We start from the raw sequence: 54,581 nt of genomic DNA on the forward strand, positions 1-54,581 counted from the left end.
CCCAGGTGCGAACCCACGTGCACCAAGGCGCCATTGACGTACTCGGCCGAGTGACGGTACCGGCCACCGTGCACCAGGCGAAGTTTTCCATGGGCACCGTGCTTGGGCTGATCGCTGTGCATGGCAAGGCCGGGTTGCCTGAATTCCATGAGCTGGCGTTGACCGATCCTGCGGTCGCGGCGTTTCGCGACAAGGTCAGCATGACCCTGGACGCGGAAGTCGACAGCGCCTACCCGCAACGTTGGCTGGGCCGCGTCACGGTCACCACCACCGATGGCCGCACGCTGCGCGGTGCCATTGATGAACCCAAGGGCGACCCGGGCAACACCCTGAGTCGGGCCGAACTGGCGGATAAGTTCCAGCGCCTGGCCCACTTCAGCGGCGCCCGCACCCCGACCCAGGCCAGAGGCCTGATCGAGCAGGTGTGGAACCTGCGTACTACCGCGTCCATGGCCCATTGGCTTTGAGGGATTTGTCATGACTGAACAACGACCGCTGGACGGCATCACCGTCGTCAGCCTGGAACACGCGATTGCCGCGCCATTTTGCACGCGCCAGCTGGCCGACCTCGGTGCCCGGGTCATCAAGGTAGAGCGACCCGGCACCGGCGACTTCGCCCGTGGCTATGACGAGCGGGTGCGTGGCCTGGCGTCGCATTTCGTCTGGACCAACCGCTCCAAGGAAAGCCTGACCCTGGACCTCAAGCAGGACGAGGCGGGCGCTATTCTGGATGCGCTTTTGGCCGATGCCGATGTGTTGGTGCAGAACCTTGCCCCCGGCGCGGCAGCGCGCATGGGCTTATCGTTCGAGGCGCTGCACGTGCGCTTTCCACGCCTGATCGTCTGCGATATTTCCGGCTACGGCGAAGGCGGGCCCTACGAGAAAAAGAAAGCCTACGACCTGCTGATCCAGAGCGAGGGCGGCTTTCTCTCGGTGACCGGTGGCCCAGGTGAAGAGCAGATGGCCAAGGCCGGTTGCTCCATCGCGGATATCTCCGCCGGGATGTACGCCTACAGCGGCATTCTGTCGGCGCTGCTGCTGCGCGGCAAAACCGGCCAGGGCAGTCGCATCGATGTGAGCATGCTCGAAAGCCTGGTGGAGTGGATGGGCTACCCGATGTATTACGCCTTCGACGGCGCGCCGCCGCCACCGCGTGCGGGTGCCGCGCATTCGACGATTTACCCCTACGGGCCGTTTCCCACCGGGGGCGGCGGCACGGTGATGCTCGGCTTGCAGAACGAGCGCGAATGGGCGGCGTTCTGCGACAAAGTGCTGCTCACCCCGGCATTGGCGACGGACGAGCGCTTCAGCGCCAATTTCAAGCGCTCGGCCAACCGCGAGGTGCTGCGCCAGATCATTGTGGAGCGCTTTGCCCAACTGGACGTCGAGGCGGTGATCCAGCGCCTGGAGCACGCGCAAATTGCCAGTGCCCGGGTCAACGACATGCAAGGCGTGTGGGACCACCCGCAACTCAAGGCCCGCGACAGCTGGCGTGACGTCGACAGCCCGGCGGGGCCGTTGCCCTCGCTGCTGCCACCGGCCCGTAACGCCGCGTTTACCCCGCGCATGGACGGCGTTCCAGCGCTGGGGCAACACAGCCAAGGCATCCTCGACCAGTTGGGTTACTCCGTTGAGGCCATTAACAGTCTGCGTGAGCGCGGCGTTATCTAATCAGGAATCACGTGATGCCAAAGCCTTTAGTACGTTCTGCGCTGTTTGTGCCGGGCAGCCGCCCGGAGCGGTTTGCCAAGGCCCTGGCCAGCGGCGCCGACGCAGTGATTGTGGATTTTGAAGACGCGGTGGAAGAGCCGCTCAAACGTCAGGCCCGGGATAATCTGGGCGCGTTCCTGCACGCCCATCCTGAGGCCCAGGTGTGGGTGCGCATCAACGCGCCGCAACATGCCGAGCATTTTGAGGACGTGGCGTTCTGCAAGGCCCATGCAAATGTCGCCGGGGTATTGCTGCCCAAGGTCGAAAGCGCGGCCCAGGTGGCTGTGGTGGCCGCGACCGGCAAGGCTATCTGGCCGATTATCGAAAGCGCACGCGGTTTGCTGGCACTGGCGCAGATTGCCCAGGCGCCCCAGGTGGAGCGCCTGTCGTTCGGTGGCTTGGACCTGGCGCTGGACCTGAACCTGAGCAGTCACTCCCGTGCCGCCGAATTGGCCCTCGACCAGGCGCGCCTGGCGTTGATCGTGCATTCGCGCGCCGCGGGCCTGGCGGCGCCGCTGGACGGCGTGCACCCGGCCATCGACGACCCCGAAGGCCTGCACCGTTCGATCCGGCACGCCTATGAGATGGGTTTTGCCGGGGCGTTGTGCATTCATCCCAAGCAAGTGGCGGTGATCCATGCCGCGCTAGCGCCGAGCGCCCAAGAGCTGGCCTGGGCCAGGCGGGTGGTGGAGGCGGGCGCCCATGGGGCAGGGGCTTATCAGATTGATGGGCAGATGGTGGATGCGCCGGTGTTGCTGCGCGCGCAACGGCTGCTCACTGCCAGCTCTGACTGATGGAACCTAGAGCCAGCTCCCACACTGGACGCGTTCGGCCAGGCCGAACGCAGGTATCTAAAGTTCGAAATTCACGACACGCGTAACATCAGGCACCTTGCCTTAAACACAACAATAAGAAGGTGATTCCCATGCTCAAGCTTTCCCGGGCGCTGCTGTGCGCCGCCACCTTGTTTACCGCTGGCCTGGCCCAGGCGGCAGACCCGATTGTGATCAAGTTCGCCCACGTGGTTGCTGAAAACACCCCTAAAGGCCAAGGCGCGCTGCTGTTCAAAAAACTTGCTGAAGAGCGCCTGCCCGGCAAGGTCAAGGTCGAGGTGTACCCGAACTCGTCGCTGTTTGGCGATGGCAAGGAAATGGAAGCATTGCTGCTGGGTGATGTGCAGATGCTGGCCCCGTCCCTGGCCAAATTCGAGCACTACACCAAGCAAGTGCAGATCTACGACTTGCCGTTCCTGTTCAACGACCTGGCCGCCGTCGACCGTTTCCAGGCGGCCCAGGGCAAGCAACTGCTGACCTCGATGCAGGATAAAAACATCCTCGGCCTGGCCTATTGGCACAACGGCCTCAAACAACTCTCTGCCAACAAGGCCCTGCATGAACCCAAGGACGCCCGTGGCCTGAAGTTCCGCGTGCAGGCTTCCAGTGTGCTCGAAGAACAGTTCAAGGCGATCCGCGCCAACCCGCGCAAGATGAGCTTTGCCGAGGTTTACCAGGGCCTGCAGACCGGTACCGTGAATGGCACCGAGAACACTTGGTCGAACTATGAAAGCCAGAAGGTCAACGAAGTGCAGAAGTACTTCACCGAGTCCAACCACGGCCTGATCGACTACATGGTGATCACTAACGCGACATTCTGGAACGGCCTGGCGCCGGATGTGCGCAGCACCCTGGAGCAGATCATGGCCGAGGTCACCGTGGAGGTGAACAAGCAGGCCGAAGCGCTGAACCAGTCGGCCAAGCAGAAGATCATCGACGCCAAGACCAGCGAAATCATCGAACTGACCCCCGAGCAACGTGCGCTGTGGCGCGAAGCCATGCGCCCGGTGTGGCAGAAGTTCGAAGGCGAGATTGGGGCCGGCCTGATCAAGGCGGCGGACCAGTCCAATCAGTAATCCCCTGTGGGAGCGGGCTTGCCCGCGACTGATCGTTCCCACGCTCCGCGTGGTAATGCATCCCGTGACGCTCCGCGTCGCCTTACGCACGGCGTGATACAGAACGTGGAACGTCCGGGGCGGCATTACCACGCGGAGCGTGAGAACGATCTAGCAGGTTGACCTGGCTTTTTACCTATCTCTGCCTCGCGAGGTTTTGCCATGCAAACGCTAAGACGCGTCTGGGAGCACCTGGAGGAAGGCTTTATCGCTTTCCTGCTGGCCGCCATGACCCTGGTGACGTTCGTCTACGTCATGCTCAACAACGTCTACACCCTGTTCTTTACCCTGGCCGACAAATGGGCCTGGAGCAGCCCCTTCTTCAATGCCCTGGGCGACGGCAGCATGACGTGGGCCCAAGAGATGACCTGGAGTGTGGCGCTGACCAAGGCCATGTTCGGCTGGTTGATTTTCTTCGGCATTTCCTACGGCGTGCGCACTGCTGGCCACCTGGGTGTGGACGCGCTGGTGCGGCTGACCCGGCGCCCGGTGCAGCGTCTGCTCGGCATGCTCGCCTGCCTGTGCTGCCTGGCCTATGCCGGGCTGTTCATGGTGGCCAGCTACAAGTGGGTAAGTGCGGTGATGACCGCGCATATCGGCGCCGAAGACCTCGACCAGTTCGGCATCGATGTCGGCGACATCGTGGTGATCGTGCCCATTGGCTTTGCGTTGGTATTGATCCGCTACCTGGAAATTTTCTACCGCATCTTTACCCACCGCCAGGTCGGGTTGGGGTTGGCCGACGAGGCCGGTGAGGCCAGCAAGTTGGCCGGCAGCCATGAGGAGCGTCACTGATGGCCGTGCTCTGTTTGTTTTTGCTGTTGTTCGTGTTCATGTTCCTGGGCGTGCCGATTGCGATTGCCCTGGGGCTGTCCGGTGCGGTGTCGATCCTGATGTTCAGCCAGGACTCGGTGAGTTCCCTGGCGATCAAGCTGTTTGAAACCAGCGATGCCTACACCTTCCTGGCGATTCCGTTTTTCCTGTTGTCCGGTGCCTTCATGACCACCGGCGGCGTGGCCCAGCGGCTGATCGACTTTGCCAACGCCTGTGTCGGGCATATCCGCGGTGGCCTGGCGATTGCGGCGGTGCTGGCGTGCATGCTGTTTGCAGCGCTGTCCGGGTCGTCACCGGCCACGGTGGCAGCAGTGGGTTCGATTGCCGTGGCGGGCATGGTGCGCTCCGGTTATCCGAAGGAATTTGGTGCGGGCATCATCTGCAATGCCGGGACCTTGGGCATTCTGATCCCGCCGTCGATTGTGATGGTGGTGTATTCGGCGGCGACCGAAACCTCGGTGGGCAAGTTGTTCATGGCCGGGGTGATTCCGGGCTTGCTGCTGGGCCTGATGTTGATGGTCGCGATCTACATCGTCGCCCGCATCAAGAAGCTGCCGGCCCAACCCCGGGCGACATTCCGTGAATGGCTGAGCTGTGCACGCCGAGCGTTCTGGGGCCTGTTGCTACTGGTGATCATCCTCGGCGGCATTTACAGCGGCATGTTCACCCCGACCGAAGCGGCGGCAGTGGCGGCCGTGTATTCAGCATTCGTCGCGCTGTTCGTCTACAAGGACATGAAGCTGCGCGATTGCCCCAAGGTGCTGCTGGAGTCGGGGCGCTTGTCGATCATGCTGATGTTCATCATCGCCAACGCCATGCTGTTTGCTCACGTGCTGACCACCGAACAGATCCCCCAGCAAATCACCGCGTGGGTAATCTCGGAAGGGCTGACGCCGATTGGCTTTTTGATCATGGTCAACGTGGTGCTGCTGATTGCCGGCAGCTTTATGGAGCCTTCGGCCATTGTGCTGATCCTGGCCCCGATCTTTTTTCCGATTGCGATGAAGCTGGGCATTGACCCGATTCACCTGGGGATTGTGATGGTGGTGAACATGGAAATCGGCCTGGTGCACCCGCCGGTGGGGCTGAACCTGTTCGTGACCTCGGCGGTGACCGGGCTGACATTGGGGCAGACTATTCGCGCGGCGATGCCGTGGCTGATGATCCTGTTGGTGTTCCTGATCATGGTGACGTACTTGCCGTTCATTTCCCTGGCGCTGCCGCAGTGGCTCGGAATGTAGGGTGGGAGGGGGCTTGCCCCGATGGCGATGAGTCAGACACTCCCTCATCGGGGCATAGGTATCTACACAACTCAGGGACGACGCAGGCCCTGTGGCGAGGGAGCTTGCTCCCGTGACTACCCAACGGCGGACGCTGATCTAACTGACGCGCCGCGATCCAAATGTGGGAGCTGGCTTGCCTGCGATGGCGGCCTTATTGGTCCATCGCACTCAAGATCGCGTGCGCTACTTTCACCCTTTCGGCATTCGGGTAGTTCCGGTTCGCCAGGATCACCACCCCCATGTCCTTGCTTGGCACGTACGCCACGTAAGCACCAAAGCCGCCAGTGGACCCGGTTTTGTTGTACAGCACGTTGGCCGGCTCGGCCTGGGCGGGTGTCAACCAGGTGACCTTGTGCGGCTCCATCGCCATCGGTGTGGAGTTGCCGTCCAGTAACGCTTGCAGGCCGATGGGGTAGGGGTAGCGTTCCCAGCCCAGCCCCTGGGTCATGCCGTTGACGGTGTAATAGCCGGCGTGACTGGTGGCAATGGCCTGTTGCACCGGTTGTTCCAGGGTTTGCGGGTGCATGTTCGCGATCACGTAGCGGGCCAGGTCCTGGCTGCTGCTCTTGAGGCCATAGGCTTCGAAGTCCAGGGCGCCAGGGTTGACGCGTACCGGTTTCTGCTGGCTGTCATAGCCCTGGGCGTATTGGCCAGCCTTGTCGGCGGGGACGCGAGTATAGGTATTGGTCAAGCCCAGCTTGGGCAGCAGGGTTTTTTCCATGGCGACGGTGAACGGCTGGCCCAGGCTTTTTGCGGTCACGTAACCGAACAGGCCAATGCTGGGGTTGGAGTAAAGGCGTTGTTCCCCCGGCGCATAAGTGGGTTTCCAATGCTGGAAGTAATCCATCATGGTGGTTGCACTGTCGGCGGCATCCGGAAACTGCAGCGTCAGGCCGCCGGCGGTATAAGTGGCCAGTTGCAGCAGGCTGATGCGATCGAACGCGCTGCCAGCCAGGACGGGCAGATGTTGGCTGGTCATGTCCGACAGCTTGAGCTTGCCGATGGCCTGGGCATACCCGCCGAGGGTGGCGTTGAAGGTTTTGCTCACTGAGCCGATTTCGAACAGGGTGTTTTCGGTGACGGGTGCCTGGGTGTCTTTGGCGGCGACGCCGTAGTTAAAGTATTGCACCTTGCCGTGTTGGACGACCGCGACCGTCAGGCCCGGGATGCCTTGCTGTTTCATCAGAAGGGTGACGTGGCTGTCCACGACCTGGCGCATATCGGTGGCTGCCATGCAGCTGCCGGCGCCGAGCAACAAGGCTGAAACCGCATATTTTTTCAGGGTGTGTTTCATGGTTCGCTTCCATGTAAATAAGGCAATGACGATCGGAACCTGCGCAGGCGTGGCAAATGTAGGTGGATTTCCGGGCGCCGGCAAACGATGATATCTCGCACCTGCCATTAGAAAAAATTGGGTCAAGCCATGTTGCGTTCCCACCTGCCGCTCAATGCGTTGCGCGCTTTCGAAGCGTCGGCGCGCCATTTGAGCTTTACCCGTGCGGCCATTGAGCTGTGCGTGACCCAGGCGGCAGTCAGTCATCAGGTCAAAAGTCTCGAAGCGCAACTCAACGTCACGCTGTTCAAGCGCCTGCCACGGGGCTTGATGCTCACCAGCGAAGGCGAATCCCTGCTGCCCGTGCTGCGTGACGCCTTCGACCGAATTGCCCTGACCTTGGATCAGTTTGAAGGCGGCCATTACCGTGAAGTCCTGACGGTGGGGGCGGTCGGTACCTTTGCGGTGGGCTGGTTGTTGCCACGCCTGGCGGATTTTCACAGCCGCTACCCGTTGATCGACTTGCGCTTGTCCACCCACAACAATCGCGTGGATGTCGCTGCCGAGGGCCTGGATTATGCCATCCGCTTTGGCGCCGGCGCGTGGCACGGCACCGACGCCTGCCCCTTGCTTGAGGCACCGCTGACGGTGTTGTGCGTGCCGCAGATTGCCGAACAACTGCACAGCCCGGCTGACGTACTGAAGCACACCTTGCTGCGTTCCTACCGTGCCGATGAGTGGAACCTGTGGTTCCAGGCCGCCGGTTTGCCCAGCGATACACGGGTGCCGCGCAGCGTGGTGTTCGACTCTTCGCTGGCGATGATGGAGGCCGCGCTGCAAGCGACTGGCGTAGCACTGGCGCCAGCCCTGATGTTTTCACGGCAATTGGAGAACGATGTGATCCGCCAGCCGTTCGAGGTGGGGATCACCACCGGCAGCTATTGGTTGACGCGCTTGCAGTCGCGGGCTGAGACACCCGCGATGTTGGCGTTCAAAGGGTGGTTGCAGGCAAGTGTTGGATAACATTTGGGGAGGCAGGCCCTCATTTATGTAGGAGCGAGCTTGCTCGCGAAAAACTCCCAGGCGCCGCGTCTATCCAGGACGCCCGCGTTATCGTTGTCGTTTTTCGCGAGCAAGCTCGCTCCTACATCAGGTATTGGCGGAACCATCCCAGGGTGCGTTCCCAGGCAAGGTTCGCCGCTGCTTCGTCATAGCGCGGTGTCGAATCATTATGAAAACCGTGATTGGCGCCCTTGTAGATAAACGCCTCATACCTCGTCCCCGCGGCCTTCAATGCCTGTTCATACGCCGGCCAGCCTTCATTGATGCGTGTATCCAGCTCACCGAAATGCAACATGATCGGCGCCTTGATACGCGGCACGTCCTTGGCGTCGGGTTGGCGCCCGTAGAACGACACTGCCGCGCCCAGTTCCGGGTAGGCCACCGCCGCTGCATTGGTCACGCCACCGCCGTAACAGAACCCGGTGATGCCGACTTTGCCCGTGCTGCTGTCGTGCTGCATCAGCCACTCGATGGCGGCGAAGAAGTCGTTCATCAGTTTGGTCGGGTCGACGGTCTGCTGCAGGGCGACGCCTTTTTCATCATTGCCAGGGTAGCCGCCCACCGAGGTCAGGCCGTCGGGGGCCAGGGCGATAAAGCCGGCCTTGGCCAGGCGTCGGGCGACGTCTTCGATATAGGGGTTCAGGCCCCGGTTTTCATGCACCACCACCACGGCTGGCAGCTTGCCTGCCGCCTTGGCTGGGCGCACCAGATAGCCGCGCACGGTGCCGTTGCCTTTGGGCGAGGGGTAGGTGATGTAGTCGGCGACGATATCCGGGTCGGTGAATTTCACCTGTTCGGCCAGGGCGTAATTGGGGCTCAGGGCCGCGAGCAATGCCGAAGCGGTGAGGCCACCGAGGGTGAACAGCGCGGCGCGGTCGAGAAATTCGCGGCGGTTGATCTTGCCGTGGGCATAGCCGTCGTAGAGTTCCAGCAGTTCGGGAGCAAAGTCTTTCGCGGTCAGACGAGTCATCGGTGCAGTCCTCGATTAGCGGTTGCCGTCACTGTAGACCAGGATCAAACCTCGCGGCCATGGGCGGCGGCGGCCAGTTGCCCGGTGTCGACGCGCACGAACACCGAGTCGCCGACGGCGGTGAGCACGCTGCCTGCATACACTTCGCAGACCACCCGGCTTTTGCGACCGATTTCGCCTTCGACCCGCGCCCGCAGGACCAGGGGCACACCCATGGGCGTGGGCTTGATGAATTTGATCCCCAGGTTACCGGTGACGCAGTCGATGCGCGGCAGGCTGCCGGGTTCACGCTGTTCGGCGCGGTAGTGGTAGGCCATGGCGGTCCAGTTGGAATGGCAGTCCACCAGCATGGCGATCAGGCCACCGTAGACCAGGTCTGGCCAGCCGCTGTATTTGGCCTCGGGTTGATGCTCGGCAATGACGTGTACGCCATCGTCATCCCAGCGGCTCTTGATGTGCAGGCCATGAGGGTTGCTGCTGCCGCAGCCGTAGCAGATGCCTTCCGGCGCCGTGGTGTCCTGGAGAGAAGCGCTGTGCATGCAGAGTCCTTGTTGTTGTTTGGGCGACGCTTCTATTTAGCAGGCCAGGGGTTAGCGAGCAAACTTCTTCGCCCCGGCCACGCAGCCGATCACCGCCACCGTCACCAGCACCATGCCCAGGCTGACCTGTTCATGCAGCAAACCCGCTGCCAGCGCCAGGCCGAAGAACGGTTGCAGCAACTGCAACTGGCCGACCGCGGCAATCCCGCCCTGGGCCAGGCCGCGGTACCAGAATACAAAGCCGATCAACATGCTGAACACCGCCACGTAGCCCAGGCTCAACCAGGCCGGCAAGCTGATACCGCTGAGGGTAGACGGCGCCAACAACAGGCTCAAGGGCGCCACCACCGGCAGCGACACCACCAGCGCCCAGCAGATCACCTGCCAGCCGCCCAGGCTGCGCGACAGCTTGGCGCCTTCGGCATACCCCAGGCCGCATGCCAGCACGGCCAACAGCATCAACACATCGCCCGCGGGTGCGGCGCTCAAGCCTTGGGCAACGGCATATCCCATCACCAACAGGCTGCCCAGGATCGAAAACAACCAGAACACCGGCCTCGGCCGTTCACCGCCGCGCAGCACACCGAACACCGCCGTAGCCAGTGGCAGCAGGCCGATAAAGACGATGGAGTGGGCCGAGGTCACGTACTGCAGGGCCAGGGCCGTCAGCAGTGGAAAGCCGATCACCACGCCAAGCGCGACGATAACCAGCGGTGCCCATTGCTGGCGCGTGGGGCGTCTTTCCTTGAATACCCCCAATAGGCACAACCCCAGTAGCGCCGCGAGAGTGGCGCGGATCATGGTCAGGAACACCGGATCGAATTCCATGACCGCCAGGCGCGTGGCTGGCAGCGAGCCGCTGAAAATCACCACACCGATAAAACCGTTGATCCAACCCTGGGTGCTGCTGTCCAGAGTGCCGAGAGGAGAAGTGCGTTCCATGGGGGACCTGTCCGAAAATGGCAGTTGCGTGCTGGGCATCCTAGGATTGAAGATTAAGACAATCAAAAAATTGTCATGGATACAGCCCTATGCCCCGTGCTCGCTACAAGACGCTGGTCGATACCTTCGCCGAGGCCATCCGCAGCGGCCAATTGCAGCCCGGCACGCGGTTGCCTACCCATCGCCAATTGGCCGCCGAGCATGGCCTGGCACTGGTCACCGCCAGCCGGGTGTACAGCGAGCTGGAAGCCATGGGCCTGGTCAGTGGCGAAACCGGGCGCGGCACCTTCGTACGTGAGATTGCCTTGCCACCGGGGCAGGGCAGTGGGCAGATGACGGTTGCGGCGGGTTTGCTTGACCTGAATTTCAACTATCCGTCTTTGCCGGGCCAGGCCGAGCTGCTGCGCACGGCGTTGCGCCAACTCGCCCTGTCTGGCGACCTGGAGGCGCTGCTGCGCTACCAGCCCCATGCCGGGCGTGTGCACGAGCGCGCCGCCGTGGCCCGGCACTTGTTGAACCGAGGGTTGACGGTGCAAGCCGAGCAGGTGCTGGTGGTCAGCGGCGCCCAGCATGGCCTGGCGGTGAGCATGATGACCTTGCTCAAGCCTGGGGATGTGGTCGCGGTGGATGCGCTGACCTATTCGGGGTTTAAGGTACTGGCCGAAACCCTGCACCTGGAACTGGTCGCCATCCCAGTCACAGCCAACGGCCCTGATCTTGACCACCTGCACAGCCTGTGTCGCCAGCGCCCGGTGCGAGCGGTGTACAGCATGCCGACCCTGCATAACCCGCTGGGCTGGGTGATGAGCCTGGAGCAGCGCGAGCGCTTGGTGGCAATCGCCCGGCAGCACAACCTGATGATCATCGAGGATGGCGCCTATGCGTTTCTCGCCGAAGAAGCGCCGCCGCCTTTGGCAACTCTTGCACCGGAGCGCACGGTGTACATCGGCGGGTTGTCCAAAAGTGTCGCCACCGGTTTGCGCGTGGGCTTTATCGCTGCGCCTATGGCGTGGGTAAGCGGGTTGGAACGCACGATCATGGCCACTACCTGGAACGTGCCGGGGGTGATGAGCGCGATTGCGGTGGGCTGGCTCGAGGACGGCACGGTGGCGCAACTGGAGGCGCAAAAGCGTGCGGATGCCCAGGCCCGTCAAGCGTTGGCGGCGCAGGTGCTGAGAGGGGTGAAGACCATCAGCCATCCGTCATCCTACTTTCTGTGGCTACCGTTGGCGGAAGACGCCCGCGCCGATCAGGTCGCCATGACCTTGCAGCGCGCGGGCATCTCGGTTTCAACCGCCGAACCGTTCGCGGTCTCGGCCCAGGTGCCCCACGCGCTGCGCCTGGCCCTGGGTTCGGTGCCGATGGCGGCGCTGCGTGAGGCGCTGGTGACGGTGCGTAAGGTGGTGGCGTGGTGAGGTTTGCTCAGTACTTGTAAGCCTGGCGCCCAATCAGCAGCCATTGGCCGTGCTGTTTTTGCCAAACCTGAAAGTTGTCGATATCGGTTGGTGTGTCCACACCGCTGTTCACTGCCAAGGCGTGGAAGTGGTTGCGCACCAGAGCGGTATCGCCGTTGAGAGTGATGGTCTGGTTTTGCATCTCCAGGGTTTTGAATGCGCTGGTATGGGTTTCCAGGTCGGCAATGAATTGCGCCTTGTTTTGCACCTTGCCGCTGGAGTGGCCGTAGGTGAGCTTGTCGGACGTCAGTGCATGAAGCTGCTTGAGGTCCAGATGCAGCATGGCTTGGGTCAATTGATCGACTGCCTGGGCTACATCCTTCTCGGCGGCGCCGGGCGCGGCGGCGACGTAGCCGGAGAAGAGGCACAGAAATCCGATCAGCACTTTGAAGTTGGACATGGGTATTTCCTTATTGTTGTTAAGAAATACGACGAGGTATGTCGTCGTACAACCATGCAATATTCTCAAGGCGGAAGGAAAGTGAAATTTTGCAGGAGCTTGAGGTGAGGAGGCGCTAGAGTGTTCATCACCATCCGCGCAGCCGAGGTACATCATGGATTTTGACTGGCACAGCGACGTCATCACCCGCGCTACAGCCGTCACCCCTAGCTATAAAAACACCCAGAACGTGCGCCGCTTTATGCTTGAGCAGTGTGGCCCGGCGTTCAAGTTCAACCGTCCATTCATGGCGTGGATTCGTAACGGCGCACCCAAGACTTTGGGGGATGTGGTGGAGGAGTGGCAACGTCGCAACGAGGTGCTTCGGTCCTCGCACCACGGTGTTTGAACTGAAATATGAACAAAAACTGTGGGAGCGGGCTTGCTGTGGCGAGGGAGCTTGCTCCCGCTCGATAGCGCAGCTGGAGCCGGCTTTTTGGGGGCGCTACGCACCCCAGCGCAAGCAAGCTTGCTCGCCCACAGCAAGCCCGCATTTGAGTGAGGAGCCCAGCTAGATAGCCGCCAGCGGTGGCGTACGCGGCGGGATCATCCGTTTGCTGCCGGTGGCTTCGAACGCCGAGGCAAAGCGCAACAGCGCCGAATCGTCATAGGCACGCCCGGCGAAGGTCAGCCCCACCGGCATGCCGATGTCTGCCATCACCCCCATCGGCACGGTGACGGTGGGCACGCCCAGGTGGCGGATGGCGAGGTTGCCGTTGGCCACCCACACGCCGTTGCTCCAGGCAATGTCGGCAGACGCTTCGTTCACATCGGCATCCGCCGGGCCTACGTCGGCCACGGTGGGGAACAGCACGGCGTCGAGCCCGAGGGTGTCCATCCAGTCTTCCAGGTCCAGGCGCCGGGTTTGCTCCAGGCCGCACAGGCCATCGGGCACGGTGCTGATCTGGTCCCATGGCGTGATGCCGCGTTGGGCCATGCGCACGTATTCGTCCATGCCGGCGGCCAGGTCGTCTTCACGGTTGGGCAGGGTGCCGGGGTCGTGGGGGAAGATGTTCGGCCCGTCCACATCGGCCAGGCGGTTCAGGTGCGGGTCGCCGTTGGCACGCAGGAAATCATCGAAGGCCCATGCAGACAGCTCCCACAACTCGTCGTGGAGGAACTCTTTAGAGACCAGGCCACGGGTAAACACCGTCGGCGCGCCGGGGCGGTCGCCTTCGCAGTTGGACACCAGCGGGAAATCCACTTCGATCACTTCGGCACCCGCCGCTTCCAATGCCTGGCGCGCGGCTTGCCACAGTTCGATCACCGTGGCGCGGGTGTGGATCTTTTGTCCGGTCGGGCCGCCGATACCCGGTTTTTCGCTGGTGCCAGCATCCGGGTCGGCGTTGATGTACATGCGCGGCACGCCAAAGCGCTTGCCGGCCAGGTTTTCGCTGTCGACTGCCAGCGCGGCGTAGGACACCGGGCGCACCGAGGTGACGCTGGGGATCGGCACCCAGGGTTGCAGGCGCCACAGGTCACCACGTGTGTCCGGGTCTTCGGCCACCACGACGTCGAGCACTTCCAGCAGGTCGGCCATGGTGCGAGCATAAGGCACCACCACGTCCATGGTCGGGGTCAGTGGCCAGTTGCCGCGCACCGAAATCACGCCACGGGACGGCGTGTAGGCACACAAGCCATTATTGGAGGCCGGGCCGCGACCGCTGGACCAGGTTTCTTCAGCCAGCCCGAACGCGGCAAAGCTGGCGGCGGTGGCGGTACCAGCGCCGTTGGAGGAACCCGACGCAAACGGCGCGGTGAGGTAGTCGGCGTTGTAGGGGCTTTCGGCGCGACCGTACACGCCACGCTGCATACCGCCATTGGCCATCGGCGGCATGTTGGTCTTGCCCAGGCAGATAGCGCCACCGGCACGCAGACGCTCAATGGTGAAGGCATCGCGCTGGGCCACCAGCTTGGCAAACGCCGGGCTGCCGGATGCAGCCGTCAACCCCTTGACCAGGTAACTGTCCTTGGCGGTGTAAGGAATGCCATCCAGCGGCCCCAGGGTTTGCCCCTTGGCACGGCGCGCATCGGACGCCTGGGCTTCTTTGAGCGCATCGGGGTTGCGTACCACCACGGCGTTCAGTGCAGTGGCCGTCTGCGGGCCATCGTAGGCATCGATCCGCGCCAGGTACGCCTGCACCAGTTCAACTGCCGTGGTCTGGCCGGCTTCAAGCGCAGCGCGCAATTGGGCAATGGAGACTTCAGTAACTTGCATCACGTTTTTTTCGCCGCCTTCAAGTGGGGGTATGGCGGCAGTCTACGTACAGATATTTCACAAAACCAGCGCGGCATACTTCGTGTAGGCGGCGGGAACGACATCACCAAGCAAGGCGTCAGCAACATTGCGAGTGGCCGCCCTTTATCGCTAAGGTGGCCGCGTTGATTAACGTTGCACTTCAAGGAAGAGACCATGCACAGACCTTATATCGCCCTGGCTGCCTTGCTCGGGTTTACCCTCTATACGGTGGCGACGATGCTCACGGCCGAGCAATCACTGTTGGCATTTGGATGGGAACTGATGTCCCGGCCCGATACGGCGCAGGTGGTGATTGACCTGTATCTGATGGCGGTGCTGGCGTGTGTGTGGATGTACCGGGATGCGCGTGGGCGAGGGCGGTCGATGGCCTCAGTGCTGCCGTATTTTTTACTGACGGCAGTGTTTGTGTCGGTAGGGCCTTTGCTCTATATCGTGGTTAATGGATTTTCTCGCCGGGCCATGAAGTGAGGCTTGTTGCTCCCGTGACGACCTGCCAGCGACGCTGATCTACCTGACGCACGACGTCCAAAGTGGGAGCTGGCTTGCTCGCGAAGGCGGCCTGGCAGTCAACACAGTTGGATTGTGGACATATCCATAGCAGATCAAGAGCGGCTCGCTTCGCATCGTGGTTACCGTTGAGCGCTACGGAATTGTGTCGATACCTATGGTCATCGCAGGCAAGCCACCCACATCTGGATCGTGGGGGTGTCAGGTAGATAGGCTTCGGCTAGCAGGCCGCCATCGCAGGCAAGCCAGCTCCCACATTTGGATCTAGTGGTGTCAGATAAATATGCGTCGGCTGGCAGGCCGTCACGGGAGCAAGCTCCCTCGCCACAGGTCCCGCGTCGCCCCAAAGTTGTAGATAACTACGGCTATGGGTCGACGTGATCGATCAAACGCCTTTGGTCGACGGCAACAGTACCGTGAGGATACCCACCAGCGGCAGGAACGAGCACAGCTTGTACACGTATTCGATGCCGTGATGGTCAGCGAGCATCCCGAGCAGCGCCGCGCCGATCCCGCTGAAGCCGAACATCAGGCCGAAGAATATCCCGGCGATCATGCCCACATTGCCCGGCACCAGTTCCTGGGCAAACACCACGATGGCCGAGAACGCCGAGGCGATGATAAAGCCGATGACCACGCTGAGTACGGCGGTCCAGAACAGGTCGACGTAGGGCAGGGCCAGGGTGAACGGTGCGGCGCCGAGGATCGAGAACCAGATGACTTTCTTGCGGCCGATCTTGTCGCCGATCGGGCCGCCGGCGAAGGTGCCCACGGCCACTGCGCCGAGGAACAGGAACAGGTACATCTGCGAGCTGGCTACCGACAGCTGGAATTTCTCGATCAGGTAGAACGTGAAGTAACTGGTCAGGCTGGTCATGTACCAGTATTTGGAAAACACCAGCACAGCCAATACCACCAGGGCGAAGGTCACGCGGCCTTTGGACAAACCGTGGGTCGCCTGGCTGCCTTGCTTGAGCTTGAACAGGTTGAGGTGGTGGCGGTACCAGCGGCTCAAGCCGTACAGCACCAGGATGGCGAACACCGCAAACAGGCCGAACCAGGCAATGTGGCTTTGGCCGTAGGGAATGATGATCGCCGCCGCCAGCAGCGGGCCGAAAGCGCTGCCGGTGTTGCCGCCGACCTGGAAGGTCGATTGCGCCAGGCCGTAGCGCCCACCGGAAGCCAGGCGTGCGACGCGGGAGGTTTCCGGGTGGAAGGTCGATGAGCCCACACCCACCAGCGCCGCCGCGAGCAATATCGCCGGGAAGTTGCCGACAAATGCCAGCATCAGGATGCCGATCAAGGTGCACACCATGCCCGCTGGTAATAACCAGGGTTTGGGGTGGCGGTCGGTGTGGTAGCCGATCCACGGTTGCAGCAGGGAGGCGGTCAACTGGAAGGTCAGGGTGATCAGGCCGACCTGGGTGAAGCTCAGGCCGTAGTTGGCCTTGAGCATCGGGTAGATCGATGGCAGCACAGCCTGGATCAAGTCATTGATCAGGTGCGCCAGGGCACAGGCGCCCAAGACGCGCATGACTAAGGGGCTTACTTGCGGGCTGGTCGAAGGTGCGGCGGGTGACGCTGTGACTGTGGACATGCGGGCATTCCGTACAAGGCAGCTGACAGGCGTGGAGGCGGGCGGCGGTGATGTGAACCGCCACTCCATCTGGACTCGGCGTTTATGCTAGATTCGGCGCCAATGCCTGTCTCGCGCAATTCGGGCAGAAACCATCGCAAAAAGGGCGAAATGATCAAATCACTGGATAAATTTCTGCGAGAGATCGATGAGGGCGACTGGGCCGTCATCAGTTCGGCCACCGATTACCCCGAAAACTGGGTGATCCCCGAACACAGCCACAACAAGCACCAACTGCTGTACGCCATTGGCGGTGTGATGGTGGTGTACTCGGCCCTGAGGCAATGGACGGTGCCGCCCAATCGTGGCTTCTGGATGCCTTGCGGTCAAGTTCACTCACTGCGTTGCGTGGGTACGCTGAAGATGCGCAGCGTGTTCGTGCGCCCGGACAGCTTCCCCAACCTGCCGGCCGAGCCCAAGACGGTGACGGTCTCGCCGTTGCTGAGTGAACTTATCAAGGCCTCGGTGAGCCTGAAACCGCCGTATGCCGAGGATTCACGCGACGCGAGGATCATGCACCTGATTCTTGATGAACTGGCTATCCTGCCGGCTTTGCCGCTGTCTTTGCCGCAGCCTGCGGACCCGCGCCTGAGCCCGATCTGCCTGGCGTTGCAGGATGAACCGAGTGATGCCTCCACCGTGGCCGACTGGAGTGCGCGGTTGGGATTGGACCAGACCACCATCCAGCGCCTGTTCCGTAAGGAAACCGGCATGACCTTCGGCCAATGGCGCCAGCAGGCGCGGTTGCTGCTGGCGCTGGAGCGCATTGCGGTGGGGGAGAAGATCATTGATGTGGCGTTTGAATTGGGCTACGAAAGCCCCAGCGCTTTTACCAGCATGTTCAAGAAACAGTTTGGCAAAACGCCGAGTCATTTTTTCAAATAGCGTCGCTCGCCATGCGCGCATGAGCAGGGCGGCGGGATGCCAGGTAAGCCAGCAGCGTGGCGACTACCAGCAAGGCGGCGCTCAACTCGAAGGTGGCCCGGTAGCCGCTCAAGTCGAATGCCACGCCACCGACGGTGGCACCGGCGGCAATCGCCAACTGGATGATGGCGACCATCAACCCCCCGCCGGACTCAGCGTCGTCGGGCAAGGTGCGTGCCAGCCATGTCCACCAGCCAACCGGTGCAGCTGTCGCTACCAGGCCCCAGCAGCCCAACAGCAGGGTGGTGACAATCGCTGAACCGCCGAACCCCACCAGAGCAAGGGCAATGCCGGCCATGATCAACGGAATGGCAATCAGCGTCGGGTACAGGTGACGCTTGAGCAAATGCTCAATCAACACCGTACCCGCCAGGCCGGCCAGGCCGAGCACCAGCAGCATCAGCGACAGGGTGGACACCTCGACCCGGGTCACGCCTTCCAGGAATGGCCGCAAGTAAGTGAACAGCATGAACTGGCCCATGAAGAACAGGCTGACGGCGCACATGCCCAAGGCCACCTTGGAGTTTTTCAGCAGGCGCAGCGCATTGCCGGTGGCCGCCGTGCCGCTGTGCTTGAGCGCCGGTAAGCTCAGCCACAGCCAGGCCAGCGCAATCACGGCCACTGGCACCACGCAAAAGAATGCGCCGCGCCAGCCAATCAGGCCGCCAAGAAAGCTGCCCAGCGGCGCCGCGATCACCGTCGCCAGGGCGTTGCCACCGTTGACGATGGCCAAGGCCCGTGGCACTTGGGCGGGCTCGACCAGGCGCATTGCCGTGGCCGCCGACAGTGACCAGAAGCCGCCAATCGCCACTCCAATCAACGCGCGCCCGAGCATGAACACCGCGTAATTCGGTGCGAACGCCACCACGCTGCCAGAGACGATCATCAGCAGGGTCAGGGCCATCAGCAGGCGCTTGCGATCCATCCGCGCGGCAACCGCCGCGATCACCAGGCTGGTGAGCAAGGCAAACACCCCGGACACGGAAATGCCCTGGCCGGCCTGGCCTTCAGTGATGTGCAAGTCAGCGGCCAGCGGTGTGAGCAGGCTGACCGGCATGAACTCGGAGGCGACCAAGGCAAACGCCGCGAGCGACATCGCCAGCACCGCGCCCCAGCGTTGCGGTTGAGGGGTAACGGAACTCACTGCAAGTGGCTCTGGAAGAAGGTGGTGAGCGTGTCAAACGGGATCAGTTCGACGCGGTCGTACAGGTCTACATGGCCGGCGTTGGGGATGATCAGCAATTGCTTGGGCTCGGCGGCGCGTTGATAGGCGTCTTCACTGAATTCACGGGAGTGCGCGTTGGCCCCGGTAATCAGCAGCAGTGGGCGCGGCGAGATCGTCTCGATATCGTTGAAGGGGTAGAAGTTCATGAACTTGACGTTACTGGTGAGCGTCGGCCGGGTGGTGGTCTGCGATGAGGCGCCTGCCGGGGTGACTTCGCCGCGGGGGGTGCGGTAGAAGTCGTAGAACTCGTCGCCGACCAGGTCGCCCGTGAGGCTCTGCGGCGTGCCACCGGTGTAGAGGGTCTCGCCGCCCTGGAACTCTACATAGCGCTGGTTGGCGGCCTGGCGCAGGATCTGCTGGCGCTGTTGCAAGGTCATGCCGTGCTTGAGGCCATTGCGGTTGGCCGCGCCCATGTCGTACATGCTGACGGTGGCGATTGCCTTGAGACGCGGATCGATCTTCGCAGCACTGATCACAAAACTGCCGCTGCCACAAATGCCGATGGCACCGATGCGTTCCCGGTCGACCTGTGGGCGAGTGCCGAGAAAGTCCACGGCGGCGCTGAAGTCTTCCACGTAGAGGTCGGGCAACACCGCGTTGCGTGGTGTGCCGGCGCTTTGGCCCCAGAACGACAGGTCCAGGGACAGGGTCACGAAACCCTGTTCAGCCATTTTGGTGGCGTAGAGGTTGGCGCTTTGCTCTTTGACGGCGCCCATCGGGTGGCCGACGACAAGGGCTGCGTGCTTTGAGCCTGGGGCAAGGTGCTTGGGCACGAACAGCGTGCCTGCGACCTGCATGCCGTATTGATTGTTGAAGGTGACAGGTTCGGCCGTCACTGTGTCGCTGCTGTAGAAGTTATCCGCACCGTTAGACATATCGGCTCCAAATGAAGAAAGAGAAGTCACCAACAAACCCAGGGCGAGCAAGAGGCGTTTCATAGGGGTGTTCCTCGTGAAGTGTCAGCACATTTTCCGGGTGACGGTAGGGCTTCTGTAGTGCATTTGAGTGGATTACTTGCCTGATCCTCTGAGTTTCAGTGCCAGATGACGACGCCCATGACTTGCGCGGGTAAAGTGCAATGAAGCATTGAAAGGGGCTGTCATGACATCCACTCCCACCCCATTGAACGCGCTGATCCAGTCGATTGGTTCGCGCACGCCGTCGCCCGGCGACTACGCCATGCCGATCCCCGGCCTGGGCTTTTATCGGCGTGAGCAACCCGCTGCGCCGGTGGTGTGCATGGTTGAGCCGTGCATCGTGCTGGTGGCCCAGGGCGAGAAGCAGTTGTGGGTCGGTGGCGAGGGCTACCCCTACGACACTTCCCGGTTCCTGGTGACGTCGCTGGACATTCCGGCCAATTCCGAGGTGCTGGCGGCCAGCCCTGAGCAACCGTGCCTGGGGCTGACGTTCAAGCTGGACCTGCGCATGCTCGCGGAGCTGATCGCCCAGGGTGGCTTGCCACCGGTGCGTGAGCGTGCGGTCATGAAGGGCGTGGGGATCGGCACGGTCACCGACGGCATGCTGGCCGCATTCGCGCGCCTGGTGGCGTTGCTGGATGAACCCGAGGCTATTCCGGTACTCGCGCCATTGATCCAGCGCGAGATTCATTACCGGCTATTGAAAAGCGACCAGGCCGGCCGACTGCGCCAGATCTGCTCGGTGGACGGACAGGGCTATCGAATTGCCAAGGCGATCGACTGGCTGAAGTTGAATTTCGACGCAGCCCTGCGTGTGGAAGAGCTGGCAGCGCGGGTGCAAATGAGCGCGGCGACCTTTCACCATCACTTCCGGCAACTGACCGCGATGAGCCCGCTGCAATACCAGAAATGGCTGCGTCTGAATGAAGCACGACGATTGATGTTGAACGAGCACCAGGATGTCTCCAGTGCCGCGTTCAAAGTCGGGTATGAGAGCCCGTCGCAATTCAGCCGTGAGTACAGCCGGCTGTTCGGGGTGCCGCCCAAGCGTGATATGGCAACACTGCGGGGCCGGGCGGGTGTCAGTGATCCGCCGGGGTCAGATTAGCGTAGAAGATGCAGCCAATCAGCCGTGCGAACAGGCTCAGGGTTTCCGGCAGGTTCGGGTCGTCGAACAGCATGGCCCGTGAGTCCAGCGCACACAGCGCCCCGAACAGGCGGCCATCGGGCAGGAAGATCGGCGCGCCGGCGTAGCTTTCGATGGCGTATTGCTTGACCACCGGGCGTGACGCGAAACGGCCGTTCTGGCTGATCTGGGGGATGAACAGGGTGTGTGGGTTGATGCAGAACTCACTGCACAGGGTGGTTTCAAGGTCGAGTACGTCGTCGACGTTGATGCCCATTTGCAGCGGGTCGTAGGCCGAACACACCACCCATTCCTGGTCGGTGAACTTGGCGATGCCGGCGAATCTCATCCCGGTCAGACGAGTGACCAGCTTGAGGATGTTGGTGGTTGCTTCAATTTCGGCAATGGCGGCGCGCTCGTCTGCGCTGAGTAACCTGTGTGCGGCGGTGACGCTTGAAACCATGCTGAACGCTCCAATGGCGTGGTCGCAGGCCGCGACCACGCACAGTCAGGTTATTAGTTGATGCGCGGGTGTTGCTGTACCAGGTTTTCCCGCTTGGTTTGCAGCGCGGCAATCTCGGCATCGATGTCTTCGATTTTCTGCTCGATATTGTCGTGATGCTCCTGCAGCAGCTCCTTGGCTTCTTCCATGTCGGAAGCCGCCGGGGCCGCGCCACGCAGGGGCTTGTTGGCGGTTTCCTTCATGGTCAGGCCCGTGATCAGTCCAACCACTGCAAACACCATCAGGTAATAGGCGGGCATGTACAGGTCGTTGGTGCTCTCCACCAGCCAGGCCACGGCGGTCGGCGTAACACCGGCGATCAGTACCGAGACGTTGAACGCACTGGCCAGGGCGCTGTAGCGCAGATGGGTGGGGAACATTGCTGGCAAGGTCGACGCCATCACGCCGATAAAGAAGTTCAGCACCACCGCCAGAATCAACAGGCCGCCGAAAATCAGGCCGGTCTTGCCACTGGTGATCAGCATGAAGGCCGGGATCGACAGGAACAGCAGGCCAATGCTGCCGGCGATGATGAAGGGCTTGCGGCCGATCTTGTCGCTGACGAAACCAATGAACGGCTGCACGAACAACATACCGACCATAATCGCGATGATGATCAGCACGCCGCTGTTTTCGGCATAGTGCAGGTTGTGGGACAGGTAGCTCGGCATGTAGGTGAGCAGCATGTAGTAGGTCACGTTGGTGGCCGCGACGATACCGATGCAGGTCAGCAGGCTGCGCCAGTGCTTGGTGGCGATTTCCTTGAACGAGACTTTAGGGCCGTGGCTCAGGCCTTCGCGGTCACCCTGTTCGAGTTTGTCGACATGCTGTTGAAACGCCGGGGTTTCTTCCAGCGCGTGGCGCAGGTACAGGCCGATGATGCCCAGGGGCAGGGCGAGGAAGAACGGCAGGCGCCAGCCCCAGGCCTCGAATTCGGCTTCACCGAGCACGGTGGAGATCAACACCACTACACCCGCGCCGAGCACGAAACCGGCGATGGAGCCGAAGTCCAGCCAGCTGCCAAGGAATCCGCGCTTGCGGTCCGGGGCGTACTCAGCCACGAAAATCGACGCGCCGGTGTACTCGCCGCCCACCGAGAAACCCTGGGCCATTTTGCACAGCAGCAACAGGATCGGGGCCCAGATGCCAATGGAGGCATAGCCGGGGATCAAGCCGATGGCAAAGGTGCTCAAGGACATGATCACGATGGTGGCGGCCAGGACTTTTTGCCGCCCGTACTTATCGCCCAGTGCGCCGAAGAACAGGCCGCCCAGCGGGCGAATCAGGAAAGGTACGGAGAAGGTGGCCAGTGCTGCGATCATCTGCACGCTGGGGGAAGCGTCGGGGAAGAACACCTTGCCCAGCACATAGGCGACAAAGCCATAGACGCCAAAGTCGAACCATTCCATGGCATTGCCAAGTGCGGCGGCGGTGATCGCCTTGCGCATCTTGTTGTCGTCGACAATGGTGATGTCTTTCAATCCGATGGGTTTGACGCGTTTTTTACGTAGTTTCATGCGGGCCACTCAAAAGCTGAACAGGGGAGGTGCCATCGCTACGATGGCACCGCTCTGTCAGTTCAGATACAAGTGGACACGAAATAATTCACCGCTTTGTGTATTTTTTCTCGCATGGGTAAAAATGCCTGGTTCTGAAGGCCGATGCATAGCTACCGGCAAAACAGATCAAATGTGGGAGCTGGCTTGCCTGCGAAAGCGGTGGTTCAGTTAAAGATTCAGTGACTGGCACTCCGCTTTCGCGGGCAAGCCCGCTCCCACAAGGGGAGGCATTGTCAGTCAGGCAAAACAGGGAAGTCATTTAAATGCCAAGCAGTCATTCACGCCTTACCTACCGCCAACCACGACCCGCAGACGTTCAGCGATTGTTCGCGATCTTCGGCGATCCACGGACCAACCTGTTCAATCCTGCCGGCCCGCTGCCCAACCTGGGGGCGGCACAGCGGCTATTGGATCACTGGCTGGAACAATGGGCTTCCCAGAGCTACGGCTGGTGGGCGATTGCCCGCAAAGAGACCCCCGACCACATCATCGGGTTTGGCGGCATCGCGCCCCTTAATTACCTGACGCAGCGGCGCATCAACCTTGGCTATCGTCTGGCCGTGGAGGCCTGGGGGCAGGGGTATGCCACTGAGCTGGGTCGTGACGCCCTGGCGCTCGCGTTCGACACGCTATCGCTACCGGAAGTCTTCGGGTTAGTGCGGCCCGATCATGCTGCGTCGATCCGCGTATTGGAGAAGCTCGGCATGCAACGCTTTGGCCTGCTGGATGATGTCCCCGGTCAAGCGCCCAGCCTAGTGCTCAGGGTTTGTCGTCCTACAACTGCACAGCACTGACATTTTTCGAATTCACGTAATTCCTGGATAAGCGGCAATCTTTGCGATTGACACTGCGCGGGCGTCTCGCTATAAAACCCGCAGTTGTACGACGACATATGACGTTACATATGTCCTACCTAACAAAAATAAAAAGTGATGCCATGAATCTGAACGAGCCCATCAGTGCCCTTCGTGTCGGCCAGGCGGTCGGCAGCTATCGCTGGACGATCTGCGCGATGTTGTTTTTCGCGACCACGGTCAATTACCTCGACCGCCAGGTGCTCAGCCTCTTGGCACCGCAACTGTCAACGCAGTTTGGCTGGAGCAACACCGATTACGCCAACATCGCGGCGGTGTTCCAGTTTGTCTACGCCATTTCCATGCTGTTTGCCGGGCGCTTCGTCGACAGGATCGGCACCAAGGCCGCCTATGTGGTAGCCATTGGCATCTGGTCCACTGGCGCGATCATGCATGCGTTTTCGGTGCCGATGGGCGAGGGCATCGCGGCGGTCAGTGGTGCCATTGGCCTGGCGGTGATCCCGGTGTCCATTGCCGGTTTCATGCTCTCAAGGGCTGTGTTGGCGATTGGCGAAGCGGGTAACTTCCCGATCGCGATCAAGGCCACTGCCGAATATTTCCCCAAGAAAGAACGCTCCCTGGCCACCGGCATCTTCAATTCCGGCGCCAACGTCGGCGCGATTCTGGCGCCCATCTGTGTCCCCTTGATTGCTGGCATGTGGGGCTGGGAGGCGGCGTTTATGGTCATCGGTATGCTGGGTTTTGTCTGGGTTGCCGTGTGGGCCGCCGTGTATGAAAAACCGGAACAGCAAAAACGCCTGTCACCTGAGGAACTGGCCTACATCCGTAGCGACCAGACCGTACAACCGTTTACCCCGGCACCGACGGGCACCGTAGGGAAGAAAGTCTCCTGGTTCAAACTATTGACCTACCGCCAGACCTGGGCGTTTGCCTTCGGCAAGTTCATGACCGATGGCGTGTGGTGGTTTTTCCTGTTCTGGTTGCCCACCTACCTGTCTGCCCAATACGGCATGAAAGGCGCCGATATCGTGATGCCGCTGGCGGTGCTGTACAGCATGACCATGGTCGGCAGTATTGGCGGCGGCTGGTTCCCCAGCTACTTCATGGCGCGCGGCGATGCCCCCTATGACGGGCGCATGAAAGCCATGCTGGTGATTGCGCTGTTCCCGCTGGTGGTGTTGCTGGCGCAGCCGTTGGGTTACCTCAGCTTCTGGGTGCCGGTGCTGCTGATCGGTGTGGGCGCTTCGGCACACCAGGCGTGGTCATGTAACATTTTCACCACCGTGTCCGATATGTTCCCGCAGAAAACCGTGGCTTCGGTGGTCGGCATTGGCGGCATGGCCGGTGGCCTGGGTGGCGTGCTCATGACCAAGATCGGTGGCTGGGTGTTCGACTATTACAAGTCCATCAACGACATCCATACCGGCTACATGATCATGTTTGCCATCTGCGCCCTGGCTTACCTGGTGGCCTGGAGCGTGATGAAGACGCTGGTGCCGCGCCACAAGGAAATCACTGACCTGTAACGCCACCTAGAAAGGTCATCAAGGCAGCGACGATGACCTCGGGCGCGTCCTCTTGCACCAGATGCCCCGCACGCGGGACGCGCAGGTAGCGTGCACCTAATCTATCTGCGAGCGCGTCGCCCTGTGCCACGTTGATCCATTGGTCCTCCTCTCCCCAGAGCAATTGCACCGGGCAACGCAGCCCGGTGAGCCGGTCTTCAATCTGGTCGGTATAGCGCTGGTCCATTTGCGCAATCTGGCGATAGAAGGCGGGCTGGCCAATCTCGCCTGTCCAGGGCGTGACGTAGGCGAGCAGCACCTCGGCAGGTAGCGGCGTGAAGGCGGCGCCCTGTAGATAGGCACGCACAATCGCCTCATGGATATAGGCCGGCGCGTCGCTGAAGGCCTGTTCATGGCGGCGCACATGCTGCACCAGCGGCGAACCCCACGGCGCCATGGCGACGGGGTCGATCAAGGTCAGGCTGGCATAGTCGCAGCCATCGAGTAGATGCGCACGCAGCGCCGTAGCGCCGCCAAAATCATGGGCCAGCACATGAGGACGTTCCAGGCCCCAATGGTGTAGCAGTGCGGCGAGCAACAGGTTTTGCACGCCCAGGGACACGTCCTGGCCCGGCGCCTGTTCAGACTGGCCATAGCCAAGCAGGTCGTAATAGAACACGCGGTACTGCTGGGCAAACAAGGGCGCGATACGCCGCCACACATGGGAAGAGAACGGTGTGCCATGCACCATTACCAGCGCAGGCCCCTGGGTACCCAGCTGGCCCCAGCGCACGGTTTGATTGTGGAAGTCAAAGGTGTGAGGCAGTGCCAGTGCGTCGTTTGAATGGGTCATGGTTGAGTCTCCCCTAAGGTCTGATGGGCTGTGGCGGGTTTTGCCTGCGCCAGGAGGATGCGAACCGCCATGACCACGCCGACGAGCACGGCAGCCAGGCCCACGGCCTCCATTGGCGTCGGCCAGCGCTGGTGAAAGCCTAGACCGAGCAGGCTGGCGAAGAGTGATTCCAGGGCAATCAATTGACCGCTCAGTACCATGGGCAGGCGCCGCGTTGCCGCATTCCAGGCCCAGGCGCCGACCACCGTGGACATCACCGCGATGCCCAGGCCCCAGGCATACAGCGGCCATGCCTGGCTCCAAGCCGCGCCAAGGGTCGGCAACCGGAACAAGCCCAGCGCGTATAGCCATGGCAGCAGGCACAGCGCCGCGCCGCCTGCGCCTACCAGCATCAGGGCAGTCCACAGACCGGTTGCGCTGGCTGGCAGGCGCGCCAGTTGCTGTTGATTGATGACGCTGAACCCCAGCCACAAGGCCACTGCGCCCAGGGAGAAGCACAAAGCCGCCAGCCAGGAACCGGTGCCGGAGGCGGGCAGTTGGAGGCTGCTGACCGTGGCCAGCAACAGCCCCATGGTGAGGCAGGACAACGGCATCACCAACTGGCGCCATTGCAGGGTCTTGTGACTGGCGTTGCCTATCAACGCCAGTAGCACCGGGACCATGCCGACAAACGCTGGCGTCAGCACCGGGCCGCCGAACATCACGCCGGCAGCAATGCACGCGCCATAACCGAGGCAACCCAGTGCGCCCAGTGCTGCCGCCAGTACGCACTGGCCGGTGCTGAGTATACTCAATTGCGCCCTGCACACCATGATCCAGACGAGACCCAGCCCACCGGCCATCAGAAACCGTACGGCCATCAAGTCGTAGAGGCTGTAGACGCCGGTGACGTAGGGCGCAATGAAGTTCAGCGCCCAGCCAAGGGTGGCGACAACGGCAAATATCACACCGGTAAAGAGTGAGGTGCGGGCGCTGGTCATGAGGCTGATCCATGAAGTGAGGGATTCATGGTGCCCAGCGCTGCGGCTGTGCTACAAACGAGTTTTCAGCCTTGGATGCATAACCACAGATTATGAATGCACTTGGCAAAACCTTACCGCCTCTGGCCAGCCTCCTGCCGTTTGAAGCGGCGGCGCGCCTGGAGAGTTTCTCCAAGGCGGCCGATGAATTGCACATCACCCAGGCAGCGGTCAGTCGGCAGATCCGCGGGCTGGAGGACAACCTGGGGGTCAAGCTGTTTTGTCGGCGCAACCGTGGGGTGTTCCTGACGCAAGAAGGGCGTGAGCTGGGGCGGGTGGTCAGCCTGGCCTTGCACAGCATCAGTGAGGGCGCGGTCAGCCTGAGAACATCGCCCCAGCGAAATCGCGTGGTACTGCTATGCCAGCTATGCGAGGCGTTCTATTGGTTGATGCCGCGTCTCGCGACCTTCCACCAGCAATACCCGCAGATCGAGATCCAGGTGGTGACCTGCACGCGGCCGATCACCCAGTTCGACGGGCATTTCGATGTGGCCCTGCAAAGTACCCGGCGCGCCAGTGGCAGCCATACGCTGATGTTCACCGCCTCCGACGAGGTGTTCCCGGTGTGCAGCCCCAGCTACCTCTGCCCGGAACAACCGTTATCACTGGCTGAATTAAAGCCCTGCACCTTTCTGCACCACAGCTCCGAGCCTCCGCATTTGATGGAGTGGAATGAGTGGCTGCAGATGTTCGGCCACACGCTGGCCAGGGATGCACGCAGTGCCACCTTCGACAGTTACCCGCTGATGTTGCAAGCCGCCGTGGAAGGGCACGGTATCGCCATGGGTTGGCGTCGTACCGCAAGCCGGCTGATTGAGAGTGAGGCGCTGGTGCGGCCCTGCGCAGAAAGCGTGTTTTTGCCCGAGGCTATTTCGGTCTACAGGCAGCAAGGGGCGGGCAGTCGGGAGGAGGTCACGGCGTTGTTGGCCTGGCTTGACGCACAATTGCAAAGTGACGGCTGACAGGGGCGTCGCTGCCCCTGTCATCTGCGGTTATTGGTTACGCGTGACGCGCCAAATCGTATTGGCCAGGTCGTCGGCAATGATCAGCGCGCCTTTGGGGTCTACCGTCACCCCCACTGGACGCCCACGGGTCTTGCCATCGTCGCCGCGAAAGCCGGTGGCAAAGTCGATGGGCTCGCCCGCCGGCTTGCCGTTGCTGAACGGCACGAAGATCACCTTGTAGCCCACTGGGTTGTCACGGTTCCAACTGCCGTGCTCGCCGACAAACGCGCCGTCAGCGAATTTTTCACCCATGGCAGGGATGGAGAAATCCACGCCCAGCGCGGCCACATGGGAGCCCAGGCTGTAATCGGGTTTGATCGCCGCAGCCACCTTGGCCGGGTTTTGCGGTTGTGCGCGAGGGTCGACGTTCTGGCCCCAGTAGCTGTAGGGCCAGCCGTAGAAGGCACCTTCACGCACCGACGTCAGGTAGTCTGGCACCAGGTCGGGGCCGAGTTCATCGCGCTCGTTGACCACGGTCCACAGTTGCCCTGAGCCCGGTTGGATGGTCAGCGCCGTCGGATTGCGCAGGCCCGTAGCGTAGGGCTTATGCGCGCCGGTGGCGGCATCGATCTGCCAGACCATTGCGCGGTCGATCTCCACTTCCATGCCGCGTTCGGTGATGTTGCTGTTGGAACCGATGCCCACGTACAGCTGACGCCCGTCGTCACTGACGGCCAATGACTTGGTCCAGTGATGGTTGATCTGCGCCGGCAGGTCGGTGACTTTGACGGGCGGGGCGCTGGCCTTGGTCTGGCCGTCGGCGTAGTCAAAGCGCACCAGTGCGTCCTGGTTGGCCACGTACAGTTTGCCGTCGGCGAATGCCAGCCCGTAGGGAGCGTTGAGGTTGTCGGCGAATACCGTCTTGAGTTCATAGGTGCCGTCACCGTCGGCGTCACGCAGCAGCGTAATGCGGTTGCCGCCCTTGACCTTGGTGTTGCCCTGGGCCTTGATCACACTGGCGATCACGTCCTTGGGCTTGAGCTTGGCCGCACTGCCGCCACGGCCTTCGGCCACCAGGATATCGCCGTTGGGCAGCACCAGGGTCTGGCGCGGGATCGCAAGGTCGGTGGCGATGGCGGTGACGCTGTAGCCTTCGGGTACCTTGGGCTTTTGATCGCCCCACGGCGTGGGCTCGGCAATCTTCATGCTGGGCAACAGGCTGCTTTGTTGTTCGGGCAGCTTGGGGTCAGGGCCGCGCGCCTGGGTCTTGTCACCTTCGCCGCCACAGGCACTCAGCAACAGGGCGGCGCTGAGCAGGGTCAGTGTGTTGAGTGGTTTCATCGGGCAGCTCCTGAGCGCAGGTTGGTCAAGCCGATCCAGGTGGCGACAATCGCCAGCACGGTGATGATCGCCGACAGCACCAGGCCAGCAGGCATCATGGCGTAGGCATCCTTGGCATGTTGAAAGGCGTTCACCAGCCCCAGCACCCATGTGCCCAGCAACAGCAGGAAGTACGCCACCGGGCGCCCGCCCTTGTGTTCGGCGCGCAGCAGGTTGACCAGTGCAAACAGCAGGGCAAAACCACAGAACACCAGCGCCCCGGCGATCAGCCAGGAGGCAAAATTGGCCCATTGGATCTGGTAGGTCTGGCCGTAGGCGATATCACTGAGCAAGGCCCCGAGAAACAACGGCACGGTGCCGGCAAGCAATGTGCCATGCAACGGCCCAGGCCTGACGACGGGGTAAGTGGAGAGGGTAGTCATGTTGGTGGCGGCTCCTTATCGTTCTGCACCCTGGGCTCAGGGCGCGCTGACTTCGCATAGGAAAGGAGCATGGCACTTGTAAGAAAGTTCACTGGGATGGCGTGTCGAGGTGTTTCTCGAACCATGCCCAATAGGGCGTATTTTTGACCTGGCGGCGGTTGTAATCCGGGCTGCCATCGCCCCACCACACAGGGCCACGCTCGCCCAATGCCACCTTGGCACGCTGCACCCGTTGCCGGGCGGCGTTCAAGGCTTCGGGGTCGGCGCTGCCCTTGGCTGACTTGACCGCCCGGCGTGCATCCATCAATTCATTGACCCAGTATTGGCGCGTCGCTTCATCCAGCGCCGGATTGGTACAGCGCCACAACTGCCCCTTGACCACAAAGTAGCGACCGTCCGGGGTGCTAAGCATGGTGCCAGCGCAGCACTCGCAGCACACCCCATAGCATCGAAATCACAATCGCCATCCAACCGGCAAACAGACTGAAGAGTGTCATTGCAAGGTTCATCACCACCTCCAATTGCGTTGTCGTCTCCTGATAGGTGACCTCGCTCGGGAACGAGGATTCAACTGGATGTGTTTACGATAATGCCTGCATGACTCATCCTGTTGGGCTCCTCCAAGGAATCGTTTTATGCCAACCCTGCACCTGTTATGCGGCAAGATCGCCTCCGGCAAGTCCACACTCGCCAAGACCCTCGCCACCGAGCACGCAGCCATTGTGCTCAGCGAAGACCAGTGGCTGGCCAGTCTCTACCCTGGTCAGATCCAGAGCATTGCCGACTACCTGCGCTGTGCCCAGCAGGTTCGTGGAGTACTTGAGCCGCTGGTGATCGATCTGTTGGCGTGCGGCGTCAATGTGGTGCTGGATTTTCCGGCCAATACCCTCGCCAATCGTCAATGGTTACTCGGCCTGGCCCAGGCAGCCAAGGTGCCGCACTGCCTGCATTACCTGGATCTGGACGATGCCACCTGTCGTGCGCGCCTGCATGCGCGCAATGCCCGAGGTGACCATGATTTTGCCGCCACTGATGCCGAGTTTGACCTGATCACTCGCCATTTCAGTGTGCCGAGGGAAGAGGAAGGGTTGGTGATTGAGGTACATCGCCCGTGACTACCCAAAAACCTGCAGGCATCGATGCCGACGGCTATATCCTCACCGTCGCTGATGGGCCTATACAACCGGAGTTCCAGCCCCTGCTGGCGGACGTTTGCGCTACCTTGTCCCGGCCTGAGCTGGGGCTGCACGGGATCTACCTGTATGGCAGCATCGCACGGGGCGAAGGAGAGATCGGCACTTCTGATCTTGACCTTTCCCTGATACTGATCGAACCACCGGATGCGCCTGTGCTTGAACAATTGGAGTCGGCCCGACTCGCTTTGGAGCAACGGCATCCCCATGTCACCAAGATCGACTTTGATATCGGTCACCGCGCCCAGGTGTTGGCGCCTGAAAACCTAAACAGTTGGGGCTTCTGGCTCAAACATCATTGCCGCTGTCTCTGGGGCGAAGACCTGTCACTGCACGTCGAACCGTTTCGCCCGTCCCGCGCCATCGCCCTGGCGGTCAATGGTGATTTTGAACAGGTGCTTACGGCGTACCTGTTGCGCATCGAACAGGCCAGCACTGAACACACACGGCTTGGCCTGCAGCGGGAAGCATCGCGGGCCTTGATCCGCGCTACCCACACCCTGCGAGCGGTAGATGCACAAAACTGGCCGCAAACCCTGGAAGACTACGTCGGGCTGTTCGTCCAGCATTACCCGACCATGCGCGTGCAAATCGCCTACTTCCTATTTGAAGCACGCAACCCGAGCGCCGAGGGCGAGGCATTTACGACACGCCTACGGGCGTTTCTGAGCTGGATGGTTTCGGCCCTCATAGAAAGGAATCAATCAGATGCGTGAACGCAAAGCCGCACGATTACTGGTCATCAACCCTGCACAGCAAGTGTTGCTGTTTCGCTTCGTGCATAAAGACGGCGCCCTGGCCGGCCAGGATTACTGGGCCACACCGGGCGGTGGCGTGGAGGCGGGGGAGAGCTTTCACAGCGCCGCGATTCGTGAGTTGCGCGAAGAGACTGGTATCACCGTCAGCAGCGTTGGGGAATCCGTGGCAGAGCGTAGTTTCCCGTTGATGTTACCCAGCGGTGAAATCGTGTTGGCAGTAGAGCGGTACTTCGTTGTGCATACATCCAGCGACGCGCTTTCCAGGGCCGAATGGACAGTAGAGGAGACCCAGGTGATGGCGGATCATCATTGGTGGTCGGCAGAGGCGCTGCTCGCGACGAGCGATACGGTATGGCCGCAGGCGTTGCCGCAAATGCTGGAGGATGCCCGGGTATTTTAGCCGTTTTCCATGAACGATGGGGGCAGGCGAATCGGGGCGACATTTAGGTAAGCGGCGGCTTTAGGGCTGTCACGGGAGCAAGCTCCCTCGCCACAGGTGCAGCATTGCATCAAAAAGCGCATCGCGGGTTACATGGATCTAATATTTCCGCGGTATTGAACACCCTTGCATAGTCCATCGCCAAGTTACTGAGCGACAACGCATGCACATCCTCTGCGGCCCACAGCCGCCCCGACAAGTCGGTTTGATCGAAGGTAAAACACGCATCCGCCGCCACGATCACGTCGAACCCCAGGTTGCCGCCCGAGCGTGCGGTGGATTCCACTGAATTGTTGGTGATGACCCCGACGATCACCAACTGCTGGATCGAGCGCAGGTGCAGCCAGCGCTCCAGGCCCGTGGCGCTGAATGCATCCGGTACGTTTTTTTCCACCACATGCTCATGGGCCAGAGGGTGCAGCGCATCCTGGAACTCACAGCCGGGCTGGCCTGGCCGGAACACCGAAGCGCCAGAGCGGGAGATATGCCGCACATGAATGATCGGGCGTTGCGCCTGGCGCCAGGCATTGAGCAATTGCTGTATGTGCTGCTCAGCGTCTGGGTTGTTGCGGCGGCCTAGTGTGGGATCGGCCATGCCTTTTTGCATATCGATGATCAACAGTGCGGCGTTCGTCGCTATCGGTTCCATGGCCTGTCCTGGCAGAGGTGAACATTATCTAACTGGAGCAACGCGCTCCCACAGGGTGGACGTTAGCACCGATCAGCAGCCCATACGCAAAACCCTGAGACTTCCCGGCGAAACGCTTCATAATGGCGGCCAATTTGTTTAGCTCGTTATTCTGGTGTGCCCGCATGGAAATTAAGGTCAACTTTCTCGACAACCTTCGGCTTGAAGCCAAGTTCGATGACTTCACGGTCATTGCCGACCAGCCCATCCGCTACAAGGGCGATGGTTCGGCACCGGGGCCATTCGACTACTTCCTGGCTTCGTCGGCGTTGTGTGCGGCGTACTTTGTGAAGTTGTACTGCCAGACGCGCAATATTCCCACCGAGAATATTCGCCTGTCGCAGAACAACATCGTCGACCCGGAAAACCGCTACAACCAGATTTTCAAGATCCAGGTCGAATTGCCCACAGATATCTCCGACAAGGACCGCCAAGGCATCCTGCGCTCCATCGACCGCTGCACCGTGAAGAAGGTGGTGCAGGCCGGGCCGGAATTCGTGATTGAGGAAGTCGACAACCTCGACGCCGATGCCCAGGCGCTGTTGATGCCCAACTCCGCGTCCGCAGCAGGCACCTACATTGCCGGCAAGGACCTGCCGCTGGAGCAGACCATCGCCAACATGTCGGCGATTCTCGCGGGCCTGGGCATGAAGATCGAGATTGCCTCGTGGCGCAATATCGTGCCCAACGTGTGGTCGCTGCATATCCGCGACGCCCATTCGCCGATGTGCTTTACCAACGGCAAAGGCGCGACCAAAGAGGGCGCGCTGGCGTCGGCGCTGGGTGAGTTCATCGAGCGTCTGAACTGCAACTTCTTTTACAACGACCAGTTCTGGGGTGAGGATCTGGCCAACGCGCCGTTCGTGCATTACCCGGACGAGCGTTGGTTCCAGCCGGGCCCCAACGATGAGCTGCCGAGTGAAATCCTCGATGCCTACTGCCTGAAAGTCTACAACCGCGAGGGCGAGCTGCGCGGTTCACACCTCTTCGACACCAACTCCGGCAACGAAGCCCGTGGCATTGTCTCCCTGCCGTTCGTGCGTCAGTCCGATGGCGAGGTGGTGTATTTCCCGTCCAACCTGATCGAAAACCTCTACCTGAGCAACGGCATGAGCGCTGGCAACACCTTGGCCGAAGCCCAGGTGCAGTGCCTGTCGGAGATTTTCGAGCGAGCGGTGAAGCGCGAAATCATCGAAGGCGAATTTGCGCTGCCGGACGTACCCGCCGAAGTGCTGGCCAAGTACCCGGGCATCCTGGCGGGTATCGAAGGCCTGGAAGCCCAGGGCTTTCCGGTGCTGGTCAAGGACGCGTCCCTGGGCGGTGAATTCCCGGTGATGTGCGTGACCTTGATGAACCCGCGCACCGGCGGCGTGTTCGCTTCGTTCGGCGCGCACCCCAGCCTGGAAGTGGCGCTGGAACGCAGCCTCACCGAGCTGCTGCAAGGCCGTAGCTTCGAAGGCTTGAACGACCTGCCGCAGCCGACCTTCGAAGGCCAGGCGGTCACCGAGCCGAACAACTTCGTCGAGCACTTTATCGATTCCAGCGGCGTAGTGTCGTGGCGCTTCTTTAGTGCCCAGTCGGATTATGAATTCGTCGAGTGGGACTTCTCCGGCCAGGGCGAAGACTCCAACGTCCAGGAAGCAGCCACGCTGTTCGGCATCCTCGAAGGCATGGGCAAAGAGTCGTACATGGCGGTGTATGAGCACCTGGGCGCTACTGCCTGCCGCATCCTGGTGCCGGACTACTCGGAAATCTATCCGGTGGACGACCTGATCTGGGACAACACCAACAAGGCGCTGTTTTTCCGCGAAGACATCCTCAACCTGCACCGCCTCAGCGAGGAGGAACTGCAGGCGTTGGTCGAGCGCCTGATAGAAAGTGAGCTGGACGACTACACCGATATCACTACGTTGATTGGCATTGAGTTCGACGACAACACCGCGTGGGGCCAGTTGACCATTCTGGAGCTGAAACTGCTGATATTCCTGGCGCTGAAGCAGTATGAAGAGGCTAAGGAGTGCGTGGAGATGTTCCTGCAGTACAACGACAACACCGTTGAGCGGGGCCTGTTTTACCAGGCGATGAACGCGGTGCTGGAGATGGAACTGGATGATGATCTGGAGCTGGCTGACTACGAGGCCAACTTCCGGCGCATGTTCGGTAATGAGCGCATGGACGCGGTGATCGGTTCGGTTGACGGCAGTGTGCGCTTTTATGGGCTGACGCCGACCAGCATGAAGCTGGAAGGCCTGGACCGGCATTTGCGCTTGATCGACAGCTACAAGAAGCTGCATGCGGCGCGGGCCAGCATCACCCAAGGCTGATACACACTGATCGTTCCGACGCTCCGCGTGGGAATGCAGTCAGGGACGCTCTGCGTCCCCAAGCGTGACGCAGAGCGTCACCGGTTGCGTTCCCACGCGGAGCGTAAGAACGATCAAATTGAGTTAGATGTGGGCCAAGGCTTGCGCCAGATCGGCGCGCAAATCCTCCACATCTTCAACCCCCACCGACAAGCGCACCAGCCCATCGCCAATCCCCAATTGCGCTCGCGTCGCCGCCGGGATGCTGGCATGGGTCATAATCGCCGGGTGCTCGATCAGGCTTTCCACGCCCCCCAGGCTCTCGGCCAGGGCGAAGATCTTCACGTTTTCCAGAAAGCGCGTCGCGCCGGCCAAGTCGCTGTTCAAGTCCACTGAAATCATCCCGCCAAAGCCGCGCATCTGCTGTTTCGCCAGGTCGTGCTGTGGGTGGGATTTGAGGCCCGGGTAGTGAACCCGTGACACTTGCGGCTGTTGCTCCAGCCAGGTGGCCAGGTCCAGGGCATTGCTGCAATGACGCTCCATGCGCAGCGCCAGGGTTTTTACCCCGCGCAGGGTCAGGAAGGCATCGAACGGCCCGGCGATGGCGCCGATGGAGTTTTGCAGGAAGCCCAGACGTTCGGCCAATTCAGTGTTATCACCGACAACAGCGATACCACCGATCACATCAGAATGCCCATTGAGGTATTTGGTGGTGGAGTGCACCACGATGTCGAAGCCCAACTCCAGCGGGCGCTGGATCCAGGGGCTGGCAAAGGTATTGTCGGCCACGCAGATAATCCCGCGGGCACGGCAGATGCGGGCCACGGCGCGCAGGTCGGTCAGGCTCAGCAGCGGGTTGCTTGGGGTTTCGACCCAGACCATGCGCGTGTCGTCCTGCAATGACGCTTCAAACGCCGACAAGTCGCTGAGGTCGACATAGCTGAAACGGTGCCCGGCACTGCGCTGGCGCACTTTGTCGAACAGCCGGAAAGTGCCGCCGTACAGGTCGTTGCCCGAGACGATATGCGCGCCGGCATCCAGCAGTTCCAGCACGGTGGAGATCGCCGCCAGCCCCGAGGCAAACGCAAACGCCTGGCTGCCGCCTTCAAGGTCGGCCACGCAGCGTTCCAGGGCGAAACGCGTGGGGTTATGGGAGCGGCCATAGTCAAACCCCTTGTGCACGCCAGGGCTGTCTTGCAGGTAGGTGGAGTTGGCGTAGATCGGCGGCATCAGCGCGCCCGTGGTCGGGTCGGGTGACTGCCCGGCGTGGATCACACGGGTGGCAAACGCGCTTTTATCGGGCTGGCTCATGCTAGGGATCTCCGTAGGTGGTTAAGCAGGTCGACGCGGGTGATCAGGCCATGAAAGCCTGCGGCGTCGGCAATGATGGCGACCAGGCCGCGATCCAGTTCAGCCTGCAGTTCGGCCAGGCTGGCGTTGGGGGCCAGGGTGTGCAGGGTGTTGGTCATGGCGCTGGCGACGGTCATGGAAAAATCTGCGGCGTCGTGGTGCAGGCCCAGCAGGATGTCGGACTCGTCGATCACGCCCACCAGGGTCTGGCCATCGACAAGCACCGGCAGTTGCGACACGTCCGCCAGGCGCATGCGCTGGAAGGCGGTGAGCAGGGTGTCGTCGGGGCTTACGCTGATCACGCGGCCGTCTTCGAAGCGGCGCGCGATCAGATCGCGCAGGTCGCCGTAGTGTTTGTACTGCAACAGGCCGGCGTCGTTCATCCACTGGTCGTTGTAAACCTTCGACAGGTAGCGCGTACCGGTGTCGCAGACGAAGGTGACCACGCGCTTGGGCTCGGTTTGCTCGCGGCAGTAGCGCAAGGCCGCGGCGAGCAGTGTGCCGGTGGATGAGCCGCCGAGGATGCCTTCGGCCTTGAGCAATTGGCGGGCGTGGTCGAAGCTGTCGGCATCGCTGATGGAGTAGGCGTGGCGCACGCTGGACAGGTCGGCGATCGAGGGGATGAAGTCTTCGCCTATCCCTTCAACGGCCCAGGAACCGGGAGTTTCCAGGGTGCGGCTGCGGCTGTATTCGGCCATTACCGAACCGACCGGGTCGGCCAGCACCATGGCCAGTTCGGGTTGCACGCGCTTGAAGAAACGCGTGAGGCCGGTGAGGGTGCCGGCCGAGCCGACGCCCACCACAATCGCGTCCACATCGTGCTGGGTCTGCGCCCAAATCTCCGGCGCGGTACTGGTCTCGTGGGCCAAGGGGTTGGCCGGGTTATTGAACTGGTCGGCGAAGAACGAGCCCGGAATATCTTTGGCCAAACGTGCCGCCACGTCCTGGTAATACTCGGGATGGCCCTTGCCCACATCGGAGCGGGTGATATGCACCTCGGCGCCCATGGCCTTCAGGTGCAGCACCTTTTCCGTGGACATCTTGTCGGGCACCACCAACACCACCCGGTAGCCCTTGGCCCGGCCCACCAGCGCCAGGCCCAGGCCGGTATTGCCGGCGGTGGCTTCAATGATGGTACCGCCCGGGCGCAAGCGACCGTCGCGTTCAGCGGCGTCGATCATCGCCAGGCCGATGCGGTCCTTGATGGAACCGCCGGGGTTTTGCGATTCAAGCTTGAGAAACAGCGTGCAGGGGCCGGTATCGAAGCGGCTGACCTTGACCAGCGGGGTATTGCCGATCAGTTCGAGTACAGCGGGGCGTGAAGGGGTGGGCATGTCGTCTCCTGGTTACGGGATGGGCGCAGGGCGGGGGACAGCAAAAAAACAGCATGGCTTGGAACATAGGCCGGTATTGACGGTGTCGCAACCGGGCGTCCGTTGTATGACTTTTTTTGCCGCATGGGGGAGGGCGCGCGATCCAGAAGTGGGAGCTGGCTTGTCGGGTCGCCGCATCGCTGCGATGGCGGTGGTGCTGTTGGCATTTGTGCTGCCTGACCCACCGCCATCGCGGCCTCGCTAAGGCTCGAGCGCTCCCACCGTTCAGTTTCCGGCAATGGCGGCTTCGATGGCAGCGATGTCGATTTTGGTCATGGTCATCATCGCTTCAAATGCACGCTTGGCGACGGCAGGATCTTTACTGGTAACTGCATCGACCAGCACCCGCGGCGAGATCTGCCACGACAGCCCCCACTTGTCCTTGCACCAACCGCAAGCGCTCGCCTGCCCACCGTTGTCGATGATGGCATGCCAAAAGCGGTCGGTTTCCTCCTGGTTATCCGTGGACACCTGAAAGGAAAACGCCTCACTGTGTTTGAACGCCGGGCCGCCATTGAGGCCCACGCAGGGGATACCCAGCACGGTGAACTCCACGGTCAACTCATCGCCCTGCTTGCCAGCCGGGTAGTCGCCAGGCGCACGGTGCACGGCCTTTACTTCGCTGTTGGGGAAGGTGTTGGCGTAGAAGGTCGCTGCCGCCAGGGCATCGCCGTTGTACCAGAGGCAGATCGTATTTTTGTTGTTCATCGCAAGGCTCCTCGGGTTGAAAGGTGCATGAAGTCTAGACGAACAACCTGCAACGCCACTCAGGCTTGCACCGCCTCCCGGCCAGCGCGTGCGTCGGCCCGCCGCGAACGCCAGCTCAGCCCCAATACCATCAGCAAGCCCAGGCCCGCCATCAGTGCGCCTGCCAGGGATATGGCCGGGTAGCCCAGCCCGGCATTGATCACCGCGCCACCCAATGCCGCACCAATCGCATTGCCAAAATTGAACGCACCGATGTTCATCGCCGAAGCCAGGTTAGGCGCATCTTTGGCGGCCTCCATCACCCGCATCTGCAGCGGCGGCACCAGAGCAAAGCTGGCAGCGCCCCACAGTAGGATCGACAGTGCAGCGGGCAACGGCCATTGCATGAGCACCGAAAAGGCCAACAGCACGGCAATCAACACCACCAGCGAGATGATCAACGTGCGGTCTACCGAGCGGTCCGCTGACTTGCCACCCCACACATTGCCCAGGGTGAGCCCGATTCCGAACAGCACCAGCATCCCGGTGACGAAGTTGGTCGAAGCGTGGGTAACGTCCCGCAGAATCGGCGCGATGTAGGTAAATACCGTAAACATCGCACTCGAGCCCACTACTGTCAGCGCCAACGCCGCCAGCACAGGCCCGCGACCCAGCACACGGATTTCCGCCATCAGCCCGCCGCCTTTGGGCGCCGGCGCATTGGGCAAGGCCCACCACAGCGCCGCCATGACCACCGCGCCAAGCCCACTGATGCCCCAGAACGCGGTACGCCAACCAAAGTTTTCGCCAAACCAGGTCGCCAGAGGCACGCCGCCAATGGTTGCGAGGGTCAGCCCCATGAACATCGCCGCCACAGCGCCCGCGCGCTTCTCGGGCGCCACCAGGCTTGCGGCCACAATCGAGCCAATCCCAAAGAACGCTCCGTGATTGAGCGACGTCACCAGCCTGGCGATCATCAGCGTCTGGTAGTTGCTGGCCAGCGCCGACAGCAAATTACCCAGGGTAAAAATCGCCATCAGCCCGATCAGCAAATAGCGGCGGGGCACCCTGGCCGTCGCCAGGGTCATGATCGGCGCGCCAATCAGCACGCCCATGGCGTAGGCGCTTACCAACAGCCCCGCAGCGGGAATGGAAACGTCAAGATCAGCGGCGATACCGGGCAACATGCCCATAGGTGCAAACTCTGTGACCCCGATGCCAAAGGCACCGACGGACAATGCTACAAGGGGGGGATTGATACGCATGGGTGACTCCTCATCTGTGAGCCAAATGCTACAATCCTGCCTTTTTCAGCAGTAGCCCTTGGTTGGGAACTACAGCTTTGCGCAGGAGGCACAAATGGACATCGGCGGGCGCTCGGGAGAGATGGAAGTCTTCACTATGGTCGCCGAGCACGGCAGCCTGTCGGGCGCGGCCAGGGCTTTGGGACTGACCCCATCGGCCATCAGCCGCATCATCACCCGCACCGAACAGCGCGTAGGCACCCGCCTGCTGCTGCGCACCACCCGCGCCATCACCTTCACCGCCGAAGGCGAAGCCTACCTGCGCGGCGCCCGGCGTATCCTCGCCGACATGGCCGAAGTCGAAGATGCCATCACCGACCAGGGCGCCCCACGCGGACGCCTACGCGTCAGCGCCGCACTGGCCCACGGCCGCATGACCATAGTCCCCCTGATCGCCGCCTTCAGCGCCCGCTATCCCGCCATCGTCGTTGACCTGATGCTCGGCGATGAAGTCGTGGACATCCTCGGCGGCCAAGCCGACGTTGCCATCCGCTTCGGCCCCCTCGCCGACAGCCCCCTGACTGCTCGCCTTATCGGCTCTACCGGGCAGGTTATCGTTGCTTCACCGGACTACCTGGCACGGCATGGCACCCCCGTGACGCCGCAGGATTTACTGCAACACAACTGCCTGCGCTTCAACTTCCGCAGAGCGGCACCGGATTGGCCGTTTCGGGTGGAGGGGCGGGAGTTTTCGCTGAAGGTGGCGGGGACGATTGAGGGGAATAGTGGTGAGGCATTGGCGCAGTTGGCGAAGCTGGGGGCGGGGGTGGCGAGGATTGGAGCGTTTAGTGTAGTGGAGGAGGTGAGGCAGGGGGAGTTGGTGGTGTTGCTGGAGGAATTTAACCCGGGGGATGTGGAGCCGATTCATGCGGTGTTTGTGGGGGGAGGGGCGATGCCGGCGCGGGTTAGGGCGTTTGTGGATTTTTTGGTGGAGAGGTGTGGGGGGTGAGGGGAGGGATTTTTGGGGAGGAGGGGGCTGACCGGCGGATTTCGGCCAAAAGGGACCATTAGATTGGGGTGATTGATCGTTCGAACCCGCTAACCTTCTTGGTTACTAACGCCCATGTTATCCGACCACGTTGAGCCGGTGGTTAGAAGTTCTCTGGTGGGGCATGCTGACTCAAGTAGACTAAACGCCATTATGCCAACTAATGTAGTGTGATAGTTTTGAAGAAAAATTGACCTACCTTCATCCCTGATACCGGAAAGTAGGCTCTTGCCTCCATTTTCCGGGCCAGGCAAGAACCCTGATGGGCTTATTGATTCAGCAATTATTTTGAAGCTAACTAGCTCGTTGTAAGGCTTTCCTATGCATAGGGAAACCATTAACAGTTCGGTAAATATATCAAGGTTGTTGTCACCAAGAAAAATTCTCTTCCAGGCAGGCAGCCAGGTTCTTATGTAGCTGGTGGTTGCTGGTGTTAGAGAGTCAGGTGATGCGCCAAAGTTTGTTATGTAGAAAACTTCGTGAGTTAGCGCATAGGCTGAATCATTTTCGATGATCCATGGCTCTGGGCGATGATATGACCACGTAAGATCAGGCGAGTATTTTAAGCTTTCAAACACTTCCAGGTCGCACAATGCCCTATTTAGATCCAGGCGGCGCCAGTAAGGGTATTGAATGGATTTTGAGAACTCTGACTCTGAGAAGTTTTTTATCAATCGCCCTAGGGATTCGTTTTTTATGTTGTTTCGATAAAATGTTGCGTAAAGAGAGCTAATCATCATTAGTCCTGGGCGACTGATTAGCGCCAACTTGAGGAAGTCGCCAGAGTCGAGCTCTAGCCAAGCCCACTCTAGCAACTCTCTCGCTGCTACGGAATGCAAATTTCCTCGGATCATTAGGTCGCAGCAAAGAGCGAGCTCACCAATTGGCTTAAGCAGAATAAGCTGCTCATCAGTTGTTTTGCCTAACTTGTGGGAAAAATTATCTCGATTGGCTACTACCCAGTTAATTAGCTTTAGCACCGCCTCTACATTTTTTTCAATGTTCATATGCGCTCCCTATGCGGCACTAGATTGGCCATTTTTAGCCACCACTTCAATTTTGCATCAGCCATTGACTCGGCCGTTATGTTTATGTAATTAACTGCTTGCTTTATCGAGAGAGCTTCCGTCTCACTCAGTTCGCGTTTCGCGGATAAGGCAGCATGAACCCAAAATATTGATTTGAATAAATCTCGTGAAGAAAGTGAGAGCACCAACTCTTCACACGGCTTGATTGCAAATGAATCCGTGGTGTTTTCGTTGAAAATTATTCCATACTTGAATAGCTCTTCAGTGCAATTGGATTCACTTATATCTCTATGTATTGATGGGGGCTTTTGTGGGTAATTTTTTATGACGGACTTAATAAAATCTGCGCTCGGTGTATTTGTTAAAAATACTTCACTATAATCGGCTAGGCATGACAGTATCTCCTTCGGGGCGACTATCTCTTCGAGTTTGTATGCTGCAAGAATATCAAGGGAGAAAAGGGAAACATTCAATGCTTCCTTGGCTGAAATTGATTCAGCTCTTAAAAAGGCTTGAATGCTCCCCATGCCTGATAACAATATCTTATAGTTCAATTTCACCACGCTTACGTTAAATTTCGTCGATTTTTACCCATGTTGTATCGAATCTAACCAAGAATTGAGGCGTTATTGTTCCAAGTCCAACGTAGGCCTTTAGATCCTTTATTAGATCTCGCTCAGATTGGTCAAGTGAGTTTAAATCTCCAGAGGACAGAAGCTTTTCAAGCGCTATCTTTTGATCAGGGGTAGCATTTAGATTTGAAATATCCACTTCAATCGCTGTGCCTGTGTCTCCAGTGAGTCTGATTTTGGGTGTAGCTGAGACGGTCGTCGATTTCATTTTGAGATCCTTTGGCTGGATTTCAGTTGATTGGTTCGTCTTTGGCTTGTTTTTGAATTTTGTTCGCAGCGCTCCTTTCGTGCTCAGATGTGAGTTTCTAACTATAAATAGACGGCAAAAGTGGTGTAATGCTTTCCGCTGCTGTGTCTGATTGTGCTCCTTGCCTGTGCATCACTCCCTGCTCTGTCTCATGTGTCGCGCCAGAAATAGGAAAAGCGATATGGCTTTTGGCCACATCCCGAAGCCTAGCAGGTTATCTATGGTCTGCAATTGGCCGTTTGCAGCCAATGAGTCAACGCAAGGTTGTAACCGGCACGGATGGACCAAAGCTCATACACCGCCCACTCGCGTTTTCGTTCCAGCCTGCCCGCAAGCGCATCGCCTTGACCTCCTTATCTGTTCCACCTTCTTCATGGCCTTTCCCCACACTGTCGCGTCTTTTAAGCTTGCTGAAACGTTTCATCGAGTTTATAAATCACAAACAACTCCAATAAAGGCCACCGCCATGACCCCGCTAAAACTCCTCGTTGCCCTCAGCGCATTCTCTGCCGCCTCTCAAGCCCTGGCCTGGGATTACGTGTTGCTCGACACGGACAAAGCCGCCCAGAACTGGCAGGTCAGCAGCCAGCAACTCGGCATCCAAACCGACAAGCCCTTCAGCGTCACCCTGCGCACCTTGCACGGCGGTCGGCAGGAGGGTGTGAGCATCGTGGATATCGACAACGGCACGTTGAAGCTCTCGGTAGTGCCGACCCGTGGCATGAACGTGTTGCAGGCGTCGGTTGGTGATGTGCGTATGGGTTGGGATTCGCCGGTCAAGGAAGTGGTGAATCCGTCCTTCATCGAGCTCAATGGCCGTGGTGGTCTGGGTTGGCTGGAAGGTTTCAATGAGCTGGTTACTCGTTGCGGCTACGAATGGGTGGGGCATCCTGGCATCGACAACGGCGAACTGCTGACCCTGCACGGTCGGGCCGCGAATATTCCTGCGAATAAAGTCACCCTGCATATCGATGAAAAACCGCCGTACGCGATCACCCTGCGTGGCGAGTTGAAAGAGCAGGCGTTCAAGAAGGTCGATTTCTCTGTTGCGACCGAACTGGTCACCGAGCCTGGCAGTGTGGTGTTCGCCCTCAACGACACGCTGACCAACAATGGCGATTATCCGAAGGAATACCAGGCGCTGTATCACAGTAACTTCAGCACGCCGTTCCTGGAGCAGGGCGCGCGTTTCGTTGCGCCAGTGAAGCAGGTGTCGCCGTTCAACGACAAGGCCAAGGGCGAACTGGCCGACTGGCAAACCTACCGTGCGCCGACCAAGGACTATGACGAAACGGTTTACAACGTGGTGCCGTATGCCGATGCCAAGGGCGATACCTTGACCGTGCTGCATAACAAGGCCGGCAGCCTGGGGGTTTCGGTTGGCTTCAATACGCAGACACTGCCGGTGTTTTCCCTGTGGAAGAACACTGATACCCAAGGGCAGGGCTATGTCACGGGGTTGGAGCCGGGGACGAGTTTTTCGTACAACCGTCGTTATCAGCGGCCATTGAACCTGGTGCCTACGATCGGGGCGAAGGAACATAAGCAGTTCCGTATCAGCTACAGCTTGTTGGCGGATAAGGCGGCTGTTGAAAAGGCCTTGAAGCAGGTCAGCGAGATTCAGGGTGGGCGGGAGACTGAGGTGCGGCAGACGCCTTTGGTGGATCTGACCAAGGGGTGACATTGGCTGGAGCCTTCACGCGGGGCCCGGCGTTCTTCATCGACGCCGGAATCGCCCTGCAACTGTAGGAGCGAGCTTGCTCGCGAAAAAACCACAGGCGCCGCGTTCACTCAGGAAGCCCGCGTTATCGTTGAAGTTCTTCGCGAGCAAGCTCGCTCCTACATTGGGGTTGGCATTGATATTGGGCCCTGTTCAGCGCAGGGCTTTCTGTCATCGACGGGCATGCATACTGGAATAACCGTATTTCAGGAGCATCTCCATGATTCGCAGAGCATTACCCACCGACGCAAAAGCCATTGCCCAGGTGCATATCAGCAGTTGGCAAGACGCCTATCGTGACCTGATGCCTGCCCAGTTCTTGAGCGGATTGCAAGCAACGCTGGCTAGGCGCGAAGCCCATTGGGTACGCTCGATTGCCTCGGGTGAGTCAACGGTATGGGTCGCCGAGGTGGGCCAGCAGGTGGTTGGCTGGATAGCCGTCGGCGCCAGCCGTGACGAAGACGCCGTGCAGGCCATTGCAGGTGAGGTCATGGCCATCTACGTACTCGCCGAGTATTGGCACACCGGCGTCGGGCGGGCCTTGTGGAATGCCGGCTTGCAGGACCTGTTGGCGCAAGGCTATGAGCGTTTAACGCTGTGGGTCTTGGCCGGTAATGAAAGGGCGATTCGATTTTATCGCCGGTCGGGGTGCGTCGAGGAGGCCGGGACAGAGCGCCATCTTGAGAGGGGCGGTGTGGCGCTGCTGGAGGTGAGGTATGGTTTGCCGTTGAGATAGCCTAGGTATTTACGCAACTTGGGCATCAGTGGGATCGTTGTCGGCTGCCAGGCCGTCATCGCAGGCAAGCCAGCTCCCACTTTGGATCGCGGGGCATCAGTTATGTCAGCGTCGGCTGCCAGGTCGTCACGGGAGCAAGCTCCCTCGCCACAGGTGCAGCCTCGTACTGAAGGTAGGTGGATACCGATGACGGCTATCTTCACAGGCGCATTCACACCTCACTCATGCCTTACGCGCAGTCAACAACACCGCCGCGGCCGCTGACAACAAACCCGCGCAGCAGCGATTGAACAGGCGCTTGCCCTTCGGCTCGGCAAACCAGCGGCGCATATGCAGGCCCATATAGGCGTAGGCGCTGATAGCCACCCATTCCAAGGCCAGGAACATCACACCCAGCAGGGCAAATTGCGCGGTGATGGGTTGGCCGGGCACCACGAATTGCGGGAGGAAGGCGGTGAAAATCAGGATCGCTTTGGGGTTGCCCGCGGCCACCAGAAATTCCTGCCGCGCCAAGGCCCACAGGCCTACCTTGCTCGGCGCGGTGTCCACCTGCTGCTGCGGGTCTGCGCGCCATAGCTGATATGCCAGGTAAAACAGATACGCCGCGCCGAGAATCTTGATCCCGTAGAACAACAACTCCGAGGTTTGCAGTACCACCGCCAAGCCAGCGGACGCGAGGGCGATCATGCCGGCGAAGGCCAGCAGACGGCCGAGACCGGCGAGGCAGGAGGTGCGGTAGCCATAGCGGGTAGCGTTGCTCACGGATAGCAGGTTATTGGGGCCGGGGGCCATGTTCAGGGCGAAGCAGGCGGGCAGGAAGAGGGCTAGGGTGGCGAGGTCCATGGCGGCTCCGGGTTGGCAGGTCGGGGAGTCTTGAGGATAAACGCATGAAGCGCGGTTTAACACTCCGTGGCTGGGCTTATGGCCCCGCGAGCGCTTCAGGTGCCGCGCCAAACAACCGATCGGCAATTTGCCTGCCCCGTTCCAAGCCTTCCTGCGTCAACCAAATGGATTTGTTTTTGTTCACCGGATTACTGATAAAACCTTGCTCGTGGAGTCGGTTCATTATTTGAAAGTCGTGGCCTTTCCATGAGTTGCCGTTATCAAAGCTGAAGGTGGTCAGCAGGGCAAGTACGGCTTCCTCAATCAGTTTTTCGTCGTATTCCATATTGGGTACTCCGCTTGAGTGACACAGACCCTGTTGAGTTTACGCTCAACATCACGCAGCACTCCACACCGCTAACTCATACCCATCCGGATCGGTAAAGTGGAACCGGCTGCCACCGGGAAACGAAAATGTCTGGCGGGTTATCACCGCTCCCAGCTGTTGAAGCCTCTGCTGCACACTGTCCAAGTCATCTGCGTACACGATAACCAAGGGGCCGCCCGGCCGCACAGGCTCGCCGGTGGTGAAACCACCCGTGAGCCGGCCATCGCTGAACTCGCTGTAGGTGGGGCCGTAATCGACGAAAGTCCAGCCGAATGCAGCGCCGTAGAAGGCTTTGCTGCGGGCAATGTCGCTTACGTTGAATTCGATATTGTCGATCTGTCGGTCTCTGCCACGAGTACTCATGGGGGCTTCCTTGGCCGGCGTGCAAGGCCGGAGTGTAGCGTACCTCACATCCTTTTAATTCACCGATAGGGCGTTTGTGATTAGCCAGTATCTCTGAACACTGCATCCAGCCAAGGTGTGCTTATCTTTGTCGAGGGCCACTCTAGAATGGCGGCGTACTTCTCCCAATTAAAGGAATGTTGTCATGCCTAATCATTCAATCAACGGCAAGGTTGCACTGATCGCGGGTGGTGCGAAGAACCTCGGCGGGTTGATCGCCCGCGATCTGGCCAAGCATGGCGCCAAGGCTGTGGTCGTGCACTACAACAGCGATTCCAGCCAGGCTGACGCGAACGCAACCGTCACCGCAATTGAGGCGCTAGGCGCGAAGGCTGTGGCCTTGCAAGCAGACCTGACCACGGCGGGAGCGATGGAAAAACTCTTCAACGATGCCGTCGCGGCAGTCGGCAGGCCGGACATCGCGATCAATACCGTGGGCAAGGTGCTGAAAAAGCCAATGGCTGAAATCACGGAGGCGGAGTACGACGAGATGATGGCCGTCAATTCCAAGACTGCGTTCTTTTTTATCAAGGAAGCCGGCAAGCACCTCAATGACAATGGCAAGATCTGCACTATTGTCACTTCACTGCTGGGCGCTTTCACGCCCTTCTACGCTGCATATGCCGGCAGCAAGGCGCCGGTAGAGCAATTTACGCGAGCGGCGGCGAAGGAGCTGGGCGTTCGGGGTATTTCGGTCACAGCAGTAGGGCCGGGGCCGATGGACACGCCGTTCTTCTACCCGGCCGAAGGTGAGGATGCGGTCAGTTACCACAAGACGGCTGCCGCGCTGTCGCCGTTCTCGCGCACGGGCCTGACAGATATTGAGGATGTGGTCCCGTTCATCCGTAACCTGGTCAGTGACGGCTGGTGGGTGACTGGCCAGACAATTTTGATCAATGGCGGCTACACCACCAAGTAAACGGTCAACGCACAGGCGCAGACGTGGTGAGCGCCGATCGATCCGTGCCCCCCGAGCATTGAGAGCCCATGGATAGAATCGAACAGTACCGCGTCTTCGTTCAGGTCGCAGAGCTTGGCAGTTTCATACAAGCGGCACGGCTGATGAGGCTGCCACGCGCAAGCGTGTCGGCCGCCATTCAACAGCTGGAGGCCAATGCCGGCACTCGACTGCTGCACCGGACAACCCGCAAGGTCTCCCTGACCGCCGATGGCACCCAGTTACTGCTGAAGGCGCGCCAGGTCTTGCTGGACATCGATGATATCGACCAACTGTTTAACAGCCATCAGGAACAGGTCATGGGCCGTCTGGAAGTGGACGTGCCCAGCCGCATAGCGCGGCGCCTGGTGATGCCTGCGTTGGCCGAGTTTCTCCGCCGCTACCCTGGGCTCCAACTCGGCCTGGGCTCCACCGATCGCGCCATTGATTTGGTACAGGAAGGTGTTGACTGTGTCATTCGTTTTGGCACCCCGCAGAACAGCAGCCTGGTGGTGAAACCGTTGGGCAAGGTGTTGCTGGTCAATTGCGCGAGCCCCGCATACTTGGCGGAATTCGGGGTGCCCACACAGCCTTGCGATCTGCAAAACCGGCATGTCTGTATCGGCTACAGCACGAGCGCAGGCGGGCAGGAAACGGCCTGGGAATATTGCGTCGATGGCACCGCGCAGGCTGTCATGATGCCGAGCCGTGTGGTGGTCAATAATGCCGAAAGCTATATCGCAGGATGCTGTGCAGGGCTTGGCTTGATTCAGGTGCCGTTGTTCGATGTTCAGCATTTATTGGACAGCGGCGAATTGGTGGAGGTGATGGCGGCCTATCGGCCGGCCCCCATGTGCGTTTCAGTCCTGTACCCGACTCGCCGCCAACGCTCTCGTCGCCTTGGCGCGTTCATCGATTGGTTTGCCGCCTTGATGGCTCCGCATCTGGAACCTTGATGCACTCCAGCGCTCTGCCCACCTGTTCTCTCTGACTCGCCATGTTCCGGGTTGGGCTCAAGGATGAAATCTGCGCCCCAACGCATCCAGCCGTACCGCGATCGGTGGCAGGCGTTCGCTGCTGCGGGCGAGTGTCTCGACGTCGTCGGCGGTGTTCTGGGCGATGCTTTGTACCGACTGCAAGCGCTCGACGATCTCCAGGTTTGCCGAGGTCTGCTCGCGGGTGGTGGTGACGATGTGGCCGTTGAGTTGGTCGACGTGCGCGATGTCCTCGCCCACAGCCCGTAGCATGTCCACGGCCACTTGGCTGTCTGCCACGCAGCGCTCTACGCCTTCGCGGCTGGCGTGCATGGCTTCGACGGCTTGTCGGCTGCCGTGTTGCAGGCCCTCGATGATGCTCTTGATTTCCTGGGTGGAGAGGGCGGTGCGCTGGGCCAGGCTGCGCACTTCATCGGCAACCACGGCAAAGCCACGGCCTTGCTCGCCGGCGCGGGCAGCCTCGATGGCGGCGTTGAGGGCCAGCAGGTTGGTCTGGTTGGCGATGCTGCTGATCACTTCCAGCACCGAGCCGATTTGCTCTGCCTGCACCGCCAGGGATTCCACGGTCGACTCCGTGCCGTTGATGCGCGAGGCCAATTGGCTGATTTCATGTTGGGCGCGGCCGACGCTTTCCTGGCCGCGCACAATCTGCTGGCTGGCCTGGCCTGCATGTGCCACTGCCTGTTCGACCTGCACCGTAATGTGGCCCATGGCGTCTTCCATGCGCTGCATCGAACCGGTCATTTCGCCGATCTGGGCCAGTTGATGCCGTGCGCCTTTTTCCAGGGTGCCGCTCGCGCTGGCCAGTTCCTGGCCGAGCTGGCCCAGGCCATGGGAGTCGCGGGCGACGCCGTCGATCAGGTGGGTGAGTTGCTGCAGGAAGTGGTCGAACCGCTTGGCGAGGGATACGTGGGCCTTGCCTTCACCTTGGGCGGTTTCCACCGTGAACTGCGAGGTAACGGCGAGCATCTTCTCCAGCATTTCCTGGCTCTCCACCGCTTCGGCCTGGCTATGGAAGGCCAGGTAGAGCAGGGCGACGGTCTCCATCACCACATAGAAGGCGTGGACGAACACCATCGTCCAGCCGCCGTGATGCTCCATCACAAATACAGGAAAACCCTGGTGCTGCAAGGCATGGAACACCACGTGATGCACCGCGATGGTCAGTGCCGCCACCAAAATCGGCAGCCAGTCACGGTAGAAGGTCAGCACCGCCAACAGCGCGAAAATGCCGAAGTGGGATTCGATCACTCCGTGCGCCTGGTTGATGTGCAACGCCGCCATCACCATCAAGCCGGCGCCCAGTGCACAGCGCATCACGCGGGTGCCGCCGATGACGCGATACAGCGCCGTGAGCACCACGCCGGTGCCCCCACCGACGATCACGGCCTGCATGAGGGTATCGTGCCAGAACGCCAGGCCGAGGGAGAACAGGAACATCAGCCAGATCAATGCCAGCATGATGCGGTCGGCCTTGCGATAGTGCTCTTGAAAACGGACGGGCATTCACTCTTACTCCATGAGAGGGGGGCGTCGAGGTCAAGCAAGCACGCGGTGTGCCACACAGGCGCATCGCTGTGGAGTGAAGCAGATATTCAGGATTGTCGCCGGTTACCCACGCGTTATCGGCATGTGGGCGTGGGACTTGAAGAACGGCTGCCCGAGCGGGCAGCCGAGGTGGGCATCAGGCTCAGAAGCTGTACTTGGCGGTCAGCATCATATTGCGGGGGCTGCCATAGGAGTCGCCACCATAAGTCACTGAGTTGGAGATGGACTGGTAGTAGTGGCGATCGAAGATGTTGTTGGCATTGAGCTGCACGTCCAGGTGCTGATTGACCCGGTAGCCCGCCATCAAGTCGGTGACGGCGTAGCCGCCTTGCTGGAGCCGGTAGTTGCTGCCATCCGCTAGCTTGATGTCGTTGTACATGCGGCTCTGCCAGGAGATATTGCCGCCGACCCGGAGTTTTTCCAGCGGGCCCTGGAAGTTGTAGCGTGTGGTCACTTTGAACAGGTGCTCCGGGATGTCGGTATCGAACTGCTTGTTGACCTTCTGCGGGTTGGCGTCGTCCTTGATGGTGTGGGTGCGCGCATAGGTATAGCCGCCGCCGACCTGCCAGTTTTCGGTCAAGGCGCCTTGCAGTTCGAAGTCGATACCCTGGCTGCGGATTTCGCCCGAGGCTTCTGCACAGGACGCCTGCGGGCAGTTGGGCACCACCACGGCCACGGCGCGGTTTTCCTGGTCGACGCGGAACAGCGCCACGCTGGCATTCAGCGCGCCACCAAAATATTCGCCTTTGACGCCAACCTCATAATTTTTACCGACGATGGGCTTGAGTGGGGTGCCGGCTGTGCTCTTTTCTTTTTGCGGCGTGAAGATGTCGCTGTAGCTCACGTATACCGAATGCTGGTCGTCCAGGTCGTAGATCAGGCCGGCGTAGCGGGTGAGGTTGCGGGTGACCTTGTAGTCGCCGGCGGCATCACGGTTGTCGTAGTCGTACCAGTCCAGGCGAGCGCCGAGGATCAGCTTCAGCGGGTCGGCCAGGCTCAGGCGGCTGGTCAGGTAGAAACCGTCCTGGGTGGTGACTTCGCGAACGTTGTTGGTGCGGGTGAAGTTCGGCTTGCCCGCATTGATCGGCCAGTTGAGGTCGTAGGGGCTGTAGTTGTGGGTGGTCATGTCGTAGATGCGCTTGCTGGCGCCCACCACCAGTTCATGGGTACGGCCGAACGCCTCGAACGGGCCGCTGGCAAAGGCGTCGAGCCCGGCCTGGTTTTCATCGTAGCTGGCCTGGTACACCGTGCGGGCGAGGGTGTCGTTGGTCCAGCGCGATTGGTAGGAGCCGGAGAACAAGGCGTTCTGTTCGGCATAGTTGGCGTTGACCTGCAGGCTCCAGTCGTTGGCCAGGCGCTGGCGCAGCTCAGCGAACACGGTGTTGATTTCCTGGTCCTTGTTCTCCCAATCGGTGCCTGGGTTATAGGAGCGCGACAGGCCCAGGTGGCGCCCATCCAGGCCGACCATCGAAGCGCCCCAGAAGTAGTTGGTCTTGTCCTTCTGGTTCGAGTAACCGAGGGTCAGGGTGGTGTCTTCGCTCAGGTCGGCTTCGGTCACGGCATAGAAAAGGCCATGATCCTGCTCGGCCTTGTCGATAAAACTGTTGGCATCGCGGTAAGAGGTGACGACGCGGCCGCGCCAGGTGCCACTGTCATTGAGTGGGCTGGAGGCGTCAAGCTCGCCACGGTAGTCGTCCCAGCTGCCGACCGCGCCGGTGAGGGTAACTTTCTGCTCATCCAGTGGCCGCTTGCGGATCAGGTTGATGGCGGCCGAAGGGTTGCCTGCGCCGGTTACCAGGCCGGTAGCGCCGCGCACCACTTCGACGCGGTCGAACATTGCCAGGTTCGGCTGGGCGCCTACCGACGCACCGTTGTAGCCGCTGGGGATACCGTCATACATGAGGTTGTCGATATCGAAACCGCGTGCGGTGAAGGCTTGTCGCCCAGGGCCGTTGGAATAATTGAGGAACAGCCCCGGCGTGGCGTTGACCACGTCGTTGATGCTGGTCATGGCCTGGTCATCCATGCGCTGGCGCGTGATCACGGTGACGGCCTGCGGGGTTTCGCGCAGGGTCAGCGGCAGTTTGGTCGCGGTCTTCATCGAGCCGGTGGTGTACGACTCGCTGCCTTCGGTGGTTGCGCCAAGCTGTTGGCCCGAGACCTGGGTAGCGCCCAGCTCGATGGTGGCCGGTGCTTCGGCGTCGGCGGCAATGGCCGCATTGGAGGTTGCTAGCGCGATAGTGATTGCCATCAGACTGGGTGTAAAAACGTTGCCGCCGCGTTGTTGCACAGACATGAAAGTAGGGCTCCCCAAGTGCCTTCCGTGGCGAATAGTAAATCTGTTGATAATTATTCGCATCAGTCTGACAGATTGAGTCTGTAGGGAAAAGTCCAAACTCTGTAGGAGCGAGCTTGCTCGCGAAAGACTCATGGGCGCCGCGTTTATCCAGGACGCACGCGTTATCGTTGAGGTTTTTCGCGAGCAAGCTCGCTCCTACAGGGTGGTGTTCAGGTGAACAGAATTTCGTAGGGCTCGCGCATGCGCTCCAGCAATATCTGCGCGAGCATCGGCGGTAAGCCAATTTGTGGGTCACCCACCAACTGGCTGGCGTAGGCATGGGCGGCGTGCAACTTGCGCGCGACGGTCCAAGTGTCCAGGCGGACCTTGCGTGCACGTTGCCAGGGCATTACCGCGCTTTCCCGGGCCGGCCAATGCCAGGCCCAAATCGGCAGTTCATACAGTTGCGCACCTACCAGGCTGCACGCCTTGGCACTCGCGCGACCGACGGCGTCATGGTCGTCATTGCCGTCGTTGCGCCAGGTGGTAAACACCACGTCGCCAGGTTGCAGGTAGCGCGCGATGAATTGGCTCATGGGCTGTTCACGGGCCGCCAGTGCATCATCACAAAACCCGCCACGAATCCATTTCAGGCTGTGCAAAGGCATGCCCAATCGGCGCAGGGCCTCGGCGCTTTCCTGGGGGCGCACCACGCTCAAGCGGCTGGCCGGCCATACCTGAGAGCCGGGATGGCTGGCGCTGCCGTCGGTGATGGAGATCAATTGCAGCGGATGCTCGCGGGTGCTGAGCAGTTGCAGCAAACCGCCGCACGCCAGCACTTCATCGCCAGGATGAGGTGCGATTACCACGACGCGAGCACCGGGTGGTACCAGGGTGTTCAGGGAGATGATGGGGGTTTGCGCCAACTGCGGCGCACTGTTCCAGATTTGCACGGGGCCGCGACGGCCTTCGCTTAAGGAGGCAGGCTTCATGGGGTGTCACATCCTTGTCGGTTGATACCGGGTCGTACCCCGTTGACGGGACGACGCTCTTGTCTTCACCGCAGGCTCCGCTGGGTGAGTGCGCGGCATGCCAATCAAGGAATGCCATGCAAGGCGTTAGGAGCATAGACAGGCACGGGTATCTGCACAACTTTGATGCGATGTTTGCTGGGCTGACGTCATCGCAGGCAAGCCAGCTCCCACAGAGATCTGTGCCAGGCGCTGATTTTGTGGGCAACATAGCCCCCTGTGGGAGCTGGCTTGCCTGCGATGACGGCGCCCCAATCGACGGGGATATTGGATCAGTCAGCTGTTTTACCCAGCCCGCATCAAGCTCTTCAAGTAATCACCGAACCCACCCTCAGCCCGGCAATCCAGTCGCGCACTAGTCACCACTTGCGGCGCATGGCTCCAGGCAATGGAGGCACCGCAACGCTCCAATTCACGTACCAGTTTTACATCCTCGTGGCATTCCAGCGGTTCAAACCCACCGGCCTCTACGTAGGCGCGGGCACTCACGCCCAGGTTGGCCCCATGAATATGCCGATGCCCATCGCGGGCCTGGTAGGCCTGCTGATAGCGAATCTGCGCAGCCGGGTCGAAGCCTTCGCTCCAGGCGTCCACGGTGACTGTGCCGCACACCGCGTCGCAGCCTTGGGCCAGTTGGGCCACCAACCAGTCAGGGGCGACACGGCTGTCGGCGTCGGTGCAGGAAATCCACCGCGCGCCTTGCTCCAGCAAGTACCCTGCACCCA

55 protein-coding genes (2 of these 55 cut by a window edge) are annotated in these 54,581 nt (G+C 60.6%); 24 read left to right on the top strand and 31 right to left on the bottom strand.

Annotated features, from left to right (window positions below; translation table 11 throughout):
• The 6 genes from ACP7CZ_RS19350 to dctM form a co-directional block, all read left to right on the top strand.
• A protein-coding gene (locus ACP7CZ_RS19350; protein ID WP_294204225.1) for an MmgE/PrpD family protein crosses the window boundary here: on the top strand, positions 1 to 467 show its final stretch. Its footprint begins 883 nt before the window's first position; only the last 467 of its 1,350 coding nucleotides appear in the window; its start codon lies off the left edge, out of view; its stop codon occupies positions 465 to 467.
• A gap of 10 nt (positions 468 to 477) precedes the next feature.
• Positions 478 to 1,671, top strand: a complete 1,194-nt coding sequence (locus tag ACP7CZ_RS19355; protein ID WP_034125999.1) for a CaiB/BaiF CoA transferase family protein — start codon at positions 478 to 480, stop codon at positions 1,669 to 1,671.
• Positions 1,672 to 1,685: 14 nt separating this feature from the next.
• Positions 1,686 to 2,504, top strand: coding sequence for an HpcH/HpaI aldolase/citrate lyase family protein (locus ACP7CZ_RS19360; protein WP_252950622.1), 819 nt, complete (start codon positions 1,686 to 1,688; stop codon positions 2,502 to 2,504).
• Between the two features lie 131 nt (positions 2,505 to 2,635).
• Positions 2,636 to 3,619 carry a TRAP transporter substrate-binding protein gene (locus ACP7CZ_RS19365; RefSeq protein WP_034125997.1) on the top strand — a complete coding sequence of 328 codons (984 nt, stop codon included), beginning with the start codon at positions 2,636 to 2,638 and terminating at the stop codon, positions 3,617 to 3,619.
• A gap of 201 nt (positions 3,620 to 3,820) precedes the next feature.
• Complete coding sequence (locus tag ACP7CZ_RS19370) at positions 3,821 to 4,453, top strand: TRAP transporter small permease (RefSeq protein WP_034125996.1); 633 nt, start codon at positions 3,821 to 3,823, stop codon at positions 4,451 to 4,453.
• Entirely contained in the window at positions 4,453 to 5,733 is a 1,281-nt protein-coding gene (gene dctM, locus ACP7CZ_RS19375; RefSeq protein WP_014718351.1) for a C4-dicarboxylate TRAP transporter large permease protein DctM, read from the top strand. Before ACP7CZ_RS19370 ends, dctM begins: the two co-directional genes overlap by 1 nt.
• Positions 5,734 to 5,926: 193 nt before the next feature.
• Here the strand turns inward: dctM and ampC are convergent, their stop codons facing one another.
• Positions 5,927 to 7,069 (bottom strand): class C beta-lactamase, encoded by a 1,143-nt coding sequence (gene ampC / locus ACP7CZ_RS19380; RefSeq protein WP_294204228.1) that lies wholly within the window; start codon positions 7,067 to 7,069, stop codon positions 5,927 to 5,929.
• Between the two features lie 129 nt (positions 7,070 to 7,198).
• Between ampC and ACP7CZ_RS19385 the strand changes: the two genes are divergently transcribed.
• Positions 7,199 to 8,071 carry a LysR family transcriptional regulator gene (locus tag ACP7CZ_RS19385; protein WP_054921348.1) on the top strand — a complete coding sequence of 291 codons (873 nt, stop codon included), beginning with the start codon at positions 7,199 to 7,201 and terminating at the stop codon, positions 8,069 to 8,071.
• A gap of 121 nt (positions 8,072 to 8,192) precedes the next feature.
• Here the strand turns inward: ACP7CZ_RS19385 and yghX are convergent, their stop codons facing one another.
• From yghX to ACP7CZ_RS19400, 3 genes are read right to left on the bottom strand one after another with little or no spacing between them, the layout of a single operon-like run.
• A complete protein-coding gene (gene yghX, locus ACP7CZ_RS19390) occupies positions 8,193 to 9,080 on the bottom strand; it encodes a YghX family hydrolase (protein WP_054897339.1) in 888 nt (295 codons plus the stop codon).
• 44 nt (positions 9,081 to 9,124) lie between these two features.
• Entirely contained in the window at positions 9,125 to 9,619 is a 495-nt protein-coding gene (locus ACP7CZ_RS19395; protein ID WP_054897340.1) for a PaaI family thioesterase, read from the bottom strand.
• A gap of 51 nt (positions 9,620 to 9,670) precedes the next feature.
• The gene (locus ACP7CZ_RS19400) at positions 9,671 to 10,561 is read right to left on the bottom strand and encodes a DMT family transporter (protein ID WP_054921353.1); all 891 of its coding nucleotides are present in this window, start codon (positions 10,559 to 10,561) and stop codon (positions 9,671 to 9,673) included.
• 89 nt (positions 10,562 to 10,650) lie between these two features.
• Here ACP7CZ_RS19400 and ACP7CZ_RS19405 point away from each other — a divergent pair, with 89 nt between their 5' ends.
• Complete coding sequence (locus ACP7CZ_RS19405; RefSeq protein WP_294204232.1) at positions 10,651 to 11,976, top strand: PLP-dependent aminotransferase family protein; 1,326 nt, start codon at positions 10,651 to 10,653, stop codon at positions 11,974 to 11,976.
• 7 nt (positions 11,977 to 11,983) lie between these two features.
• On the opposite strand, the gene ACP7CZ_RS19410 is transcribed toward ACP7CZ_RS19405, so the two are convergent.
• Positions 11,984 to 12,415 (bottom strand): nuclear transport factor 2 family protein, encoded by a 432-nt coding sequence (locus tag ACP7CZ_RS19410; RefSeq protein ID WP_003190851.1) that lies wholly within the window; start codon positions 12,413 to 12,415, stop codon positions 11,984 to 11,986.
• Between the two features lie 154 nt (positions 12,416 to 12,569).
• Between ACP7CZ_RS19410 and ACP7CZ_RS19415 the strand changes: the two genes are divergently transcribed.
• Positions 12,570 to 12,803, top strand: coding sequence for a DUF6434 domain-containing protein (locus ACP7CZ_RS19415; protein WP_259284357.1), 234 nt, complete (start codon positions 12,570 to 12,572; stop codon positions 12,801 to 12,803).
• 162 nt (positions 12,804 to 12,965) lie between these two features.
• Here ACP7CZ_RS19415 and ACP7CZ_RS19420 read toward each other — a convergent pair whose 3' ends face one another.
• On the bottom strand, positions 12,966 to 14,675 hold the full coding sequence (locus ACP7CZ_RS19420; protein ID WP_054897343.1) for an amidase: 1,710 nt from the start codon (positions 14,673 to 14,675) through the stop codon (positions 12,966 to 12,968).
• A 192-nt stretch (positions 14,676 to 14,867) separates the two neighbouring features.
• Here ACP7CZ_RS19420 and ACP7CZ_RS19425 point away from each other — a divergent pair, with 192 nt between their 5' ends.
• Positions 14,868 to 15,182, top strand: a complete 315-nt coding sequence (locus ACP7CZ_RS19425) for a DUF2834 domain-containing protein (RefSeq protein WP_259284356.1) — start codon at positions 14,868 to 14,870, stop codon at positions 15,180 to 15,182.
• Between the two features lie 424 nt (positions 15,183 to 15,606).
• Here the strand turns inward: ACP7CZ_RS19425 and ACP7CZ_RS19430 are convergent, their stop codons facing one another.
• A complete protein-coding gene (locus tag ACP7CZ_RS19430) occupies positions 15,607 to 16,818 on the bottom strand; it encodes an MFS transporter (RefSeq protein WP_003190861.1) in 1,212 nt (403 codons plus the stop codon).
• Between the two features lie 102 nt (positions 16,819 to 16,920).
• On the opposite strand from ACP7CZ_RS19430, the gene ACP7CZ_RS19435 reads away from it, so the two are divergent.
• Positions 16,921 to 17,742, top strand: coding sequence for an AraC family transcriptional regulator (locus tag ACP7CZ_RS19435; protein WP_014718649.1), 822 nt, complete (start codon positions 16,921 to 16,923; stop codon positions 17,740 to 17,742).
• Here the strand turns inward: ACP7CZ_RS19435 and ACP7CZ_RS19440 are convergent.
• Positions 17,735 to 18,925, bottom strand: a complete 1,191-nt coding sequence (locus tag ACP7CZ_RS19440; RefSeq protein WP_294204235.1) for an MFS transporter — start codon at positions 18,923 to 18,925, stop codon at positions 17,735 to 17,737. The two genes, ACP7CZ_RS19435 and ACP7CZ_RS19440, sit on opposite strands and share 8 nt — an antisense overlap.
• Positions 18,922 to 19,944 carry an alpha/beta hydrolase gene (locus ACP7CZ_RS19445; RefSeq protein ID WP_054897346.1) on the bottom strand — a complete coding sequence of 341 codons (1,023 nt, stop codon included), beginning with the start codon at positions 19,942 to 19,944 and terminating at the stop codon, positions 18,922 to 18,924. Before ACP7CZ_RS19445 ends, ACP7CZ_RS19440 begins: the two co-directional genes overlap by 4 nt.
• 163 nt (positions 19,945 to 20,107) lie before the next feature.
• Between ACP7CZ_RS19445 and ACP7CZ_RS19450 the strand changes: the two genes are divergently transcribed.
• Positions 20,108 to 21,031, top strand: coding sequence for an AraC family transcriptional regulator (locus tag ACP7CZ_RS19450; protein WP_057975769.1), 924 nt, complete (start codon positions 20,108 to 20,110; stop codon positions 21,029 to 21,031).
• Here the strand turns inward: ACP7CZ_RS19450 and ACP7CZ_RS19455 are convergent.
• A complete protein-coding gene (locus ACP7CZ_RS19455) occupies positions 21,006 to 21,512 on the bottom strand; it encodes a GAF domain-containing protein (protein WP_020302594.1) in 507 nt (168 codons plus the stop codon). The genes ACP7CZ_RS19450 and ACP7CZ_RS19455 overlap by 26 nt on opposite strands.
• 53 nt (positions 21,513 to 21,565) lie before the next feature.
• Entirely contained in the window at positions 21,566 to 23,068 is a 1,503-nt protein-coding gene (proP, locus tag ACP7CZ_RS19460) for a glycine betaine/L-proline transporter ProP (RefSeq protein ID WP_014718644.1), read from the bottom strand.
• 305 nt (positions 23,069 to 23,373) lie between these two features.
• On the opposite strand from proP, the gene ACP7CZ_RS19465 reads away from it, so the two are divergent.
• Positions 23,374 to 23,904: a GNAT family N-acetyltransferase gene (locus ACP7CZ_RS19465; RefSeq protein ID WP_236455722.1), complete on the top strand. Its 531-nt coding sequence runs from the start codon at positions 23,374 to 23,376 to the stop codon at positions 23,902 to 23,904.
• A gap of 143 nt (positions 23,905 to 24,047) precedes the next feature.
• Positions 24,048 to 25,451, top strand: coding sequence for an MFS transporter (locus ACP7CZ_RS19470; RefSeq protein ID WP_200648967.1), 1,404 nt, complete (start codon positions 24,048 to 24,050; stop codon positions 25,449 to 25,451).
• Here ACP7CZ_RS19470 and ACP7CZ_RS19475 read toward each other — a convergent pair.
• Positions 25,438 to 26,283: an alpha/beta fold hydrolase gene (locus ACP7CZ_RS19475; RefSeq protein WP_294204243.1), complete on the bottom strand. Its 846-nt coding sequence runs from the start codon at positions 26,281 to 26,283 to the stop codon at positions 25,438 to 25,440. The genes ACP7CZ_RS19470 and ACP7CZ_RS19475 overlap by 14 nt on opposite strands.
• Positions 26,280 to 27,263, bottom strand: coding sequence for a DMT family transporter (locus ACP7CZ_RS19480; protein WP_072446366.1), 984 nt, complete (start codon positions 27,261 to 27,263; stop codon positions 26,280 to 26,282). The genes ACP7CZ_RS19475 and ACP7CZ_RS19480 overlap by 4 nt, the downstream gene beginning before the upstream one ends.
• A 92-nt stretch (positions 27,264 to 27,355) precedes the next feature.
• On the opposite strand from ACP7CZ_RS19480, the gene ACP7CZ_RS19485 reads away from it, so the two are divergent.
• Positions 27,356 to 28,264 (top strand): LysR substrate-binding domain-containing protein, encoded by a 909-nt coding sequence (locus tag ACP7CZ_RS19485; protein ID WP_072446368.1) that lies wholly within the window; start codon positions 27,356 to 27,358, stop codon positions 28,262 to 28,264.
• Positions 28,265 to 28,294: 30 nt separating this feature from the next.
• On the opposite strand, the gene ACP7CZ_RS19490 is transcribed toward ACP7CZ_RS19485, so the two are convergent.
• The 3 genes from ACP7CZ_RS19490 to ACP7CZ_RS19500 all read right to left on the bottom strand — a co-directional run bounded on the left by ACP7CZ_RS19490 (position 28,295) and on the right by ACP7CZ_RS19500 (position 30,421).
• Positions 28,295 to 29,587, bottom strand: coding sequence for a PQQ-dependent sugar dehydrogenase (locus tag ACP7CZ_RS19490; protein WP_014718638.1), 1,293 nt, complete (start codon positions 29,585 to 29,587; stop codon positions 28,295 to 28,297).
• On the bottom strand, positions 29,584 to 30,009 hold the full coding sequence (locus ACP7CZ_RS19495) for a DUF2231 domain-containing protein (protein ID WP_054897353.1): 426 nt from the start codon (positions 30,007 to 30,009) through the stop codon (positions 29,584 to 29,586). Before ACP7CZ_RS19495 ends, ACP7CZ_RS19490 begins: the two co-directional genes overlap by 4 nt.
• An 88-nt stretch (positions 30,010 to 30,097) precedes the next feature.
• A complete protein-coding gene (locus ACP7CZ_RS19500; RefSeq protein WP_072446372.1) occupies positions 30,098 to 30,421 on the bottom strand; it encodes a hypothetical protein in 324 nt (107 codons plus the stop codon).
• A 223-nt stretch (positions 30,422 to 30,644) separates the two neighbouring features.
• Between ACP7CZ_RS19500 and ACP7CZ_RS19505 the strand changes: the two genes are divergently transcribed.
• Genes ACP7CZ_RS19505 through ACP7CZ_RS19515 form a run of 3 tightly spaced genes read left to right on the top strand, consistent with a single transcriptional unit; the run spans position 30,645 to position 32,360 of the window.
• Positions 30,645 to 31,124: an AAA family ATPase gene (locus tag ACP7CZ_RS19505; RefSeq protein WP_236455717.1), complete on the top strand. Its 480-nt coding sequence runs from the start codon at positions 30,645 to 30,647 to the stop codon at positions 31,122 to 31,124.
• Positions 31,121 to 31,918, top strand: a complete 798-nt coding sequence (locus ACP7CZ_RS19510; RefSeq protein WP_294204249.1) for a nucleotidyltransferase domain-containing protein — start codon at positions 31,121 to 31,123, stop codon at positions 31,916 to 31,918. The genes ACP7CZ_RS19505 and ACP7CZ_RS19510 overlap by 4 nt, the downstream gene beginning before the upstream one ends.
• Complete coding sequence (locus ACP7CZ_RS19515; RefSeq protein ID WP_294204250.1) at positions 31,911 to 32,360, top strand: NUDIX hydrolase; 450 nt, start codon at positions 31,911 to 31,913, stop codon at positions 32,358 to 32,360. The genes ACP7CZ_RS19510 and ACP7CZ_RS19515 overlap by 8 nt, the downstream gene beginning before the upstream one ends.
• A gap of 109 nt (positions 32,361 to 32,469) precedes the next feature.
• Here the strand turns inward: ACP7CZ_RS19515 and ACP7CZ_RS19520 are convergent, their stop codons facing one another.
• Positions 32,470 to 33,048 carry a cysteine hydrolase family protein gene (locus tag ACP7CZ_RS19520; RefSeq protein WP_294204252.1) on the bottom strand — a complete coding sequence of 193 codons (579 nt, stop codon included), beginning with the start codon at positions 33,046 to 33,048 and terminating at the stop codon, positions 32,470 to 32,472.
• Between the two features lie 164 nt (positions 33,049 to 33,212).
• Between ACP7CZ_RS19520 and ACP7CZ_RS19525 the strand changes: the two genes are divergently transcribed.
• Positions 33,213 to 35,411, top strand: a complete 2,199-nt coding sequence (locus ACP7CZ_RS19525; RefSeq protein WP_294204254.1) for an OsmC domain/YcaO domain-containing protein — start codon at positions 33,213 to 33,215, stop codon at positions 35,409 to 35,411.
• Positions 35,412 to 35,534: 123 nt separating this feature from the next.
• Here ACP7CZ_RS19525 and ACP7CZ_RS19530 read toward each other — a convergent pair whose 3' ends face one another.
• The 4 genes from ACP7CZ_RS19530 to ACP7CZ_RS19545 form a co-directional block, all read right to left on the bottom strand.
• The gene (locus ACP7CZ_RS19530; RefSeq protein ID WP_054921389.1) at positions 35,535 to 36,701 is read right to left on the bottom strand and encodes a cystathionine gamma-synthase; all 1,167 of its coding nucleotides are present in this window, start codon (positions 36,699 to 36,701) and stop codon (positions 35,535 to 35,537) included.
• Complete coding sequence (locus tag ACP7CZ_RS19535) at positions 36,698 to 38,074, bottom strand: pyridoxal-phosphate dependent enzyme (RefSeq protein WP_166405671.1); 1,377 nt, start codon at positions 38,072 to 38,074, stop codon at positions 36,698 to 36,700. Before ACP7CZ_RS19535 ends, ACP7CZ_RS19530 begins: the two co-directional genes overlap by 4 nt.
• A gap of 264 nt (positions 38,075 to 38,338) precedes the next feature.
• Positions 38,339 to 38,821 carry a VOC family protein gene (locus ACP7CZ_RS19540; RefSeq protein WP_072446380.1) on the bottom strand — a complete coding sequence of 161 codons (483 nt, stop codon included), beginning with the start codon at positions 38,819 to 38,821 and terminating at the stop codon, positions 38,339 to 38,341.
• Between the two features lie 59 nt (positions 38,822 to 38,880).
• Positions 38,881 to 40,065 (bottom strand): MFS transporter, encoded by a 1,185-nt coding sequence (locus ACP7CZ_RS19545; RefSeq protein WP_014718628.1) that lies wholly within the window; start codon positions 40,063 to 40,065, stop codon positions 38,881 to 38,883.
• A 94-nt stretch (positions 40,066 to 40,159) separates the two neighbouring features.
• Between ACP7CZ_RS19545 and ACP7CZ_RS19550 the strand changes: the two genes are divergently transcribed.
• Positions 40,160 to 41,053, top strand: a complete 894-nt coding sequence (locus tag ACP7CZ_RS19550) for a LysR family transcriptional regulator (protein WP_294204264.1) — start codon at positions 40,160 to 40,162, stop codon at positions 41,051 to 41,053.
• A gap of 89 nt (positions 41,054 to 41,142) precedes the next feature.
• Here ACP7CZ_RS19550 and ACP7CZ_RS19555 read toward each other — a convergent pair whose 3' ends face one another.
• Genes ACP7CZ_RS19555 through ACP7CZ_RS19565 form a run of 3 tightly spaced genes read right to left on the bottom strand, consistent with a single transcriptional unit; the run spans position 41,143 to position 42,960 of the window.
• The gene (locus ACP7CZ_RS19555; RefSeq protein ID WP_294204265.1) at positions 41,143 to 42,099 is read right to left on the bottom strand and encodes a DUF6895 family protein; all 957 of its coding nucleotides are present in this window, start codon (positions 42,097 to 42,099) and stop codon (positions 41,143 to 41,145) included.
• Positions 42,096 to 42,680: a hypothetical protein gene (locus tag ACP7CZ_RS19560; protein WP_294204266.1), complete on the bottom strand. Its 585-nt coding sequence runs from the start codon at positions 42,678 to 42,680 to the stop codon at positions 42,096 to 42,098. The genes ACP7CZ_RS19555 and ACP7CZ_RS19560 overlap by 4 nt, the downstream gene beginning before the upstream one ends.
• A 10-nt stretch (positions 42,681 to 42,690) precedes the next feature.
• A complete protein-coding gene (locus tag ACP7CZ_RS19565) occupies positions 42,691 to 42,960 on the bottom strand; it encodes a hypothetical protein (protein ID WP_072446388.1) in 270 nt (89 codons plus the stop codon).
• Between the two features lie 505 nt (positions 42,961 to 43,465).
• Here ACP7CZ_RS19565 and ACP7CZ_RS19570 point away from each other — a divergent pair.
• The gene (locus ACP7CZ_RS19570; protein ID WP_294204267.1) at positions 43,466 to 44,680 is read left to right on the top strand and encodes an aldose 1-epimerase family protein; all 1,215 of its coding nucleotides are present in this window, start codon (positions 43,466 to 43,468) and stop codon (positions 44,678 to 44,680) included.
• Between the two features lie 259 nt (positions 44,681 to 44,939).
• Positions 44,940 to 45,455, top strand: coding sequence for a GNAT family N-acetyltransferase (locus ACP7CZ_RS19575; protein WP_262020134.1), 516 nt, complete (start codon positions 44,940 to 44,942; stop codon positions 45,453 to 45,455).
• Between the two features lie 222 nt (positions 45,456 to 45,677).
• On the opposite strand, the gene ACP7CZ_RS19580 is transcribed toward ACP7CZ_RS19575, so the two are convergent.
• The 3 genes from ACP7CZ_RS19580 to ACP7CZ_RS19590 all read right to left on the bottom strand — a co-directional run bounded on the left by ACP7CZ_RS19580 (position 45,678) and on the right by ACP7CZ_RS19590 (position 47,028).
• Positions 45,678 to 46,298, bottom strand: coding sequence for a LysE family translocator (locus ACP7CZ_RS19580; RefSeq protein ID WP_259038300.1), 621 nt, complete (start codon positions 46,296 to 46,298; stop codon positions 45,678 to 45,680).
• A 76-nt stretch (positions 46,299 to 46,374) separates the two neighbouring features.
• Complete coding sequence (locus tag ACP7CZ_RS19585) at positions 46,375 to 46,623, bottom strand: DUF6429 family protein (RefSeq protein ID WP_003191615.1); 249 nt, start codon at positions 46,621 to 46,623, stop codon at positions 46,375 to 46,377.
• 51 nt (positions 46,624 to 46,674) lie between these two features.
• A complete protein-coding gene (locus ACP7CZ_RS19590; RefSeq protein ID WP_127882220.1) occupies positions 46,675 to 47,028 on the bottom strand; it encodes a VOC family protein in 354 nt (117 codons plus the stop codon).
• A gap of 184 nt (positions 47,029 to 47,212) precedes the next feature.
• Between ACP7CZ_RS19590 and ACP7CZ_RS19595 the strand changes: the two genes are divergently transcribed.
• Complete coding sequence (locus tag ACP7CZ_RS19595) at positions 47,213 to 47,986, top strand: SDR family oxidoreductase (protein WP_057975786.1); 774 nt, start codon at positions 47,213 to 47,215, stop codon at positions 47,984 to 47,986.
• Positions 47,987 to 48,054: 68 nt separating this feature from the next.
• Positions 48,055 to 48,960: a LysR family transcriptional regulator gene (locus tag ACP7CZ_RS19600; protein ID WP_054919234.1), complete on the top strand. Its 906-nt coding sequence runs from the start codon at positions 48,055 to 48,057 to the stop codon at positions 48,958 to 48,960.
• Positions 48,961 to 49,017: 57 nt separating this feature from the next.
• Here ACP7CZ_RS19600 and ACP7CZ_RS19605 read toward each other — a convergent pair whose 3' ends face one another.
• The 4 genes from ACP7CZ_RS19605 to ACP7CZ_RS19620 form a co-directional block, all read right to left on the bottom strand.
• Positions 49,018 to 50,505 (bottom strand): methyl-accepting chemotaxis protein, encoded by a 1,488-nt coding sequence (locus tag ACP7CZ_RS19605; RefSeq protein WP_294204269.1) that lies wholly within the window; start codon positions 50,503 to 50,505, stop codon positions 49,018 to 49,020.
• Positions 50,506 to 50,689: 184 nt separating this feature from the next.
• Positions 50,690 to 52,843 (bottom strand): TonB-dependent siderophore receptor, encoded by a 2,154-nt coding sequence (locus ACP7CZ_RS19610; RefSeq protein WP_294204270.1) that lies wholly within the window; start codon positions 52,841 to 52,843, stop codon positions 50,690 to 50,692.
• Between the two features lie 212 nt (positions 52,844 to 53,055).
• Positions 53,056 to 53,817, bottom strand: coding sequence for a PIG-L deacetylase family protein (locus ACP7CZ_RS19615; RefSeq protein ID WP_057975790.1), 762 nt, complete (start codon positions 53,815 to 53,817; stop codon positions 53,056 to 53,058).
• Between the two features lie 324 nt (positions 53,818 to 54,141).
• Positions 54,142 to 54,581, bottom strand: partial view of a glycosyltransferase gene (locus tag ACP7CZ_RS19620; RefSeq protein WP_294204272.1) — the 3' portion only. 220 nt of this gene lie beyond the right edge of the window; 440 of the gene's 660 nt are visible here — the last part of the coding sequence; the start codon falls outside the window, past its right edge — the gene reads right to left on this strand; it ends in the stop codon at positions 54,142 to 54,144.

It is taken from the genome of Pseudomonas sp. DWP2-2 (genome assembly GCF_049897065.1).
Lineage (GTDB): Bacteria > Pseudomonadota > Gammaproteobacteria > Pseudomonadales > Pseudomonadaceae > Aquipseudomonas > Aquipseudomonas paracarnis.

What these genes read in the sequence shown, in the direction of transcription:
- ACP7CZ_RS19355 (WP_034125999.1), top strand. Translation starts at nt 478, where the DNA reads ATGACTGAACAACGACCGCTGGACGGCATCACCGTCGTCAGCCTGGAA.
- ACP7CZ_RS19485 (WP_072446368.1), top strand. Translation starts at nt 27,356, where the DNA reads ATGAATGCACTTGGCAAAACCTTACCGCCTCTGGCCAGCCTCCTGCCG.
- ACP7CZ_RS19575 (WP_262020134.1), top strand. Translation starts at nt 44,940, where the DNA reads ATGATTCGCAGAGCATTACCCACCGACGCAAAAGCCATTGCCCAGGTG.
- ACP7CZ_RS19435 (WP_014718649.1), top strand. Translation starts at nt 16,921, where the DNA reads ATGCCTGTCTCGCGCAATTCGGGCAGAAACCATCGCAAAAAGGGCGAA.
- ACP7CZ_RS19455 (WP_020302594.1), bottom strand. Translation starts at nt 21,512, where the DNA reads ATGGTTTCAAGCGTCACCGCCGCACACAGGTTACTCAGCGCAGACGAG.
- ACP7CZ_RS19495 (WP_054897353.1), bottom strand. Translation starts at nt 30,009, where the DNA reads ATGACTACCCTCTCCACTTACCCCGTCGTCAGGCCTGGGCCGTTGCAT.
- ACP7CZ_RS19590 (WP_127882220.1), bottom strand. Translation starts at nt 47,028, where the DNA reads ATGAGTACTCGTGGCAGAGACCGACAGATCGACAATATCGAATTCAAC.
- ACP7CZ_RS19615 (WP_057975790.1), bottom strand. Translation starts at nt 53,817, where the DNA reads ATGAAGCCTGCCTCCTTAAGCGAAGGCCGTCGCGGCCCCGTGCAAATC.
- ACP7CZ_RS19475 (WP_294204243.1), bottom strand. Translation starts at nt 26,283, where the DNA reads ATGACCCATTCAAACGACGCACTGGCACTGCCTCACACCTTTGACTTC.
- dctM (WP_014718351.1), top strand. Translation starts at nt 4,453, where the DNA reads ATGGCCGTGCTCTGTTTGTTTTTGCTGTTGTTCGTGTTCATGTTCCTG.
- ACP7CZ_RS19505 (WP_236455717.1), top strand. Translation starts at nt 30,645, where the DNA reads ATGCCAACCCTGCACCTGTTATGCGGCAAGATCGCCTCCGGCAAGTCC.
- ampC (WP_294204228.1), bottom strand. Translation starts at nt 7,069, where the DNA reads ATGAAACACACCCTGAAAAAATATGCGGTTTCAGCCTTGTTGCTCGGC.
- ACP7CZ_RS19480 (WP_072446366.1), bottom strand. Translation starts at nt 27,263, where the DNA reads ATGACCAGCGCCCGCACCTCACTCTTTACCGGTGTGATATTTGCCGTT.
- ACP7CZ_RS19610 (WP_294204270.1), bottom strand. Translation starts at nt 52,843, where the DNA reads ATGTCTGTGCAACAACGCGGCGGCAACGTTTTTACACCCAGTCTGATG.
- ACP7CZ_RS19450 (WP_057975769.1), top strand. Translation starts at nt 20,108, where the DNA reads ATGACATCCACTCCCACCCCATTGAACGCGCTGATCCAGTCGATTGGT.
- ACP7CZ_RS19535 (WP_166405671.1), bottom strand. Translation starts at nt 38,074, where the DNA reads ATGCCCACCCCTTCACGCCCCGCTGTACTCGAACTGATCGGCAATACC.
- ACP7CZ_RS19595 (WP_057975786.1), top strand. Translation starts at nt 47,213, where the DNA reads ATGCCTAATCATTCAATCAACGGCAAGGTTGCACTGATCGCGGGTGGT.
- ACP7CZ_RS19525 (WP_294204254.1), top strand. Translation starts at nt 33,213, where the DNA reads ATGGAAATTAAGGTCAACTTTCTCGACAACCTTCGGCTTGAAGCCAAG.
- ACP7CZ_RS19415 (WP_259284357.1), top strand. Translation starts at nt 12,570, where the DNA reads ATGGATTTTGACTGGCACAGCGACGTCATCACCCGCGCTACAGCCGTC.
- ACP7CZ_RS19500 (WP_072446372.1), bottom strand. Translation starts at nt 30,421, where the DNA reads ATGCTTAGCACCCCGGACGGTCGCTACTTTGTGGTCAAGGGGCAGTTG.
- ACP7CZ_RS19600 (WP_054919234.1), top strand. Translation starts at nt 48,055, where the DNA reads ATGGATAGAATCGAACAGTACCGCGTCTTCGTTCAGGTCGCAGAGCTT.
- ACP7CZ_RS19370 (WP_034125996.1), top strand. Translation starts at nt 3,821, where the DNA reads ATGCAAACGCTAAGACGCGTCTGGGAGCACCTGGAGGAAGGCTTTATC.
- ACP7CZ_RS19570 (WP_294204267.1), top strand. Translation starts at nt 43,466, where the DNA reads ATGACCCCGCTAAAACTCCTCGTTGCCCTCAGCGCATTCTCTGCCGCC.
- ACP7CZ_RS19425 (WP_259284356.1), top strand. Translation starts at nt 14,868, where the DNA reads ATGCACAGACCTTATATCGCCCTGGCTGCCTTGCTCGGGTTTACCCTC.
- ACP7CZ_RS19565 (WP_072446388.1), bottom strand. Translation starts at nt 42,960, where the DNA reads ATGAAATCGACGACCGTCTCAGCTACACCCAAAATCAGACTCACTGGA.
- ACP7CZ_RS19465 (WP_236455722.1), top strand. Translation starts at nt 23,374, where the DNA reads ATGCCAAGCAGTCATTCACGCCTTACCTACCGCCAACCACGACCCGCA.
- ACP7CZ_RS19580 (WP_259038300.1), bottom strand. Translation starts at nt 46,298, where the DNA reads ATGGACCTCGCCACCCTAGCCCTCTTCCTGCCCGCCTGCTTCGCCCTG.
- ACP7CZ_RS19430 (WP_003190861.1), bottom strand. Translation starts at nt 16,818, where the DNA reads ATGTCCACAGTCACAGCGTCACCCGCCGCACCTTCGACCAGCCCGCAA.
- ACP7CZ_RS19365 (WP_034125997.1), top strand. Translation starts at nt 2,636, where the DNA reads ATGCTCAAGCTTTCCCGGGCGCTGCTGTGCGCCGCCACCTTGTTTACC.
- ACP7CZ_RS19520 (WP_294204252.1), bottom strand. Translation starts at nt 33,048, where the DNA reads ATGGAACCGATAGCGACGAACGCCGCACTGTTGATCATCGATATGCAA.
- ACP7CZ_RS19605 (WP_294204269.1), bottom strand. Translation starts at nt 50,505, where the DNA reads ATGCCCGTCCGTTTTCAAGAGCACTATCGCAAGGCCGACCGCATCATG.
- proP (WP_014718644.1), bottom strand. Translation starts at nt 23,068, where the DNA reads ATGAAACTACGTAAAAAACGCGTCAAACCCATCGGATTGAAAGACATC.
- ACP7CZ_RS19515 (WP_294204250.1), top strand. Translation starts at nt 31,911, where the DNA reads ATGCGTGAACGCAAAGCCGCACGATTACTGGTCATCAACCCTGCACAG.
- ACP7CZ_RS19555 (WP_294204265.1), bottom strand. Translation starts at nt 42,099, where the DNA reads ATGAACATTGAAAAAAATGTAGAGGCGGTGCTAAAGCTAATTAACTGG.
- ACP7CZ_RS19385 (WP_054921348.1), top strand. Translation starts at nt 7,199, where the DNA reads ATGTTGCGTTCCCACCTGCCGCTCAATGCGTTGCGCGCTTTCGAAGCG.
- ACP7CZ_RS19445 (WP_054897346.1), bottom strand. Translation starts at nt 19,944, where the DNA reads ATGAAACGCCTCTTGCTCGCCCTGGGTTTGTTGGTGACTTCTCTTTCT.
- ACP7CZ_RS19545 (WP_014718628.1), bottom strand. Translation starts at nt 40,065, where the DNA reads ATGCGTATCAATCCCCCCCTTGTAGCATTGTCCGTCGGTGCCTTTGGC.
- ACP7CZ_RS19360 (WP_252950622.1), top strand. Translation starts at nt 1,686, where the DNA reads ATGCCAAAGCCTTTAGTACGTTCTGCGCTGTTTGTGCCGGGCAGCCGC.
- yghX (WP_054897339.1), bottom strand. Translation starts at nt 9,080, where the DNA reads ATGACTCGTCTGACCGCGAAAGACTTTGCTCCCGAACTGCTGGAACTC.
- ACP7CZ_RS19530 (WP_054921389.1), bottom strand. Translation starts at nt 36,701, where the DNA reads ATGAGCCAGCCCGATAAAAGCGCGTTTGCCACCCGTGTGATCCACGCC.
- ACP7CZ_RS19540 (WP_072446380.1), bottom strand. Translation starts at nt 38,821, where the DNA reads ATGAACAACAAAAATACGATCTGCCTCTGGTACAACGGCGATGCCCTG.
- ACP7CZ_RS19410 (WP_003190851.1), bottom strand. Translation starts at nt 12,415, where the DNA reads ATGTCCAACTTCAAAGTGCTGATCGGATTTCTGTGCCTCTTCTCCGGC.
- ACP7CZ_RS19400 (WP_054921353.1), bottom strand. Translation starts at nt 10,561, where the DNA reads ATGGAACGCACTTCTCCTCTCGGCACTCTGGACAGCAGCACCCAGGGT.
- ACP7CZ_RS19405 (WP_294204232.1), top strand. Translation starts at nt 10,651, where the DNA reads ATGCCCCGTGCTCGCTACAAGACGCTGGTCGATACCTTCGCCGAGGCC.
- ACP7CZ_RS19550 (WP_294204264.1), top strand. Translation starts at nt 40,160, where the DNA reads ATGGACATCGGCGGGCGCTCGGGAGAGATGGAAGTCTTCACTATGGTC.
- ACP7CZ_RS19470 (WP_200648967.1), top strand. Translation starts at nt 24,048, where the DNA reads ATGAATCTGAACGAGCCCATCAGTGCCCTTCGTGTCGGCCAGGCGGTC.
- ACP7CZ_RS19585 (WP_003191615.1), bottom strand. Translation starts at nt 46,623, where the DNA reads ATGGAATACGACGAAAAACTGATTGAGGAAGCCGTACTTGCCCTGCTG.
- ACP7CZ_RS19395 (WP_054897340.1), bottom strand. Translation starts at nt 9,619, where the DNA reads ATGCACAGCGCTTCTCTCCAGGACACCACGGCGCCGGAAGGCATCTGC.
- ACP7CZ_RS19490 (WP_014718638.1), bottom strand. Translation starts at nt 29,587, where the DNA reads ATGAAACCACTCAACACACTGACCCTGCTCAGCGCCGCCCTGTTGCTG.